The sequence below is a fragment of the Brevundimonas sp. genome (genome assembly GCF_016742135.1).
In the GTDB taxonomy this organism is placed as follows: Bacteria; Pseudomonadota; Alphaproteobacteria; order Caulobacterales; family Caulobacteraceae; genus Brevundimonas.
This window is the reverse complement of the sequence record NZ_JACVCG010000005.1, coordinates 1-54,319: the sequence shown is the minus strand read 5'-3', so window position 1 is coordinate 54,319 and position 54,319 is coordinate 1. Positions and strand designations below refer to the sequence as shown.

Genomic DNA, 54,319 nt, shown 5'->3' with positions numbered 1-54,319 from the left:
TCGGGCGCTACAACCAGTTCGTTGGTTCGCTGGAAAGCCAGGTCATGGTCTCGGCCCGGCGGTTCGAGGACCTGCACGTCGATCACGAAGGCAAGGAGCTGCCCGAGCTGGCTCCGGTCGAAGGGTCGCCCCGCACGCTCAGCCGTCCTGAACTACTGAAGGCGCCGGACTCCGGCGCTTCGAACGGTTAAGACAAGGCTTGCGGACTTTTTGACAAGGTTGCTTGACTTGTCTGATGCGCGATGTAAAACACCCTTGTCAAACAGACGAGGACAGTTGTCATGCCTTCGCCCAAGCCGTCCCGCATCGCGCGCTACCCCGCGCTCCGCTATGTCGGGGTCATGGTCGCCTGCATGCTGTTCGGCGGCATCGCCGGGGCTTTCGCGGCCATGGCCGGCTCGCTCGCGGGGCTCCCCGTGGCGGTCCTGGCCCTGATCGTGGCTCTCGGCATGGCCGGGGTCATCTGGATGTGCAGCTGGTGGTGGAGCGGCCTGGATGAAGCCGCCCGGGAAGCCCACAAATGGGCGTGGTGGTGGGGCAGCACCTTCGGCATTGCTGTTGGGGGCGTGATCCTGCTGACCGGCACGGTGGTCGTCGATCCGGCCCAGGCGCGCGCGGCGCTCGAGGCTTCGGACCCGGTTGACCTGGTCCAGGGTGGCGCGCTCTGCGTGCTGCTGCTGCAGACCGTCGGCTATGCCTGTGCCTGGGTCTTCTGGTGGGCGCGGCATCGGTGAGGGCCCGGACATGAACAATCGTCTCAAGGTGCTGCGCGCCGAGCGCAACTGGAGCCAGGCCGATCTGGCCGACCGCCTGGGCGTGTCGCGCCAGACCGTTAATGCGCTGGAGACCGGCCGCTACGACCCGTCGCTGCCGCTGGCCTTCCGGATCGCCCGCGTCTTTGAACAACCCATTGAATCCATCTTTCTGGAGGACTGAGCCATGACGTCCGAAGAGCGCAATCTCCACCCCGCCCTCAAGATTGGCGGACTGGTGCTGCTGGCCCTGATCGGGGCCGTGGTCGGCGCGGCGACCGCCCGCTTCGTCGACGCCTCGGCCCTGCCCGCCGACGATGCGCTGAACCTGTTCATCGGCGTGGTGCTGGTGGGCATGGGCGGGATCATGGCGGTGATGGCCGCGCTTCGCCCCTCCACTGTCCCGAAAGGCTGCGGCCTGCTGCAGACCGTCGTCATGGTGCTGGCCGGGATCATGCTGATCGTGCCCATCTATGGCCCGAACTGGGTCTCCGCCGAGGTGTCGCTGGCCATCGTTCTCGGCCTGCTGGTCGTCCAGACCGTGGCCAATGTGCTGCTGTGGCGGCGCGCCGACGAAATGCTGCGGCGGGTGATGGTCGAGACCGGCTCGCTGGCTTTCTGGACCCTGCAGCTGGCGCTGTTCGTCTATGCCGCCTCCGAACGGCTGGGCCTGGTCGAGGGCATCACCGCCTGGGGCATGATCGGCATCCTGCTGGCCGTCTACATGGTCGCTTCGGCCGTGGCCGGCGCCCGGCGCGGCCTGAAATAGCCCCACACCTCACACCCCTCTTCTTTCGACTTCCCCTCCCGATCATGAAAGGATCGATCCATGACCCCGTTTGACCAGCTGAAGACCTCAACCCTCGCCCTCGGCCGTCGCTTGATGGGCACGGCGACCGCCGCCGCGCTCGGCCTCGGCCTTGGCCTCGCCGTCATCGCCGGCGCGCCCGCGCCGGTCCTGGCCCAGGATGCCGGGGCCCAGACGGGTCAGCCCGCCCTGTGGGTGCTGCGCGACGCGGACTCGACCATCTATCTGTTCGGCACGGTGCACCTGCTGCGCCCCGAGACCGCCTGGCACTCGCCGGTGGTCGATCAGGCCTTCGACAGCGCCGACCAGATCTGGTTCGAGATCGAGAATCCGGACGACCAGGCCGCGGCCCAGCCGCTGGTGATGCGTTACGGCATCGATATGCAGACCCCGCTGTCCAGCCGACTGAATGCGGAGGAACAGGTGCAGCTGAACACGGCCGCCGAAGCCATGGGCCTGAACGGCCCGGCGTTCGAGCCCATGCGGCCCTGGCTGGCGGCCCTGACCCTTTCGGTCGCGCCGCTGACCAAGGCGGGCTACGATCCCCAGTCCGGGGTCGAACTGGTGCTGCGCGCCCGGGCCCTGGAAGCCGGCAAACCGATCGACGGCCTTGAGACCATCGAGGAGCAGCTGCAGATCCTGGCGGGCATGCCGGAAGAGGCCCAGATGGATTTCCTGCGCTCGGTGCTCAGCGACTATGAGAACGCCACGGTCGAGCTGGATCGTCTGGTCGAGGCCTGGGCCGCAGGCGATGTCGACACCCTCGAGGACATCGGCGTCACCCAGATGCGGGCCGAGGGCGAAGAGTTCTATCAGGCCCTGCTGGTCCGGCGGAACGCCAACTGGGCCGGCCAGATCGACACCATGATGCAAGGCGAGGGCGTGATCTTTATCGCCGTCGGGGCCGCCCACCTGGCGGGGGACGACAGCGTCCAGGCCCTGTTGGAGCAGCGCGGCTATACGGTCGAACGCATCCAGTAGTCTGACCGGTCTGGAACAAACGAACGCCCGATCCGGTTTTCCGGGTCGGGCGCATTCGTGTCAGGCACGGCGGACGAACAGGGCGCGGGTCAGGCAGGAAAAGACCAGCCGTCCCCCCTCGTCCAGCAGATCGTGCTGGGCGATGACGATGCCCTTGTCGTCGCCGACCGGGTCTTTGCCCATCACCGTCATCCGGCTGCGCAGCAGTTCGCCGGCCGGGGGGTCGCGCATATAGCGCAGGCCGTCGACGGCCAGCACCTTGGTCTGGGCCCAGTGGCTGGACTTTTCCGAGAACAGGCGCGTCCACAGGGCATAGACCATGGCCGGAGGCGCGCCCGCCTCGACCGGCCAGCGCGGGGCGAAGGTGGCGACGAATCCGGCCAGGGCCTCAGTGTCCACGGTACAGGCACCGAGCGGTATGACCTGACCGACCGACAGGTCCTCGAAACAGACCCGGAAGGGGTCGGAGGCTTCGGCTTCGCTCATCGGGACCCCGTGTCTGACACGCGTCAGGGCTCTTCGGAGACGCGCACCAGCAGTTTGCCGTCATGGTCGCCGGTGAACAAGCGGTTGAGCGACTGGACGGCGCCTTCCAGGCCGTGATCGACGTGGACCTTCCATTTGACCCGCCCGTCGGCCAGCCAGGGTCCGACCTCGGCCACCATCTCGCGCGCACGGGGGGCGTAGTCGAGCACCAGGAAGCCCCGCACCTCCAGCCGGTGGGTGATGATCCGCGCGAAGTTCGGCGAGGGCGGCATGCGGGTGGCGTTATAGGCCGAGATCAGGCCGCACACGGCCATGCGGGCATGGGTGTTCAGCCGGTTCCACACGGCGATCATGATGTCGCCGCCGACATTCTCGAAATTGAGGTCGATGCCGTCCGGCGCCAGCCGGTCCAGCGCCCCGCCGACATCCTCATTCTTGTAGTCGATGGCTGCGTCGAACCCGAGTTCCCCCGTCAGCCAGCGGCCCTTGTCCGCGCCGCCGGCGATGCCGATGACGCGGGCGCCCTTCTGTTTGGCGATCTGACCGGCGACCGAGCCCACGGCCCCGGCGGCGGCCGAGATCACCATGGTCTGGCCCGGCTCGGGCCGCAGGACGTCGGTCACGCCGGCCCAGGCGGTCAGGCCGGTCATGCCCAGCACCGACAGATTGGCCGTCAGCGGCAGGCCCGGAAAACGGTGCACCGGGCGCAGCTGGCTGTCGGGAACCACGGCATAGTCAGCCCAGCCGCCCGACATCGGCATGACCAGATCGCCTTCCCTGAAGCGGTCCGACCGGGTCGCCTCGACCACGCCCAGCGTCAGGCCGCGCATGACGTCGCCCAGACCCACGGGCGGCAGATAGCCCTCGGAATCGTTCATCCAGGTGCGGTTGGTCGGATCCAGCGACAGATAGATGGTGCGAACCAGAACCTCGCCGTCGCCGGGATCGGTGACCGGACTCTCCACCAGTTCCAGATCGCCGTCCTGGATCAGGCCCTGAGGGCGGCGGCGAAGCACCCACTGGCGATTGGTGCGGGTCATGGGGGACCTCCTGATGTCTGTGTCCGGGTTTTCTTTATGGACCGACATCATGGCGGCGGCGCGCCGCTTGTCGAGGGGCAGGGCACGCCAGGGCGCAAAAAATGAAGGCGGACCGCAAACGATCCGCCTTCGAGGGTATCATCGAGATGAGGCGCGGAGGCAGCTGACCGGAGTGAACCGGTCGTTGTCGGGGGGGCGTCGCTGCCTCCGCATATCCAGAATGCGGAGCGACGACCCGGGTTCCCGCGCAGGGTGAAAAAAAACGTCAGGCGATCTCGCGACGGCCCGGATGGAAGAACAGGGCCTGGCTGATGGCGGCCTTTACCGTCTCGGGCTGGAACGGCTTGGTGATCAGGAAGGTCGGTTCCGGACGCTCGCCCGTCAGCAGCCGCTCGGGGAAGGCGGTGATGAAGATCACCGGCACATCGATGGCCTTCAGGATGTCCTTGACCGCATCAATGCCGGACGATCCGTCTGCCAGCTGGATGTCGGCCAGCACCAGCCCCGGCTTGTGCCGCGCGACGGCGTCGACGGCCTCATCGTGGGTGGTGGCTGTGGCCGTGACGCGATGGCCCAGGTCCTTGACCAGGTTCTCGATGTCGGCCGAAATGATGGCCTCATCCTCGATGATCAGCACGTCGGTGGCCAGTTCGGCATCGATGTCAGCCTGGGCATCGCTGATCAGGGATTCGACCGAGGACACGTCCGACCCCAGGATCTGCGCGGTTTCGGAGGGGGTGAACCCCTCCAGCGCGGTCAGCAGGAAGGCCTGGCGCGAGCGCGGCGAGATCCGCATCAGCCGGCGCGACGCCTCATCGCCGCCCTCGGCCTCGGGGCGGCCTTCCAGCCGGGCGCCGGTCGAGGCCCAGATGGTGTGGAAGACGTGATAGAGCGCCACGCGGGGCGTCATGTCCTGCGACAGCTGCTGTTCGCCCGCCGCGAGCGCTTCCAGCGCCACCCGCACATAGTTGTCGCCGGTGGTCTGGTCCCCGGTCAGGGCGCGGGCATAACGACGGACATACGGAAGGTGAGGGGCCAATCTGGCGAGCAGACTCATGGAGATATCATTCCCGACTAATGATTTCCGCGGCCGAAACAAACCGGTCCGCAGGGTGGTGACAAGCAGGCAGAACGTCGCTTAACAGCCAAGGTTCCGTGCTTCGCCGCCCTCGACCGAGGAATTCTTGCGGCGAAAGGAACCCGCAGCGCAAGGTGACGTTAATGACGACCGGCATTCAAGGGGCAGACAGCCGTTCATGACTGAAAAATCCAAACCCGGCCAGCCGATCGAGGACCTCGGGTCCGAAGATCTGGAAGAGGCACGGCTTCGACAGCAGGCCATCGGGGTCAAGCTGCGGCACATTTTCGACGAGGTGGTCAATGAACCGGTCCCCGACGAATTCCTCGACATCCTGCGCCGCGCGGACAGCCGCGCGTCGGGCGAAGGTGGCGAATGAGCAGTGCCGCCCCCAAGCCCCCCTCCACGGATGACAAGGCGTTCAAGGCCGAACTGGTCGCGCTGATCCCGCATCTGCGCGCCTTCGCCCGGACCCTGACCGGCGACGCCACCGCGGCCGACGACCTGGCGCAGGATGCCATGGTCAAGGCGTGGGACGCGCGCGCCAGCTTCCAGATGGGCACCAATATGAAGGCCTGGACCTTCATGATCCTTCGCAACCAGTTCTATTCCGACAAGCGCCGCTCCTGGCGACAGTCGCAGCTGGATCAGGAGGCGGCGGAGCGGACCCTGGTGGCCGTCGACAACCCCGAGGCCCCGGTCGCCCTGGATGAGCTGCGACTTGCGCTTGCGGCCCTGCCCGAGGAGCAGCGTGAGGCCCTGATCCTGGTGGGGGCGGGCGGCTTTGCCTATGAGGAGGCGGCCGCCATCTGTGACTGTGCGGTCGGCACGGTCAAAAGCCGGGTCAGTCGCGCCCGCAAGGCCCTGCTCGCCGTGCTTGAAAGCGGAGGATACCACCGCGACGGTCAGGCGGCCGGCGAGGCCATGGCTTCGATCCTTGGGGCTGCGGACCGTCTGAGCGGCGGTTATTCGAACTAGGATGCGCCGGCTGGGTCGCGCCTTCGGTCGCCGTTTTGGCCGACCCTTCGGCAAGGGACTGTCGCGACAGAAGTTCAAGGGCATCCGGTTTCGCCTGGGCATGGCCATGGCGATCGCCCTGGCCCCGTTCCTGATCCTCAGCGCCTTCCAGGTCGATTCTGCCTTCCGGGATCAGGCCGAGGAACGCCGGATCGATCTGCACCTTGCCGCCGAACGCAGCGCCGTGGCCGCCCGCACCCGCCTTGAAGGCGCGTCGACCCTACTGCAGGCTTTGAGGTTCGAGGGCACTTCTCCCTTTTGCGAGGAGCGGCTGGGCGCGCTGCTGGAGCGGCTGGACGGCTATGCGACGCTGGTGCGTTATTCGGCCACCGGTCAGGTGATCTGCAGTGCCGGTGTGATGCAGGGCGTCGACGTCACCCAACGTGGCTGGTTCATCCGTTTGCGTGCCGGCAATGACTGGGTGGTGTCGCGGGCCCAGCGCGACTTTCCGGCCCTGGTCACCGGCCTCCGGATCGAGCGGCCCATGGGGCGCTTTGACGGAGCCATGGCCGCCGTCATCCCGCTGGAATCCCTTCAGCCCGACACGCGCGACCCCGCCCTTCCGCAGGGGTCAGAGGCGGCCCTTGTCGACAGCGAAGGCCAGGTTCTGGTGGCCACCGACCCGGCGGCGTTCGACATGGAGCCGGGTGGCCGGCTGGCCGAATGGTTCCAGGAGATGCGGGCCGGCGACGACCGTGTGCTCGAGGTGCGGGACAGCGGCGGAGAGCGACGCGCCTATGCGGGGTCGGCCATGTCCGGCCAGGACGTCTATGTGCTGCTGGCCGCGCCCTCGCCGGGCCTGCTGTCCTGGGCGCGGCTCAATCCGATCGGCTCGATCCTGCTGCCGCTGGCGGCCTGGGTGACGGCTTTTGTCGCGGTGATCCTGGTCGCCGAACGCGTCGTAGTCCGCTGGCTGGACTATCTGGAGCGCATCGCTGCCCTCTATGCGCGAGGGCGGTTCACCGTGCGCCCCGTCGCGGCGGTCAATGCGCCGACCGAGATCCGGGTCCTGGCCAATACCCTGGACGGGCTGGCCGAGGCCGTCTCCATCCGCGATCAGTCCCTGCTGGACAGTCTGGCGGAAAAAGACGTGCTGATGCGCGAGATCCACCACCGGGTGAAGAACAACCTCCAGATCATCTCCTCCCTGCTCAGCCTGCAGCAGCGGGCGCTGAGCGACGATGGGGCCAGGATGGCTCTCGGCGACACGCGCCAGCGGATTTCGGCGCTGGCCCTGATCTATCGCACCCTTTACCAGAGCGACGACATCCGTCACGCCGACGCGGCGGTCTTTCTGCACGATCTGGTCGGACAGCTGGTGGCCAGCGAGGCCGGGCGCGGGCCCGCGGTCAGCAGTCGGGTCGAGGCAGACAGCCTGGTCATGGATCCCGACAAGCTGGCGCCCATGGCCCTGTGGCTGGTCGAGGCAATCTCCAACGCGCTGAAGCACGCCCTGGCGGACAGGGGCGGCACACTGATTGTCCGCTTTACGGTGGACGGGGACAGCAGTGTGCTGGAGGTCGAGGACGACGGGCCCGGTCTGTCGGAAACCGATCCGGTCGGTGTGGGGCGCACCCTGATGACGGCCTTCGCCAAGCAACTGAGGGGCACGACGGAGGTGCTGCCGGCGTCCCCGCGTGGCACCCGGGTACGCATGACCTTCGTCACCCCCAGCGCGTAGCGCCGGGGCGGGAACCGGACCCCTCGTTCCGGGTTATTGAGGGCGTAACCGCCCGCGCCTCGCGGTGCCCCGATCCAAGGACCGATCTCATGCGCAAGATTTTCATTCTGGTCGCCGCCGCCGCCGCCCTGACCACCGCCGCCTGCAATACCATCGCCGGTGTCGGCCGCGACACCCAGGCTGCGGGCAGCGCCGTGGAAGAGGCCGCCCGGGACGCCTCCAACTAGAACGCGCCAGCCACAGAACAGCCACGTCGCCAGGGCCCTCGCGGCCTGACGTGAAGGTCGGACCCCACCGGTATCCCCCCACCGGTGGGGTCTGTCATGTCCGGCGATGGACGCCGGATGGCCGGGTGCTTGCGGATCGCATCAACCCCGGTAAGCATGGCCATAGAGGGAGGGCCTCGCCAGAAGGCCCGGCACATCAGGGGGAGGACGGCATGGGGGCCGACCAGACGACCGTGGAATCCGGGGCGGAGCAGGGCCCGGGTCTTCGAACCGTGGTAACCGCGTCGGCCGCGGGCACCGCGTTCGAATGGTACGACTTCTTCATCTTCGCCTCGCTGACGGCAGTCATCGCCAATAAATTCTACGCCAATGTGGGCGAGGCCACGGCCTATATCCTGACGCTGCTGCTGTTCGGGGTGGGATTTGTCGTCCGGCCGCTGGGCGCGCTGGTGTTCGGCTGGTTCGGTGACCGGACCGGGCGCAAGACCACCTTTCTCGTGACCATCACCCTGATGGGGGTGGCGACCGTCGCCATCGGCCTTCTGCCTACATACGACCAGATCGGCATCGCCGCGCCCCTGCTGCTGCTGGTCCTGCGGATCGCCCAGGGGTTTGCGCTGGGGGGCGAGTATGGCGGTGCCGCCATCTTCGTGGCTGAGCACGCCCCGAACGAGAAGCGCGGCTATCTGACTGGCTGGATCCAGACGACCGCGGCCTTTGGCCTGATCGGGGCGTTGGGTGTCATCATCCTGACCCGCATGATCGTGGGGGTTGAGGCGTTCAATGACTGGGGCTGGCGGATTCCCTTCCTGCTGTCCTTCTTCCTTCTGGTGATCTCGCTGTGGATCCGGCTGAAGCTGAACGAGAGTCCGGCGTTCAAGCGGATGGAGGCCGAGGGGGGTGAGCGGCGAGCGCCCTACCGCGAGGCCTTCGGCACCTGGAAGAACGGGAGGTTCGTGCTGCTGGCCCTGTTCGGCATCATGATCGCCCAGGGGGCGGTCTGGTACTGCGGCTATTTCTACAGCCGCTTCTTCATGGAGCGGGTGCTGAAGGTCGAGGTGGGCACGGTCGACCAGATCCTGCTGACCATCACCCTGGCCTCGGCGGTTCTCTATGTCTTCTTCGGCTGGCTCTCGGACCGGATCGGGAGAAAGCCCGTCATGCTGTTCGGCATGATCCTGGCGCTGGTCGCCTTCTTCCCCGGCTTCCATGCCCTGACGCGGGCCGCCAATCCGGCCCTGGCCGAGGCCCAGGCCACGGCCCCCGTGACCGTGATCGCCGATCCCGCCGACTGTGCCATCCAGTTCGACCCGGTCGGCAAGACGGCCTTTGCAAGCTCCTGCGATCTGGCCAAGTCGGTGCTGTCGAACGCGGGGGTCAGCTATGACAATCGGGCCGCCGCGGCGGGCACCCTGGCCCAGGTGCGGATCGGCGATGTCATCATTCCCTCGGTCGAGGGACGCGGTCTGGAGGGCGAGGCCCTGACGGCCGCCCGCGCCGATGTCGAGACGCGGGTGAAGGCGGCGCTTGTCGAGGCGGGTTATCCCGCCCGGGCCGATCCCGAGCGGATCAACATGCCCATGGTGATCGGCATCCTGATGATCTTCATCGTGGCGGCGACGGCCCTTTATGGCCCGCAGGCCGCGGCCCTGGTCGAGCTGTTCCCCACGCGGGTGCGCTATACGGCCATGAGCCTGCCTTATCACATCGGGACGGGGTGGATCGGGGGCCTGTTGCCGGCGGCCAGTTTCGCCCTGGTGGCCTGGTCGGGGAATATCTATTTCGGCCTGTGGTATTCGGTGGCCTTCACCCTGATCGCGGTGATCGTCAGCCTGATCTGGTTACCCGAGACGAAGGGCCGCGATCTGGATACCATCGGCGACTGAGGCGTTCTTCCGCGCGTCTCCCTCCCCCCGAGCGAAAGGTTTGACCATGTCCCATCCCGCCCGCGATGCCGGTCTGAAACTGCTCCACGAGCACGCCTTCATCGACGGCAAACCGGTCAAGGGAACGGGCGCGACCATCGACGTGGACGATCCGGCGACAGGGGACGTCATCGGCACCATCCCCGATCTGGGCGAGGCGGAGACCGAACAGGCTATCGCCGCCGCCGACCGCGCGTTTGCGGACTGGTCCGGCAAGCGCCCGGACGAGCGGGCGGCCTTTCTGCGCGAGTGGGCAAGGCTGATCGACGACAATGCCGAGGGCCTCGCCGGACTGATGGCGCTGGAGAACGGCAAGCCGCTGGAGGAGGCGAAGGGCGAGGTCGCCTATGCCAACGGCTTCCTCAAATGGTTCGCGGGCGAAGCCGAGCGCATGCTGGGCGAGACCCAGGACAGCCCGCTGGGCCATGTCATTCTGACCTTTCGCAAGGCGGTCGGCCCCTGCGCCCTCATCACACCGTGGAACTTCCCGGCGGCCATGCTGACGCGCAAGCTCGGCCCTGCCTTTGCCGCCGGCTGTACCGCCGTGGTCAAGCCGGCCAGCCAGACGCCGTTTACCGCCATTGCCCTCGTTGAACTGGCGCATCAGGCGGGGCTGCCCGATGGCGTGCTCAATCTGGTGACGGGGGATGCCGCCACCATCGGCGGGGTGCTGACCGCCTCGCCGGTGATCCGCAAGCTCAGCTTCACTGGTTCCACGCCCGTGGGCCGCAAGCTGGCCGAACAGTGCGCCCCGACCCTGAAACGCGTGTCGATGGAGCTGGGCGGTGCCGCGCCGCTGATCGTGTTCGCCGACGCCGATCTGGATCAGGCCGTGGCCGAGACCATCAAGGGCAAATTCAGAAACTCCGGCCAGACCTGTGTCTGCCCGAACCGCATCTATGTAGAGCGATCCGTGGCCCGGGACTATGCCGAGCGGCTGGCCGCCGAGGTGTCAAAGCTCAAGGTCGGCAACGCCTTTGACGAGGGGGTCAAGGTCGGCCCCCTGATCGAGGACAAGGGTGTCGACAAGGTCGAGGAGCATGTCCGCAAGGTGAAGGCGGCAGGCGGAGAGGTGCTGACCGGCGGCGCGCGCCAGGATCTGGGCGGGCGGTTCTTCACGCCGACCGTGACCTTCGGCGGCGACGACACCCTGTTCCGCGAGGAGGAGACCTTTGGCCCGCTGGTGCCGGTGTTCGCCTTCGACAGCGAGGAAGAGGTGGTCGGCAAGGCCAATGACAGCGACCTGGGGCTGGCCTCCTATCTGTTCACGCGCGACCTCGACCGGGCCATCCGCATCGGCCGGCGGATCGAGGCGGGCATGTGCGGCATCAACACCGGCCTCATGTCGACCCCGGTCGCCCCGTTCGGCGGCGTCAAACAGTCCGGTTATGGCCGCGAGGGCTCGACCCACGGCATCGACGACTATCTGGACATCAAGACCCTGACGCTGAAGTTGGGCTAGGTCTCGAGCTCCGTCTTCACCTCGGCCAGAAAGCCCACGGCCCGGCGGGCATAGTCGCCGATCCAGCGGTCGTGGACGGCCTTGATCGGCAGGGGGTTGAGGTGGTTCCAGCGCTCGCGCCCGCGACGTTCCACCATCACCAGATCGGCGGCCTCCAGCACCTTGAGATGCTGCATGACCGTGCAGCGGTCCAGCGGGGCCAGCGCCTCGCACAGCGCCCCGGTGGTCAGCGGCGCATCCTTCAGCCGGTCGAGCAGCTGACGCCGCGTGTCCGACGCCAGGGCGCGAAACACCCGGTCCTGATTCGCCTCGCTTGACATGTTATAAGATTATAACATTAATGAGCCCAGACAAGGCGCGGGAGGATGTCATGGAGCTGAAGTTCAAGGTGTCGGCACGCATCGCGCGCCCGGTCGAAGAGGTGTTCGAGGCGGTGGCCGATCCGGCGCGGCTGTCGAAATATTTCACCACCGGCGGAGCCGTCGGGCGGCTGGAGACCGGCAAGACGGTGCAGTGGGATTTCGCCGACTTCCCGGGCGCCTTCCCGGTCGAGGTCGTCGAAGTGGAGTCCAATCGTCGGATCGTCATTCGCTGGGAGGCCAACGATGGGCCACCCGAGGATGGCAGCACCTCTGCGGGTCAGGCCTATATGACGACTGTGGTCTTCACCTTCGAACCCCTTGAGGACGGGCGCACCCTGGTCAGTATCGAGGAAAGCGGCTGGCGTGAGACCCCGACGGGGCTGAAGGCGGCCTTCGGCAATTGTCAGGGCTGGAGCCAGATGCTGGCCGCGCTCAAGGCCTGGGTCGAGCACGGTATCAATCTGCGCGAAGGCATGTACGTCTGACCGGTCAGACCGGCAGCGCGCCCCGCTTGACCACGGTGCGCATGGCGACACTGGACGAGACGCGGGTGACGCCCGGGATGCGGGTCAGCTCGTGCGAGTGGATTCGCTCAAGGTCATCGACGTCGCGCACCACCAGCCGGAGCAGATAGTCCGAGACCCCGGTCATCAGATAGCATTCGACCACCTCGGGCACAGTGGCGACCGCCGTCTCGAAGGCGGTAAGGGCGCTTTCGGCCTGGGACGACAGGGTGACCGTGACGAACACACTGATCGGCAGGCCTACGGCGCGCTCGTTGATGATGGCGGCATAGCGACTGATGACGCCCTCGGTCTCGAGCGCCCGCAGCCGCCTGAGGCAGGCGCTCTCGGACAGGTTCACCGTGCGGGCCAGATCGGCGTTTGAGATCCGCCCGTTCTCCTGAAGGGCGCGCAGCATCCTGCGATCGATAGCGTCGAGAGTGACGGCAGAAACAGTCTTCAACGGATGGCTCCTCGCAAGATTCTGTGACTTTACGCCGTTCACACAGCAAAATGAACAGGAACCTGCGCCGCCGTGCCCGCTAGATTGCGCGCCGAACCGGGCCGGAACGGCCCACCTGCCATCCAGAGGAAACGGTCATGCGCGTCGGTGTCCCCCAGGAAATCAAGAAGAACGAACACCGCATCGGCCTCACGCCGACGGCGGTGCGCGAATATGTGGCCCATGGCCATACGGTGCTGGTCCAGACCGGAGCGGGAGAAGGCGCGGGCTTTACCGATGCCGAATACAAGCTGGCGGGCGCGAAGATCGCCCCGGACGCCAAAACCGTCTTTGCCGACAGCGACATGATCGTGAAGGTCAAGGAGCCGCAGAAGGTCGAGTGGGAAATGCTCCGCGAGGACCAGATCCTCTACACCTATCTGCACCTGGCGCCCGATCCCGAACAGACCAAGGGGCTGCTGGCCTCGAAATGCGCGGCCATCGCCTATGAGACGGTGACGGACCGCAATGGCGGGCTGCCACTGCTGGCGCCGATGTCGGAAGTGGCCGGCCGGATCGCCGTCTTCTCGGCGGCCGAGACCCTGCTGAAGCACAACGGCGGCATGGGCCTGTTGTTCTGTGGCGTGCCCGGTGTGGCCCCGGCCCGCGTCGCGGTGCTGGGAGGCGGCGTGGTCGGCTTCAACGCGGCCCGCATGGCGCTGGGTCTGGGGGCCGAGGTCGTGGTGCTGGAGCGCTCCATCCCGCGCATGCGCGAGATTGACGAACTGACCGACGGCCGGGTCATCACCCGCTACTCCTCGATCAACGCCATCGAGGAGGAAATCATCAAGGCCGATGTGGTGATCGGCGCGGTGCTGGTGCACGGGGCGGCGGCGCCCAAACTGGTCAAGCGCGAACACCTGAAGCAGATGAAGAACGGCTCGGTGCTGGTGGATGTGGCCATCGACCAGGGCGGCTGTTTCGAGACATCGAAGCCGACCACCCACGAAGACCCGACCTATGAGATTGACGGCGTGGTTCACTATTGCGTCGCCAATATGCCGGGTGCCGCGCCGCGCACGTCCTCGGAAGCCCTGAACAACGCCACCCTGCCGTTCGGCCTGGCGCTGGCTGACCACGGTCTGGATGCTCTCAAGAAGGACCCGCACCTGGCCCGTGGTCTGAATGTGCTGGGCGGCCAGATCACCTATCCCGCCGTGGCCGAGGCCATGGGCATGGAATGGTCCGACCCCTACGGCGTGTGGGAGAAGTAGGCGCCTAGACGCGCTTCAGGGACCTGGCGAAGTTGGCGACGTCGGCGATCGCCAGGCCCTCACCCTCGAACCAGAAGGTGGTCAGGGCCTCGTGGTTCAGAGCCACCCATTCGATAGCCTTGGGCGCAATGCGGTTCAGGTCGCGCTCGTCCAGACTACTGGCCAGTATGCGCGGGTTGGGGCCGATAGAGATCGAGGCGCTGGGCTGGCCGCGCCCGGTCTTGATGTAGACCTTCACGCGGGGGCCGTGCTGGCCCATGGCGGTCGATATGAACAGGGTCGCGAGAACGCCGGTCCAGTCCGGCGGCAGATTGGCCATCTCGGGGGCATCCTCGTCGCTGAGCGCCCGCAGTTCCTCGTCGAGCGTGGGCTCGCGATCCGACCAGACGGCCAATGTTTCGTGCAGACCCATGGTCAATATGATCCGGGGCCGGGTCAGTCTTGTCAAACCCGCCTGTAAATCTGCTCGCAGGTGCGGCATAAGCCCGTCATGAAGTTCCTCGATCAGGCCAAGATCTATATTCGCTCGGGCAACGGCGGGGCGGGCTCCGTCTCGTTCCGGCGCGAGAAATTCATCCCCAACGGGGGCCCTGACGGCGGCGACGGCGGGCGCGGTGGCGACGTCTGGATCGAGGCGGTCGAGGGGCTGAACACCCTGATCGACTATCGCTACCAGCAGCATTTCAAGGCCCAGACCGGTCACCACGGTCAGGGCCGCCAAATGCACGGCGGCAAGGGCGAGGATGTGGTGCTCAAGGTCCCCGTCGGCACCCAGGTGCTGGACGAGGACAAGGAGACGGTCCTTCTCGATCTGGACCGGGTAGGCATGCGCGAAAGGCTGCTGCGCGGCGGCAACGGCGGCTGGGGCAATGTGCGCTTCAAGGGTCCGGTCAATCAGGCCCCGCGCCACGCCAATCCGGGTCAGGAGGGTGGTGAACGCTGGATCTGGCTGCGGCTGAAGCTGATCGCCGATATCGGTCTGGCGGGCCTGCCCAATGCCGGCAAGTCGACCTTCCTCGCCGCCGCCTCGGCCGCCCGGCCCAAGATCGCCGACTATCCGTTCACGACCCTGACCCCCAATCTGGGGGTGGTCGACCTCAGCCCCAGCGAGCGGTTCGTGATTGCCGACATCCCGGGCCTGATCGAGGGCGCCAGCGAGGGGGCAGGTCTGGGTACACGGTTTCTCGGCCACGTCGAGCGGTCCGCCAGCCTGATCCACCTGATCGACGGCACCCAGGACGATGTGGCGGGCGCATACCGCACCATCCGCGCCGAGCTGGAGGCCTATGGCGAGGGTCTGGCGGACAAGACCGAACTGGTGGCCCTGAACAAGATCGACGCTCTGTCGCCCGAGCTGCGCGCCGAGAAATCGGCTGAACTCGCGGCCGTTCTCGGCAGGCCCCCGTTCCTTGTGTCGGGCGTGTCGGGTGAAGGCGTTCCTGAACTGCTGCGCGCGGCCTGGGCCGAGGTCCGCCGGACGCGCGGCGAGATCGAGGACGAAGACGCCCTGTCGGACGACGCGGCGCCGCCCACGACGGAGGAATGGACGCCTTGACCCGCAAACGGCCCCTCCAGGCCGCCAGGACGATTGCCGCCGCCAACCGTATTGTCCTGAAGATCGGCTCTGCCCTGCTGGTCGACCGCAAGACCAATACCGTCGACATGGTCCGCCTGAAGGGCATTGCCGGCGACATCGCCGACTGGCGCGAACAAGGCAAGCAGGTGCTGGTGGTGTCATCGGGGGCAGTGGCACTGGGGCGTCGTCGACTGGGCTCGCGGGCGCGGGGCGGTGGGCTGGAAAAGAAGCAGGCCTCGGCTGCGGCCGGGCAATCCATGCTGATGTACGCTTGGGAGTCGGTGTTCGATCCCTATGACATCGTCACCGCCCAGATCCTGCTGACGCGCGATGACACCGAGGTTCGGCGTCGCTGGCTCAATGCCCGGGCGACGGTGAGCGCCCTGCTGGACATGGGCGCGGTACCGATCGTCAACGAGAACGACACCATCGTCACCGACCAGATCCGCTATGGCGACAACGACCGACTGGCGGCCCGCGTGGCCCAGTTGATCAGTGCCGATCTGCTGATCCTGCTGTCCGACGTGGACGGGGTCTATACCGCCGATCCGCGCCAGAATCCGGACGCACGGCACATCCCCTATATCGAGACCCTGACCCCCGAGATCGAGGCCATGGCGACCGGAGCCAATGCGGCGGCCGGCGTCGGGACCGGTGGCATGGCGACCAAGCTGATGGCGGCCCGTATCGCGGGCGAGGCGGGTTGCGCCACCCTGATCGCCGCCGGCCGCTCGAAGAAGCGCGGGGCCCAGCATATCGAGGAAGGCCGCCGATGCACCCTGATCGCGCCCTCCACCACCGTTCGCGCGGCCTACAAGCAGTGGATCGGGGGGTCGCTGGCCACGCGCGGCCAGATCGTCATCGATGCCGGCTGCCGGAAGGCTCTCAGACGGGGCAAATCCCTGCTGGCCGCCGGGGTCGTGACCGCCAACGGCAGCTTCGGGAAGGGCGATCCGGTCGAGGTGCTGGACGAGGCGGGGGCCGAGGTCGCCCGCGGGCTGGTCCGCTATGACGCGGCCGACGTCACGGCTATCGCCGGCCTGCGCTCCCCCGAGATCAAGGCGGCGCTCGGCTATGCCGGTGGCCCGGTGGTGATCCACGCCGACGACCTGGCCTTGCGCTGACGCTGGCCGAACCACCCCTCGGGGGTTGAAACTGACGGACACGGCCCGACCTTAAGGGAATGACCATGACCCCGACTGCGGAGATCGCACCCGACACATCCCCCGAATACACCCTCGAGGCCGAGATGCTGACCCTGGGCCGAAAGGCCCGCGCCGCTGCCCGCGAGCTGGGCCTCGCCTCGCCCGAGATACGCACCCGCGCCATCGACGGCATGGCCAAGGCGCTCAAGGCCCGCTCGGCCGGGGTGCTGGCCGCCAATGCCGCCGACCTCGAGGCGGCCAAGGCCAAGGGTATGGCCTCGGCCATGATGGATCGACTGGCGCTCGACGAAAGGCGGCTGGACGGCGTCATCGCTGCGCTCGAAAAGATTGCCGCCATTCCCGACCCGGTCGGCGTGGAAACCGCCCGCTGGACGCCGGACAACGGGCTGGACATCGCCCGGGTGCGGACGCCCATCGGGGTGCTGGCCATCATCTATGAGAGCCGCCCCAATGTGACCGCTGACGCGGCGGCCCTGGCCCTGCGGGCCGGCAATGCCGTGATCCTGCGCGGCGGCTCGGAGTGTCTGCGCTCGAATCTGGCCATTCACGGGGCGCTCGCCGAAGGTCTGGAACAGGCTGGCCTCAGCCCTGATTGCGTGCAGATCGTCACCACGCGGGACCGCGCGGCGGTCGGCCATATCCTGACAGGACTGGACGGATCCATCGACCTGCTGATCCCGCGTGGCGGCCGGTCGCTGGTCGAGCGCGTCCAGACCGAAGCGCGCGTTGCCGTGCTGGGCCATCTGGAGGGCGTCAATCACGTCTATGTCGACGCCAGCGCCGATCCGGACATGGCGCGTGAGGTCGTGCTGAACGCCAAGATGCGCCGCGTGTCGGTCTGCGGCGCGGCGGAAACCCTGCTGGTCGACAAGGCCGGGGCCGAACGACTGCTGCCTGGCATCGCCGAGGCCCTGAAGGCCTCCGGCTGCGAACTGCGTGCCGATCCGGAGGCGCGCAAGATCATCCCCGACGCGACCGAGGTCACCGAGGCCGACTGGCCGAAGGAGTATCTGGCCGCCATCCTCGCGGTGAAACTGGTCGACGGGGTGGGGGGAGCGCTGGAGCACATCGCGCGCTATGGTTCGGGCCATACCGAGGCGATCGTCGCGTCCGACGAGGCGGTGATAGAACGCTTCCTGTCCGAGGCTGACGCCGGCATCGTGCTGGCCAATGCCTCGACCCAATATGCCGACGGGGGCGAGTTCGGCTTCGGCGGCGAGATCGGTATCTCCACCGATCGTCTGCACGCCCGCGGCCCGGTCGGCGCCGAGCAGCTGACCAGCTTCAAATATGTCGTCCGCGGCAAGGGGCACGCGCGGCCGTGAGGTTGCGTCATTAAATCGAGACAAGCGGGGGCGGGGGTGTTAGGGCACGCGTGAGCATAAGCCCCGCCGAGACCTGTCCTTGCGCTTCTTTCATGCCGGTCCTGCCCCCCGGACCTCCGGGCCCCGCCCCGGCGGGCTGAACGACGGGCTGCTGCTGTATCCGGGCATGCGTGTCGGTCTGTTCGGCGGCTCCTTCAATCCGGCCCATGACGGCCATGCCCATGTGGCCGAGACGGCGCTGCGGCGGCTGGGTCTGGACCGGGTCATCTGGCTGGTGTCGCCCCAGAATCCGCTGAAGTCCGAGGCCGAGACCGCGCCGCTTGCCGAGCGCATGGCCTCGGCCCGGCAGTGGGCCGACCGGGCCGACGGCGCCCGGCACATGGTCATTTCCGATTTCGAGTCGCGGGTCGGCACGACCCGGACGATCGATACGCTGAGGGCCCTGACCGCCCGCTATCCGGGGGTGAAATTCGTCTGGTTGATGGGGTCGGACAATCTGGCCGGCTTCCATCGCTGGCGGGGCTGGACGGACCTGTTGTCGCTGATGCCCATGGCCGTGGTGGCCCGCCCGGGCAGTCTGCTGGAAAGCCGGTCGGCCCCGGCCGCCCTGCGGTATCGCCGATACCGTATCCAGGCGCATGAGGCCCTGACCCTGGCGGATCGACAGGCCCCGGCCTGGGTCTATCTGACGGCACCGCTCAACCGGGCGTCCTCGACGGCCCTGCGCGCCGAAGCCGCGTCCCGGCGACCGTGACCGCCCGGCGGGGATGTGCTAGGGTCGTGGCTGATCTGTCATCGACTGGAGTATTCCGCTGACCCCCTCGCCCGCGCACGATGCGCATGCTGACGACACCCCGCACGCCGATTCCGACGGCCCGGACAGTGCTGACGCCCGATCCGCCGAGCTTCCGACCGGAAGCACCCCGCTCGAAACCGCCCTGCTGGCCAAGCTGGACGAGGACAAGGCCCAGGACATCGTCCTGATCGACCTCAAGGGCAAAAGCCCGATGTCCGATACCATGATCGTGGCATCCGGCCGCTCGCACCGCCATGTCAGCGCGCTGGCCGATCACCTGCTGCGCACGCTCAAGGACCACGGCCTCGGCCGCGTCAAGGTCGAGGGTCTGCCCCACTGTGACTGGGTGCTGATCGACGCCGGGGACGTGATCGTTCACCTGTTCCGACCCGAAGTGCGGACCTTCTACAACATCGAGAAGATCTGGGCCGTGGACTCGGCCCACCGGACGGCCCGCAACTAGGCCTGTCTGACGGGGGACCCGCGTCGTGAAGCTGTCGATCGTTGCCATCGGTCGGGCGGGGCGGGGACCCGAAGCGGACCTCGCCAACGACTATGCCCTGCGCGCCGGTCGCACAGGACGCGGGATCGGTCTGGGCCCCTGTGAGCTGATTGATGTCGAGCCGAAAAAGACCGGTCCGGGCCCGGAAGGCGTCGCCCTGTTGGCCGCCACCACGGGCGCGCGTCTGATCGCCTGTGACGAGCGCGGCAAGACCTTTTCCTCGCGCGCTTTTGCCGACCTGATCCGCGACATCCGGGATGGCGGCGAGCGTCATCTGGCCTTTTTGATCGGCGGGGCGGACGGGCTGGACGAGATGGTCCGCGATGCGGCCTCGCTGACGCTTGCCTTTGGTCCCCAGACCTGGCCCCATGCCCTGGCGCGCGCCATGCTGGCCGAACAGATCTATCGCGCCACCACGCTTCTGGCGGGCACGCCCTATCACCGGGACTGAGGCGGATGCGGCGGGTCCTGCTCATGCTTGCCCTGATGTTCGGCATGGTCGGGCCGGTGTCGGGCCAGTCCGGGGCACGCCCCGATCCGGAGGCGGTCGCCGAGGTTCAGGCCCGCTATCGGGACGCCGTGATCCGGACCCGGCGGATCGAGGCGGATGTGGCAGCGCTGGATCGCCGGATCGCCGCCACCGAGGCCAGCCTGGAGCGTCAGCCCGCCGCCGGTGACGAAACCGTCCTGCTGCAGCGTCGTCAGCTGGATGCCGCCGGTCGCCAGGAAGCCCGCGCGCTCGAGGACCTGGCCCTGGCCAAGGGGCCGCTCACGCGGGTGCTGGGGGCGTTGCAGACCCTGACGCGGCATCCGCCGCCCCCGCTGGTCGTGCCGACGCGGGAGGCCGTCGATACGGTCCGCGCGGCGGTGCTGATGAAGGCGCTGGTCGTGCCCCTGACGGAGCGGGTCGAGCAGGCGGATCGCCGCCGCGCCGCCGTGGTTGCCGAGCGTCGCGCCATCGCCCTGCAAAGCGAACGGCTGTTCGTCAGCGAGAGCCAGACGGGGGATCGTCAGGCCACGCTGCAGTCACGGCTGGTCGCGGACCGCGCCCGGCGCGCCACCCTGCGGGCCGAGGCCCGGCGGGCCCGCCGCGAGGCCGAGGCGCTGGAAGCCCGTCTGCGCGCCTGGGCGGTCCCGGTGCCGGAGGTCCCCGTCAGCGAGACGCCCGCCCTCAGACTGCCCAATGGGCGCGACACCCTGCTGGCGCCGGTCGAGGGCCCCCCTACGGCGCGGTTCGGCAAGGGCTCGTCCGGCTGGCAATGGCGGGCGGGGGGCCAGGCCGTGCTCGCGCCCTTGGAAGCCGAGGTCATCCACGCCGGACCGCTGGACGGCTGGGGCCAGGTGGTCATCCTGGATGCCGGACCGGGCTGGCGGGTCGTTCTGTCGGGGCTGGGCACGCTCGACATCGGCACCGGGGACCGGGTCAGGGCTGGCCAGAGACTGGGGCAGGGAGGAGACACCCTGCCCGTCCTTCTGGAGCTTCGCCGCGAGGAGGTGGCCGTCGATCCCTCGCCCTGGCTGGACTGAGGATCGCGGGTCACGAGGCGCTGACACAGAATTTATACCGTGGCTGGGGTTTCGCCTCGATTTGGTCCCGGGTTCCACTATTTGATAAGGCCATCGATGGATCTGTGGGGGCGACTCCACGCCCGGGCCGGGGTTCGGCCACAAGGAATGACACCGTATGCGTAGACTGTTGCTTGTCGGATGTGCGGCCCTGGCGCTCGGAGCGGGGGCCGCAGCCATGGCCCAGCAGAGCGTCCGCAACAATGAGACCTTCCGCATGCTGGAGCTGTTCGGCGATGTGCTCGCCGTGGTGAAGCAGGCCTATGTGGTGCCGGTCGATGACCGCAAGCTGATCGAGGCGTCGCTCAGCGGCATGATGACCGCGCTCGACCCGCACTCCAGCTATCTGGCGCCTGCCGGCTTCGGCGAACTGCGCGAGCGGACCGAGGGGCAGTATTCCGGCGTCGGCCTGACCATCTCGGCCGAGGGCGGATTTGTGAAGGTCATCTCTCCGATGGACGGCGGTCCCGCGGACCGCGCCGGGGTCCAGGCCGGCGACGTCATCTCGGTCATTGACGGGTCGACGGCGGCGGGCCTGTCAGTCTCGCAGGTCTCGGAAAAGCTGCGGGGCGCGGCGGGTACCGAGGTGCGGGTGACCTTCCTGCGGGATGGGGCGGACGCTCTGGAAGTCACCCTGACGCGCGAGATCATCAAGATCGAGTCGGTCACCGGCCGGGTCGAGGGCGAGTTCGGCTATGTCCGCATCTCGACCTTCAATGAGAACACGGGCCGCGAACTGAACGAGGTCATGGCCCGGCTGCAGTCCGAGAACCCGGGCATCAAGGGCTATGTGGTCGACCTGCGCAACAATGGCGGCGGTCTGCTGTCGGCGGCGATCGCCGTCTCGGACGCTTTCCTCGAACGTGGCGAAATCGTCAGCCAGCGCGGTCGCAAGCCCGATCAGATCGAACGCTATTCGGCCCGCCCGGGCGACCTGGCCAGGGGCCTGCCCATCGTCGTGCTGGTCAACTACGGCTCGGCCTCGGCCTCGGAAATCGTGGCCGGCGCCCTTCAGGATCACCAACGCGCCACCGTCGTTGGCCTGACCAGCTTCGGCAAGGGGTCGGTGCAGACCGTCATCCCGCTGCGCGGGGGCGAGGACGGGGCCCTGTCGATCACCACGGCGCGCTATTACACACCCTCCGGTTCCTCGATCCAGAAGATCGGCATCGAGCCGGACCTGGAGGTCTCGCGGTCGTTCGCCGAGGCCGGCATCGTGGCGCGGTCGAACTTCATCTATTCCGAAGCCGCCTATGCCACGGCGCTGGACGCCTCGATCGGGGCCGAACGCAAGGGCCCCCACGTGCCGTTCGAGGCGCCGGGCGAAGACTATCCTGCGGACAAGGACTATCAGCTGGAACGGGCCTTTGACGTGCTGCGCGCGGGCGGTCGTCTCGACCAGCTGGCCGCCGCGCCCGAGGGGATTGTTGTCACGCCGCCGGGCACGCAGCCGACCCAGCTGGCAAGCCGTCGCGATCCGGAGTAGGGGCGGGCATGCCTCGGGATCATGGTGAATCCGGCGTTAGGGTTTCTTAACCGGCACCGGGCATTCTGCGGCCAAATGGCCTGAACCGCATGGGCGGCCGGGCCGTGATGTCGTCCGGGTCCGCATGTCCGAGTCCAGTTTCGCCAAACGCCAGTCGCGTCTTGCCGCCCGGGCCGGGTCTCCGCCGCCTCGCCTCGACCTGCGGGCCGTGCGCCAGCGGATCGTGGCCTTCTTCCGCAAGCCTCCGGTGGCCGTGGCCTCGGCCGGTCTGCTGGTGCTGCTCAGCGCCGGACTGTTCATTGCCGTACTGGGCGATCCGCGTGCAGGCCTGCCGTCGGCCCGGGTCGATCTGAAACGCGAGGCTGTGACCGAACGGGTTCCGACCGGTATGGAAGCCTTTTCCATGGGGGTCGAGGATGCTTGGCTGACCCTCGGCGCCGATCCGGAGGCCTTCGGGACCGAGGCGGTCATAACCCTGCCCGACGGAGCCAGTGTGTCAGGGTCGGGAGAGGGGATCACGGCACCGCGCATCGCCGCGACCAGCCCCCTGCCGCGCGCGCCGATCGAAGGGCTGAGCCGCCCGGGTCCCGCCGGTCCCTTGCCGATCATCGCCACCGACGGCCGTACCCCGGCTGAGGCCTATGCCCGTCCGTTCCGCCCGAACGGCAAGCCGCGCGTGGCCCTGATCGTCGGCGGTCTGGGACTGAATGCCACAACGACGCGTGCCGCCATCGAACGCCTGCCGCCGGAGATCACCCTCAGCTTCGTCCCCTATGCCGACGACCTGCAGGCCTGGATTGATCTGGCCCGCGCGCACGGCCATGAGGTGATGATCGAGATCCCGATGGAGCCGACCGGCTATCCCGACAATGACCCCGGCCCCTACACCCTTCTGGCGGACGGAGGGGCCGAGGACGTCGGCAGCAAACTGCCCTGGCTGCTGGGCCGTGCGACGGGCTATTTCGGGGTGACCAACTATCTGGGCGACCGCTTCATGACCTCGGATGCGGCCTTCGGGGCCATGCTGGGCACGCTGCGCACCCACGGTCTGGCCTTCATCGACGATGGGCAGGCCCGCCGCCGCCCCGGTGCCTGGTCGCGCGCAACGGCCGACCGCGTGATCGACGAGACCCAGACCCCGGTCGCCATCATGGGCCAGTTGAATGCGATCGAGGCCATGGCCAAACAGCGCGGCGACGCGCTCGGCACCGGCTTCAGCTATCCGGTGACGGTCGAGGCCGTGGCCCGCTGGGCCGCCGGACTGGACGCCCGCGGCCTGCAACTGGCCCCCGCCAGCGCCATGACCCGCCGCCCGGGGCGCTAGGCCCTGTGCGTGACCGCGACCTGTCCCTCTATCGTCCCAATGTCGGCGTCGTCGTCTTCAATGCCGACGGCCGCGTCTGGCTGGGCCGCCGGATCGGCACGCCAGACCCCTGGAACTGGCAGTTCCCGCAAGGGGGCGTCGATGCGGGCGAGGATCTGGAGGCCGCCGCCCGGCGTGAACTGTTCGAGGAAACCGGTATCCGTTCAGTCGAGCTTCTGGGACAGACTCCCGACTGGCTGACCTATGACTTCCCGCCCGATATCCTGAATGGCCCGCTCAAGCGACGCGGCAACCTCGGCCAGAAGCAGATGTGGTTCGCTTGGCGGTTCACGGGGCAGGACGAAGAGGTCGACCTCATGGCCCATGGCGAACAGGAGTTCGACGCCTGGCGCTGGGCCGACCTGGCCGAAGCCCCCGCTCTGATCGTGCCGTTCAAGCGCGGCGTCTATGATCAGGTTTGCGCAGAGTTCGCGCGATTCGTCGACGTCTGACCCAAAAACGGCGGCTCCCGAGGAAGCCGCCGCCTGGCAATCACAATGTCCGGGCGATCAGACCGCGGCCACTTCCGTGGCGCGTTCGGCCAGAATGGTCAGGCCGGCGGGGGTGACATCGGCGAACCCCCCCTCGACCAGGAATTGCCGCCGGCTGCTGCCGTCCATCACGGTGACCACGCCTTCGCGCAGGGCCGTCATGAAAGGCGCGTGATCGGCCAGCACGCCGAAGTCACCCTCGACACCGGGCGCATCCACCTGATCCACCAGGCCCGAAAAGACCTCGCGTTCCGGGGATACGAGAGAGAAGGAGAGTTTGGAGGCCATTTGTCAGTCTCTGCTGTCATCGAGCGTGGCCTGAACCGCCGCCCGTGTCTGTTCATCACATTCGCCGTTGGCCCGGAAGGCGTCGAGTGCCTCGGCTTGGACGAATCCATGGACCCCGCCGATCAGGGCATACTTCCGGTTTGAGCCGCCGGGCTGCATCCGCCATTCACGCATCATCGGCATGAAGCTTTGGCCGCTCCAGTCCAGTCCGCAATGTTCAGCCAGGGCGCTCATCAGGGCTATGCCTGCAACCCGACCCGCCTCATCGTCGCTGAGAGGCGGAGAGGCCATCTCTTCGGCTGTTGCCGCTGCGCAGGGTTCACCTCCGCACTGGAACAGCGTCATGTTGGCCAGCACCTGATCCCGCGCATCAACACCGGCCTGGCGCAGCAGATCCGGGTCCTGCGCCGCGACGGGTGCGGCGCAGGTCAGGACGAGCGCTGCAATGACGCTCGCCCCGATACGCATCACGCCGCTTCCGCGGCCAGCTTCTGGGCCTTCTCGACGGCTTCCTCGATGGTGCCGACCATGTAGAAGGCGGCTTCGGGCAGGTGGTCGTATTCACCGGCGACGATGCCCTTGAAGCTGCGGATGGTGTCTTCCAGCGCCACGAACTTGCCGGGCGAGCCGGTGAACTGTTCGGCCACGAAGAAGGGCTGCGACAGGAAGCGCTGGATCTTGCGGGCGCGCGACACGATCAGCTTGTCCTCTTCCGACAGCTCGTCCATGCCCAGGATGGCGATGATGTCCTTCAGGGCCTTGTACTGCTGCAGGACTTCCTGAACAGACCGGGCGACCTGATAGTGCTCCTCGCCGATCACCAGCGGGTCCATGATCCGGCTGGTCGAATCCAGCGGGTCCACGGCCGGGAAGATGGCCTGGGCGGCGATGTCGCGCGACAGCACGGTGGTGGCGTCCAGGTGGGCGAAGGAGGTGGCGGGGGCCGGGTCGGTCAGGTCGTCGGCGGGCACATAGATGGCCTGCACCGAGGTGATCGAGCCCTTCTTGGTCGAGGTGATGCGCTCCTGCAGATTGCCCATCTCGGTGGCCAGCGTCGGCTGATAGCCCACGGCCGACGGGATACGGCCCAGCAGGGCGGACACTTCCGAACCGGCCTGGGTGAAGCGGAAGATGTTATCGACGAACAGCAGCACGTCCTTGCCTTCCTCGTCGCGGAAGTACTCGGCCTGCGCCAGACCGGTCAGGGCGACGCGGGCACGGGCGCCGGGGGGCTCGTTCATCTGGCCATAGACGAGGGCGCATTTGGAGCCTTCGGTCGAGCCGCCGTTCTTGGTCGGGTCGACGTTCACGTTCGACTCGATCATCTCGTGGTACAGGTCGTTGCCTTCGCGGGTGCGCTCACCCACGCCGGCCAGAACCGAATAACCGCCGTACGCCTTGGCGATGTTGTTGATCAGCTCCTGCATGGTCACGGTCTTGCCGACGCCGGCGCCGCCGAACAGGCCGATCTTTCCGCCCTTGGTGTAGGGGCACATCAGGTCGATGACCTTGATGCCCGTGACCAGGATTTCCGAGCTGGTCGACTGATCCTCGAAGCTGGGGGCCTCGCGGTGGATCGGGCGATACATGGTGGTCTGGATCGGGCCCTGTTCGTCGATCGGCGCGCCGACCACGTTCATGATGCGGCCGAGCGTGCCCGGACCGACCGGCGCCAGGATGGACTGGCCGGTGTCGGTGACCGGCTGACCGCGGGTCAGACCCTCGGTGGTGTCCATGGCGATGGTGCGGACCATGTTCTCACCCAGGTGCTGGGCGACTTCCAGGACGAGGGTGAAGGGCTCGCCCGTCTTCTGGTCAACGTTTCCGGTTTCCAGCGCGTTCAGAATGGCCGGCAGGGGGCCGTCGAACTCCACGTCGACGACGGCGCCGATGACCTGGGCGATCTTGCCCGAGGCGGTGGCGACGGTGGTCTTCGGAGCGGCCGCTGCGGCAGCGGCGCGCGGGGCGGCCGGCTTCTTCGCAGCAGGGGCCTTCTTGGCGGCGGGCTTCTTGGGGGCGGTGGTGTCGGTCATGGGTCGGTCCGTGTCGGAAGGGGCGTTCAGGGGCGGATCAGAGGGCTTCCGCGCCCGCGATGATCTCGATCAGTTCGGTGGTGATCTGGGCCTGGCGCTTGCGGTTGTACTGCAGGGTCAGGCTGTTGATCAGGTCGCCGGCGTTGCGGGTGGCGTTGTCCATGGCGCCCATCTGGGCCCCGAAGAAGCTGGCCTGGTTTTCGTAGAGCGCGGCCAGGATCTGGGTGGTGATGTTGCGCGGCAGAAGCGTCTCGAGGATTTCCTCCTCGGACGGCTCATACTCATAGACGGCACCGTTCAGATTGACCGGCGGCGCATCCCCGGCAACCTCGGCCGGGATCAGCTTCTTCGGCGTCGGCACCTGGCTGATGACCGACTGGAAGCGGCTGTAGAACAGGGTCACCACGTCGGCGCGTCCGGCCTCGAACTCTTCGGCGATCAGTTCGGCGATGGGCTCGGCGGCGGGCAGGCCGATGGTCTTGTGCTCGCTCATCTCGAAGGTGCGGACCAGCCGGTCACCGTACAGACGGGCCAGACCGTCCCGCGACTTCTTGCCAACGGCGATGATGCGCACATCCTTGCCGCCCTTGATCAGGGTGTTGATGCGCTCGCGCGCGGCCCGGATGACGTTCGAGTTGAACCCGCCGGCCAGACCCTTGTCACCGGTGGCGACGACGATCAGGTGCTTCTGCTCGGCGCCAGTGCCGGCCAGCAGCCTGGGCGCGTCGTCACCCGACACGCCGGCCGCCAGATTGGCGATCACCGAGGCCATCTTCTGCGCATAGGGACGGGCGCTCTCGGCCTGGTCCTGGGCACGCTTCAGCTTGGCCGCCGCGACCATGTTCAGGGCTTTCGTGATCTTCTGCGTGGACTTCACGCTTCCGATCCGATTGCGCATTTCCTTGAGGCTGGCCATTCGGCGTTCCTCTAGCTCCTAACTGGTGTGGCGGCGATCAGGCGAAGGTCTTGGCGAAGGCTTCGATGGCGTCCTTCAGTTCGGCTTCCAGTTCCGGCGACAGGGCCTTCTTGGTGCGGATGCCGTCCAGGATACCGGCATGCTTGGAGTGCATGCGCGCCAGCAGCTCGCGCTCGAAACGACCGACGTCCGACACGGCGATGCCGTCCAAGTAGCCGCGCGTCCCGGCGTAGATGGAGACCACCTGCTCCTCGACCGCCAGCGGCGAGTATTGCGGCTGCTTCAGCAGCTCGGTCAGGCGCGCACCGCGGGCCAGCAGCTTCTGGGTCGAGGCGTCGAGGTCCGAACCGAACTTGGCGAAGGCGGCCATTTCCCGGTACTGGGCCAGCTCGCCCTTGATGGATCCGGCCACCTGTTTCATCGCCTTGATCTGGGCCGAGGAGCCCACGCGCGACACCGAGATGCCGACGTTCACGGCCGGGCGGATGCCCTGATAGAACAGGTCCGATTCCAGGAAGATCTGGCCGTCGGTGATCGAGATGACGTTGGTCGGGATGTAGGCCGACACGTCGTTCGCCTGGGTTTCGATGATCGGCAGGGCGGTCATCGAGCCCGAGCCGTAGTCGGCGTTCAGCTTGGCCGAACGCTCCAGCAGGCGGCTGTGCAGGTAGAAGACGTCGCCCGGATAGGCTTCGCGGCCCGGCGGACGGCGCAGCAGCAGTGACATCTGGCGATAGGCGACGGCTTGTTTGGACAGGTCGTCGTACACGATCAGGGCGTGCATGCCGTTGTCGCGGAAATACTCGCCCATTGCGGTGCCGGCGAACGGTGCCAGGAACTGCAGCGGGGCGGGCTCAGACGCCGTGGCGGCCACGACGATGGTGTAGTCCAGAGCGCCGCGCTCCTCGAGCGTCTTGACGATCTGGGCGACGGTCGAGCGCTTCTGGCCGATGGCGACGTAGATGCAGTACAGCTTGGCCGATTCGTCGTCGGTGGCGTTGACCGACTTCTGGTTCAGGATGGTGTCGACGGCCACGGCGCTCTTGCCGACCTGACGGTCACCAATGATCAGCTCGCGCTGGCCACGGCCGACCGGGATCAGGGTGTCGATGGCCTTCAGGCCGGTCTGCATCGGCTCGTGCACCGACTTGCGGGGGATGATGCCCGGCGCCTTCACGTCGACGCGGCGACGCTCGGTGAACTGGATCGGGCCCTTGCCGTCGATCGGCTCGCCCAGCGGATTGACGACGCGGCCCAGCAGGCCCTTGCCGACCGGCACGTCCACGATCTCGCCCAGACGGCGGACCTCGTCCCCCTCGGCGATCTCATTGTCCTGGCCGAAGATCACGGCGCCGACGTTGTCGACTTCCAGGTTCAGGGCCATGCCCTTCACGCCGGCCTTGGGGAATTCGATCATCTCGCCGGCCTGGACGTTGTCCAGACCGTGGATGCGGGCGATGCCGTCACCGACCGACAGCACCTGGCCGACGTCCGAGACATCGGCTTCCACGCCGAAAGCGGCGATCTGCGACTTGAGGATGGCCGAAATCTCGGCGGCGCGGATGTCCATGTGGGGCTCTTCTTGGCTTAGCGTTCAGTCTGTGGGGCGGAGCGGAAACGGCTTGTCAGCCTATCCGGCCCGCTTGAGGGCGAATTTCATCTGGTCCAGCTTGGTCTTCAGCGAGGCGTCATACAGGCGCGAGCCCACCTTGACCTTCAGGCCACCCAGCAGGGACGGGTCGACGCGGGCTTCCAGCTCCGGATCCTTGCCCAGCGCCTTGCGCAGCGACGCCTTGATGGCGGTCATCTGGGCGGCGGCCAGCGGGGCGGCTGAAACCACCTCGGCCGAGACCAGTCCGGTGCGGATGGCATAAAGCCGGTCAAAGCCGGCGATCACGGCGGTCAGGTCGGCTGACCGACCGTTCTGGGCCAACAGGCCCAGGAATTTGCGGGTCAGGCTGTTGAAGCCCGCCTTGTCGGCGATGGCGGTCAGGCCCTTCGCCTGATCCTCGTTGCTGATGACCGGCGAGGTGGACAGGCGGCGCAGGTCGTCGCTTTCGGCCCAGGCCTTGCGCAGCGACTTCAGATCGGCGCGCACGCCCTCCACCGCCTGACCTTCGTCAGCGAGGTCAAAAAGGGCCTGCGCGTAGCGTGCGCCGACAGTCGTAGTCCTGAAATCGTCAGCCACTCGTCAAGGTCCGCGATCAATAAAGCGTTTGGGTCACAACCGGCGGTGACGGATCACCCCGATCAAAGGCTTGAAATGCTTGAAGAAAGCACAACGAGCCTCCGTTTTTCAACAGAGGTCCCGGTTCAGCCGGGCGCCTGATAGCACGGGCCTTTCCCCCCCGCAACCGAGGCGGTGCGCCACACCCTGACGCTTGTCGCGGGCAGGGCGCCCCTGTAGACCGGCGGCCTTCTCAAACGGATACGGCTCCATGCTCGACAGCATCATTCCCCTTCTGTCCGACCCCGCAGCCTGGGCGGCCCTGGTCACCCTGGTCGTGATGGAGGTTGTGCTCGGGATCGACAATCTGATCTTCATCTCGATCCTGTCGAACAAGCTGCCGGAAGAGCATCGCTCCCGCGTGCGCCGCATTGGTATTTCGCTGGCGCTGATCATGCGTCTGGCCCTACTGTCGATGATCGCGTGGATCGTCGGCCTCACTGCGCCGGTGTTCGCGCTGATGGGCAATGAGTTTTCCTGGAAGGACATCATCCTGATCCTCGGCGGCCTGTTCCTCGTGTGGAAGGCGACCAAGGAAATCCACCACACCGTCGACCCGTCGCCGAGCCACGATCTGCTGGAAAAGGACAAGGGCGACGTCATCATCTCGAACGCCGGATCGGCCATCTTCCAGATCATCCTGCTGGACCTGGTCTTCTCGGTCGATTCGATCCTGACGGCGGTCGGCATGACCGAGCACCTGCCGATCATGGTCGTGGCCGTTCTGGTCGCCATCACCGTCATGCTGCTGGCCGCCGATCCGCTTGCCAACTTCATCAACAAGAACCCGACCGTGGTCATGCTGGCCCTCGGCTTCCTGCTGATGATCGGCATGGTGCTGATCGCCGAGGGCTTCGGCGCCCATGTGCCCAAGGGCTATATCTACGCCGCCATGGCCTTCTCGGCCGGGGTCGAGGCCCTGAACATGTGGAGCCGCAGGGCCAGCAGCAAACGCGAGCAGGCCCTTCAACTGCGGGCCCAGGCCGATCAGGCCGAGGCCCGGGCGCGCGCCGCCGAAGCCGAGGCCAACGCGGCCGAGGGCCGGGGCTGAGCCGTCGGGGACCTCTACAGAAAGCTGTAGGGGTCCACGTCGACCGCAAGCCTCACGGAGGACGGCAGCTTCACGCGTGACAACCAGGCCCTGAGGAAGGCCTGGATGTCCACGTCCCGGTCGGCGCGGACCAGCAGACGCTTGCGACGGCGCCCCCGCACCAGCGCCAGCGGCGCATCGGCCGGGCCATAGACCTCCAGCCGCTCCGCATTGGGAATGGCCCCGGACAGCAGCTGTGCGGCCTTTTCGACGGCATCCGCCTTGTCCCCCGACAGGATCAACGCCGCCAGACGGCCGAACGGGGGCAGGGCCGCCAGCCGCCGTTCCTCTGATTCGGTGGCCAGGAAGCTGTCACGGTCGCCCGCCGCCAGCGCCTGCAGGACGGGGTGCTCGGGTGTCCATGTCTGCAGCAGGGCCCGCCCCGAGCGTTCGGCCCGCCCGGCCCGGCCCGTCGCCTGCATCAGCAGCTGAAAGGTCCGCTCGGCCGCGCGTAGGTCACCGCCCCTCAGCCCCAGATCGGCATCGACGACCCCCACCAGTGTGAGGTTGGGGAAGTTGTGTCCCTTGGCCGCCGCCTGGGTCGCCACCAGAATGTCGATCTCGCCGCGTTCCATGGCCTCGACCAGATCGCGGGCCGACCGGCCGTCCGGTGTGGTGTCCGAGGAAAAGATGGCCGTTCGCGCATCCGGGAAGAGGCTGCGGACCTCCTCCTCGACCCGCTCCACCCCCGGACCGACCGGCACCAGACTGTCCTTGGCCCCGCATGAGGGGCAGGTGTCGGGCCGGGCCATGGAAAAGCCGGTCAGATGACAGACCAGCCGCCCGGTATAGCGGTGCTCGACCAGCCACGAGTCCGTATCCGGCGCCGTCATCCGGTGACCACAGGCCCGGCACAGCACCACGGGCGCATAGCCGCGCCGGTTCAGGAACAGCAGGGTCTGCTCGCCGCGCGCCAGCGTCTCGGCCATGGCGGCACGCAGCGGCGGGCTCAGCCAGGTCTGCGGCTCGGGGGGATTGGCGCGCAGGTCCAGCAATGTGATGTCGGGCAGCACCGCGGTGCCGTGCCGCGCGGTCAGCCTCAGCTCGCGGTACCGCCCCTGCCGCGCATTGCCCAGCGTCTCCAGCGACGGCGTGGCCGAGGCCAGCACCACTGCGGCGTTTTCGAACCGCGCCCGCGCCACGGCCAGGTCCCGCCCTTGATAGATCAGGCCGTCTTCCTGCTTGTAGGAAGCGTCGTGCTCTTCATCGACGACGATCAGCCGCAGGTGCGGGAAGGGCAGGAACAGGGCCGAGCGCGCGCCCACCACGATGCGACAGTCGCCCGAGACCACGGCATCCCACACCTGCCGCCGGCGCGGTCCGGTCAGACCGGAGTGCCATTCCGCCGGCGTTGCGCCGAACCGGGCGGCGATGCGCGAAATCACCGCCTGGGTCAGGGCGATCTCGGGCAGCAGGATCAGCGCCTGCGCCCGCGGGTCCGCCTCCAGCAGCCGGGCCACGGCCTCCAGATAGGCTTCGGTCTTGCCCGAGCCGGTGACCCCATCCAGCAGGAAGGCGGCGAATTGGCCGGCGACCGCTGCCTCGCCGATCTGGCGCGCGGCCTCGGCCTGATCCGGGCTCAGCACGACCGGCGCGTGCCGGGGGTCCGGCATCGCAAAGGGGGTGGCCCGCTCCGCCGGACGCGCCGTGATCACCCCCTCGTCCACCAGTCCCTTGACCACGCCGGTCGAGACACCTGCCGCGCGGCCCAGTTCCGCCACACTGGAAGCCGGGGCGCCTTGGTCCAGGGCCTGCAGCACAGCCGCGCGCGCAGGGGTCAGGCGCACAGGCGCCTTGCCCGCCACCCGGTGCAACTGCATCGGCGGTTTCGGCGGCGCATGGCGCAGGGCCTTTAGCGACAGTGCCGCCATCTCGCCGGGCGGCGACAGGGTCCAGCGGGCCGCCCATTCCAGAAAGTCCAGAGTGGCGGGGGGCAGGGGGGGCAGGTCCAGCCGGGCCCCAATGGCCTTCAGCCGCCGATTGGTCGCGGGGATTTCGCGTACGTCACCCACCACGCCCGTTATCTGCCGGGGCCCCAGCGGCACGGTCACCAGATCGCCGCGCGCCACCGCCATGTCCCCGGGCACGACATAGTCAAAGGCCTCGTCGACCGGCAGGGGAATCAGGACGGCGGCGACTTTCACCCTGGGGCCCCGTGGTCTAGAACCCTCATCATGAAACTGTTTCTCGATACCGCCGACGTCGCCGTCATCAAGGACATGGTCCCCACGGGCATGGTCGATGGCGTCACCACCAATCCGTCCCTGATCGCAAAGTCGGGTCGCAACATCGCTGAGGTCATCGCCGAGATTTGCGCCCTCGTCGAGGGGCCCATTTCCGCCGAGGCTGTCGCCACCGACTATGAGACCATGGTCCGGGAGGGCGAAAAGCTGGCCGGGATCGCCCCCAATGTGGTGGTCAAGCTGCCGCTGACCTGGGATGGGCTGCGCGCCACGCGGACCTTTTCGGACAAGGGCATCCGTACCAATGTGACACTCTGCTTCTCGGCGGCCCAGGCCCTGCTGGCGGCCAAGGCCGGCGCCAGCTTCATCTCGCCCTTCGTGGGTCGTCTCGAGGACCACGGCGCCGACGGCATCGGCCTTCTGGAAGAGATCCGCACCCTCTACGACATCCATGGCTTCGAGACCGAGGTGCTGGCCGCCTCGCTGCGCAATCCCGGGCACGTCTCGGCCGCGGCCCTTGCGGGGGCCGACGCCGCGACCCTGCCGGCCGACACCTTCAAGGCGCTGGTCAAGCACCCGTTAACCGACAAGGGGCTTGATGCCTTCCTGGCCGACTGGGGCAAGACCGGCCAGAGCATTCTGTAAGAGGGCCACCGCCTTGCCCGGGCGGCGTGCCAACCGGGGCCGACCGTGACCGAGACCGCCGACCTGTTCGACGATGAGACTGATCAGGAGGGCCTGCGCTGGCCCGAGGTCCGCGCCTGGTTGCAGGAGCACGCCGAAACCGTGGCCGGGGATCGCGCCCTGTTGCAGGAGCTGGGTCTGCGCCCGCATGGCCCCAATGTCGTGGATTTCGGGGCGGCCGCCCTGTCGCGGGTCGAGGCCGTCGCCGCGCGAGAGGCCGGGGCCCGCAAGGCCATTGAGGCTGTCGCCCGCGCCAATTTCGCCGCCCAGGCCCAGACCCATGTCGCCGTCCTCGACCTGATGGAGGCGAAGAACCCTTCCGACCTCGCCCGGCGTCTGGATGCTGCCGCCCAGGCCCGCTTTGGTCTGGCCGGGGCGTCGATCGTTCTGGAAAAGCCCGGTGGCATTCCCTTCGGCTGGCGCGCGCTGGAGCCCGGCGGCGTCGACGGCTTGCTGGGCCGGAACGGCCTGCATCGTCTGGGCACAGGCGGCCAGGGGCTGGGTCTTTTCGGCGCGGCCGAGGATGAGGTCCGCTCGATCGCCCTGGTCCGCATGGCCCCGCACGTTGGCCCCAACGGCACCACCCGCCCCGGCCTGTGCGCCTTCGGCTCGCCCGATCCCGAGGGGTTCACGCCGGAAATGGGCTGCGAACTGGCGGCCTTCCTCACCCGGGTGATCGAACGCATGGCCGAGCGATGGCCGATCCTCAACTGACCGCGCCCTCAGGGGCGGCCCTCGACGCCTGGCTGCACCATCTGGCGCATGAGCGCCGTCTGTCGCCCCGTACGCTCGAGGCCTATGGCCATGCGGGGCGGCGGTATCTGGCCTTCCTGTCCGGGCATTTCGGCGGCGAGGTTTCCACCGGGGACCTCGGACAGGTCCGTGCCTCGGATCTGCGCGCCCACCTGGCCGAGCGCCGCTCGGGCCCCCAGCCCCTCTCGGCCCGCTCGCTCAGTCAGGCCCTGTCGGCCATCAGGGCTTTCCACCGCTTTCTCGAGCGTCGGCTGGGCATCGAGGCACCCGAGCTGGCGCTGGTGCGGGGGCCCCGCATCAAGCCCTCCCTGCCGCGCGCCCTCAAGGTCGATCAGGCGCTGGAACTGATGGAGGCCACCGGCGACGAGGCCGAAACCCCGCCGTGGGAAGCCGCCCGCGACCGGGCCGTGCTGATGCTGTTGTACGGCTGTGGTCTGCGCATTTCCGAGGCGCTCAGCCTGACCGATGCCGATGTCCCGCTGGGCGAGACCCTGCGCATCACCGGCAAGGGCTCCAAGACCCGCATCGTCCCGGTCCTGCCGCAGGTGGCCGAGGCCGTGGCCGCCTATCGCGACCTCCGCCCGTGGGTCGAGGGGCCGGACCGCGCCCTGTTCCTCGCCAGACGCGGCGGCAGGCTCAGCCCCCGTCAGGTCCAGGCCGCCGTCCAGGCCCTGCGCCGCCGCCTCGGACTGCCCGAGACGACCACGCCGCACGCCCTGCGCCACAGCTTCGCCACCCATCTGCTGGGCGCCGGGGCGGACCTGCGCAGCCTGCAGGACCTGCTGGGCCACGCCAGCCTGTCGACCACCCAGAAGTATACGGCCGTCGATGTCGCACGCCTGATCGGCGTCTATTCATCGGCCCATCCGAGGCGTTAGGATCGGGCAGCCCGGCGTCAGACCGGGAGCGGGACGGGGAGGCATGGGTGACCGGTCTGGATCGGCGGACCCTCATTCTGTCGGCGGCGGGGCTGGCCGTGGCCGGTCCTGTGCACGCGGTTCAGGAACCCGAGCCCCGCCTGCTGACCAATATTCTGACGCGGGTGGCGGCCGAGGTCGAGTTGAACGGCCGCAAACGGTATGCGCTGGTCCTCGATACCGGTGCCGGACGCACAGTGCTGGCGGATACGGTGGCGCGGGAGCTGAACCTGCCTGAGGGACCGCCGGTTCTGGTCCATGCCATCACCTCGGCCGAGGTGCTCCCGACCGTGCGACTGGCCCGTCTGGATTTTGCCGGGCGCAGGATCACGGATTTGATCTGTCCGGTGGTCAGCCGGGATCTGCTGGCGGCCGATGGCCTTCTGGGGCTGGATGTGCTGTCGCGCTATCGGCTCAGCATTGATCTGGCCCGGCGGCGGGTGTCGATGCGGCCCTCGGGCAGTGACGTGTTCGACAACAGTCCTGCCTTCGCCTCGCCCTCACGGCTTACGCGCGAAGGTGTCCGGGCCGAGATCGGCCGCTTCGGCCAGTTGATCCTGCCGACCGCCCGGGTCGGCGGTGTGACCCTGTCGGCCTTCATCGATACGGGGGCCCAATATTCCATCGGCAACCTCGCCCTTCTGGACGCCCTCGGCGCCGGTCGCGCAGACCCGTCGGGACAGGACATCGAGGTCTATGGCGTCACCGGCCAGGTTTTGATGGCGCGGGAGCGTGAGGTGCGCGGCCTGGAGATCGCCAGCCGCGACCTCGGCCCCACGACGCTGCTGTTCGCCGACCTGCATGCTTTTGAGGCGCTGGACCTGATCGCCGCTCCGGCCCTGCTGATCGGAGCCGACATCCTGTACCGCTTCCGCCGGGTCGAACTGGACTATGGCCGTCGCCGCATGGCCCTCAGCGGCCTCAGGCCCCCACTGTCGGCGCGTTAGGCCTGCATGGTCCAGCCCTCGACACCCATGGCCGCCTGACGCACGGCCTCCGAGCGGGTCGGGTGGGCGTGGCAGGTGCGGGCGATGTCCTCGGACGAGCCGCCGAAGGCCATGCACATGGCCGCCTCATGGATCATCTCGCCGGCCTGCGGACCCAGGATGTGGACACCCAGCACCTTGTCGGTTTCGGCATCGGCCAGCACCTTGGCATAGCCGTCGGTCTCGTGATTGATCTTGGCGCGGCTGTTGGCGGTGAAGGGGAATTTCCCGACCTTGTAGGCGACGCCCGCCGCCTTCAGCTGGTCCTCGGTCTGACCGACCCAGGCCACCTCGGGGCTCGTATAGACCACGCCCGGCACCAGATTGTAGTCGACGTGCCCCGCCTTGCCGGCGATGGTCTCGATGGCCGCGACCGCGTCTTCCTCGGCCTTGTGGGCCAGCATCGGGCCGTGGGTCACGTCGCCGATCACCCAGATGCCGTCCGTCCCGGTCCGGAAGTGGTCATTGTCGAGGAAGCCGCGCTTGTCGGTCGACAGGCCGACCGTCTCCAGCCCCAGTCCTTCGGTGTAGGGGCGGCGACCGATGGCGACCAGCACCACATCGCCCTTCAGGGTCTCGGCCTCGCCGCCCTTGGCCGGCTCGACGGTCAGTTCGACGCCCGACTTCGAGGTCTTGGCGCCCGTCACCTTGGCGCCCAGCCTGAACTTCATGCCCTGTTTGGTCAGCACCCGCTGAAAGGCGGTGGCCACATCGCTGTCCACGCCCGGCGTGATGCGGTCCAGATATTCGACCACGGTCACCTCGGCACCCAGACGCCGCCAGACCGAGCCCAGCTCCAGCCCGATGATGCCGGCGCCGACCACGATCATCTTCCCGGGCACCGTGTCGAGCGCCAGCGCCCCGGTGGAATCGATCACCTTGCCGGCCTCAAAGGCCACGCCGGGCAGGGGGGTGGGCTCCGAGCCGGTGGCGATGACGACATGGGCCGTCTTCAGCGTGGTGGTCGTGCCGTCGGCGGCCTCGACCTCGACCACGCCCTTTCCGTTCAGCCGGCCCCGGCCCTTGATCCAGTCGACCTTGTTCTTCTTGAACAGGAATTCGATGCCCTTGGTCAGGGCGGTAACGCTTTCCTGCTTCTGCTTCATCATCTGGCCGAGGTTCAGCGTCGGCGAGACCTCAATGCCCAGACCGGCGAACTCGCGTCCGGCGGCCTCATACATCTCCGAGGCATGCAGCAGGGCCTTGGAGGGCATGCAGCCCACGTTCAGGCAGGTTCCCCCCAGCGTCTCGCGCATCTCGACGCAGGCCACCTTCAGCCCCAGCTGGCCGGCGCGGATGGCGGCATTATACCCTCCCGGACCTCCGCCGATTATGACCACGTCATAGGGGGTGTCGGATGCGGAAGCCTGGGCCATGGGTGTCCTCGGTCGGGTCGGAAACGCGGCAGACGGCCGGGGAGGGCCGCGCCGGATCGGTCGATGGCCGGTCTAGCGCCCCTGACGCGGGAATCAACCGTCAAGAGCCTGATCGGTTGAGGTGGAATCGCTTCGCGATTCGGCCGATGCCGTGAATCAGGCTCTCGAATAACACTGGACCGAAATCTGAGCCCAGTCGGACAGGCGTCCGACTGAACCGATTTCGGTCTATACCGATGTGGGGTCGGTCGCCTCAGATCGAAAGCTGGCCAGGGATCCTTTTGCGGCGACGCGCCCGCGTGACCATCACGATCAGCAGACCGATCACGATCAGGGCCCCCAGCACCAGCCAGGTGGGATCGATGCCAAGCTCGGCCCCCAACCCGCCCGGCGCGGCAGCCGGGCCGCCCTCGGTGATGGTCGATTGCATGGAAGGCGCATTCGGATCGAACTTGCCACCGGCATCACTGCCGCCGCCGAAACCGCCCCGGTCGATCGCGAGGCGCAGAACGGCATCGGCCATGAACCCGAGGAAATAGGCGACGGCCGCCCGCGAATTGCCTGATCCCAATAGGAAGGCCGCGACCAGATAAAGCACCACCGCACCGATCCACAGGGCGATGATCGGCAGGTCCAGTCCGACCTGGGCCTCGGCCCCGGCCCGGGTTGCGGCAGCGTCCATACCCGCGCCCTCGAGGAAGGGGGACAGGAAGGGCCAGGCCAGCCATCCGGCATAGGCCAGTACCGCCAGAACGAGCACGATACGCAGGATCTTCATGGGACGTCCTTTCACATGACGGCGTTAACCCTACACCGGAACACGGCGCGCGCCGAGGGGGCGTCGACTTGACCCCGACGGCGGGATGGCGTTGGCATGAAGGGAACCTTCCGGGAGCCTGTTATGCGTCTGATCCTCTCCGCCATGGCCGTTGTGGCCCTCACAGCCTGTTCGCCCGAAGCCGAGGCCCCGCCGCCGGTCGAGCCTCCTGCACAAGCGCTGGAGCTGGGCGGGATCCCGCTGGATCAGCCGCTCCGCGCGCTCGGGACCGAACCCTTCTGGGGTGTGGACATCACGAGCGACGCCCTGGTCTATTCCGGCGTCGACCGTCCGGAACAGCGGGCCACGCATGACGGGGTCGAACTGATGGGCACGGTGGCCAGCTGGCGCGGCACCACGGCCGACGGCGCGCCCATCGACCTGATCCTGATGGCGACGGAATGTTCGGACGGCATGAGCGACCGCACCTATCCCCTGACGGCCCGCCTGGAGGTCGGCGGCGAGACCCTGAACGGCTGCGCGGCGACGGTCTCGGCCATCATGAGCGCCGGGGAATCCGGCCTGGTGGTCGACGCCCCGGTGGGCGCTACGACCGACGCGGCCTCTTAACGCTTCTCACATCGGCGGCATGGCAGGGTCTTGGCCATGACCGCGACACCGCCCGAGATCCATGGCCCCGCCGATCTGCGCCCGCTCACGGCGCTGCGCTTTCTGGCGGCGGCCTGGGTGGTGATCTATGCCTTCTGGCCTGACCTCGACGTCGGTGTCCTCCCCCATGCGGTGGCCAAGGGCTATCTGGGGGTCGAGGTCTTCTTCGTCCTGTCGGGCTTTATCCTGTGCCACGTCTACCTCGAGGCGTTCGGCACGAAACGCTCGGACTATGGGGGTTTCCTCTGGGCGCGGCTGGCCCGGGTCTATCCCCTGCACCTGTTCACCCTGTTCGGCGTGATCGCGCTGGGGCTGGCGGCCACGGTCGCCGGCATGTCGCTGAACGCCAGTGTGCTCGACTGGGCCTCCCTGCCCGCCAATCTGGCCATGGTCCATGCCTGGGGCCTGGCTCCGGAGGCCGCCTTCAACCACCCCTCCTGGTCGATCTCGGCGGAATGGTTCGCCTATCTGACCTTCCCCGTCTTCGCCGCCGTCGCCTGGCGCATGCGCAACCGGCCATGGATTGCCGTGGCTGCTACGGCCGCCTTTATTCCGGCGATTTATCTGGTGTTTCAGGTCCTGGCCGGCTTCCCCCTGACCCAGGCCACCATCCAGTGGGGCGCACTTCGGATCGTGCCGTGCTTCGCCTATGGCTGTGCCCTCTACCTGCTGTATCGCCGGGCACCTGTCGCCCGACCGGCGGCCCTCGCGACGATCTCGGTGCTGGGGCTGGCGGCCGCGGCGGCGCTCAACGCCCCGGATGCCCTGATCGTCGTCCTGGCGGGACTGATGATCCTGGGCCTCGCGGGCATCCCCAACGGAAGTGCGGGCGTCATGGCCTCGGCCCCGGCGGTGTATCTGGGGGAGATCAGCTACTCGGTCTATATGGTCTGCATTCCGGTCAAGCTGGTCGCGGTCAATGTCGCAGCCCGTCTGACCGGTGCGGGCGACGCTGGCCTCTGGTGGCCCGTCTGGCTGGCACTGGTGCTGATGGTGCCGGTGGTGGCGGCTGTCACCTACCATCTGGTGGAAAAGCCCGCTCGAGGCTGGCTCCGTGCGCGCCGTCCCGGGCGGCCTCGCATACTTCCGCCCACAGCAAATTCCCCTGTCGAGGGGTTTCAGGCGTCGAAAACTATCGTATAGGCCGAAGCAGTCTCAACAGCGCAGAGCAATCCGCATGCTGAAACGCGTCTCCGCCCTTTTGGTTGCCGCCACCCTTGGTCTCAGCCTGATCACCGTCACACCCGGACGGGCCCAGGACGTCTACTGGCAGTGCGTGACCTTTGCGCGGTTGGCGTCCGGCATCGAGATTTATGGCGACGCCTGGACCTGGTGGCGTCAGGGGACGGAGCGTTTCCGCACCGGCAATCAGCCCGAAACCGGTGCTGTTCTGGTGTTCCAGGCCCATGGACGAATGACGCGCGGCCATGTGGCCATGGTCTCCGAAGTGCTGACCGATCGCGTGATCCGCGTCACCCACGCCAACTGGGGCGGCAGCCGCGGCAAGATCGAGGAGAACGTCACCGTCGTCGACGTCTCTGACGCGGGGGACTGGAGCCGGGTCAAGGTCTGGTACGCCCCGATCAACGATCTCGGCTCCAGCGTCTATCCGATCTACGGCTTTGTGTACAAGGAACCGCTGGCCAGCTCTGTCCCCCTGCGTCAGGCCGCCTTGCCGGAGACTGCGGAGTTCGGCTTCGGCCAGCCGTGAGGCCGGCATGACCCGCCCCATCACCTACGCCGGCTATCTGGCGCTGGATGACCTTCTGGCCTGCCAGCATCCCCTGTCGGACCAGCATGACGAAATGCTGTTCGTCATCATCCACCAGACCAAGGAACTGTGGCTCAAGCAGATCCTGCACGAGCTGGTGCTGGCCCAGCGGCTGGTGCGTGCCGGCGATCTGGTCCCCGCTTACAAGAGCATGGCCCGCATCAGCCGTATCCAGGCGGTGATGACGCAGAGCTGGGATATCCTCGCGACCCTGACCCCGGCCGATTATCTGCGCTTCCGCGGCGTTCTGGGCACCAGTTCGGGCTTTCAGAGCGATCAGTTCCGCCGCGTCGAGGCGATGCTGGGCCTCAAGGACGCCCGCTTCCTCGCCCATCACGAGGATCGGCCCGAGGCCCACGCCGCCCTCAAGGCCGCCATCGAGGCCCCCAGTCTCTATGACGACGCCCTGCATCAGCTGGCCCGCGCCGGGCTGGACCTGCCGCCCGAGGTGCTGGAACGCGACATCAGCGCCCCCTACGTGCCCCACCCGGCGGTCGAGGCCGCCTGGCTAACCGTCTATCGTGAGCCCGAACGCTACTGGTCCCTCTATCAGCTGGCCGAGAAGCTGGTCGATCTGGATGATGCCCTCCTGACCTGGCGGCACAAGCATGTTGTGACCGTCGAGCGCATCATCGGCCGCAAGACCGGCACCGGCGGCACCGACGGGGTCGGCTATCTGACCGAGACGCTCAAGCGTCGCTGCTTCCCGGAGCTGTGGTCGCTGCGCACCCGTTTGTGATCGCGTTCCGGCAACCCCCCGGCCTTTCCATGCATTTTCTTCCCGGGGAGAGGTGCAGGAACAGGAGGTCATCATGGCCCGACTGGATATTGCCGAGGTCCACCCTCACGACCACGGGCATGACATCGATGTGCTCAACCGCCTGATCAAGGTTACCCTCGACAGCGCCGAGGGCTATCGCGAGGCCTCACGCGAGAGCGACGATCCCGGCCGCAAGCTGGCCTACGGCCGCCTGGCCGAGCAGCGCGACAGCCTGGTGGATATCCTGCAGCAGAGGGCCCGCGATCTCGGGGGCCTTCCTGCACAGGAGGGCTCGCTGCTGGCCAAGGCCCACCGTGCCTTCATGGACATCAAGCATGCGTTCCTGCGGGATGATGGTACCCTCGACGGATCGATCCGCGAGGGCGAGGCCTATCTAATCGACACCTGGGAGGTGGCGCTCAACGATCCGGATCTGGGAGAGGCCACCCGTGCCATCCTCCAGGACGCCTTCGACAGGATCGACCCTCATCCCGGCGATCGCGAACGCCATCTGCTGCCGCCCCACGACAGCTTCAGCCCGGGCCTGTAGGATAGAAAAAAGGGCTCCGGTGCGAACCGGAGCCCTCTGTGCGGGCGAAATCGGCGTTGGCCTATTCGACGACCCATTCCCGGTAGATGGCGAGGATGGTGGTCAGGTCCCCGTCCACTTCACTGTCCGCGGGAATGGTACCGTCACAGGCAATGCTCTTGAAGGTCCAGTTGTTGCTGTTGGGGGCCACTGCCTCCCACGGCGAGTCGTCGTCGATGGCCCCCATGAAGTCGCCGTCGACATCATAGGCGGCGGCAGCCGGCGTGCGGTAGGTCGAGTTCGAGCAGTTGAACTCATAGGCCATGTCCAGACGCGCGATGCCGCTCTGGGCAACCTGATCCGGGTGGGACCCCATGATCACGGTCATGCTGGCGATATTGCCCGACTTGCGGACCGAACCGCCCGAGGCGATGGCCAGGGCATTCTCGTCGGCGTCGACGATGTAATAGGGGGCCGAGAAACGGGGTGCCGACTGGGCTACGGCGGCGGAAATGCCGAAAGTCGTGGCCGCCAGGGTGCCGGCAGCAAGGGCGAGGGCGAGGCGCATGATGATCTCCTGAACAGCGTCCGGCCAATTCATAACCCAGCTTCTTAAAACGCGACAGGGGCCCCGTGCCTGATGTCAGGTTCGGTCATGCCGGGCGGACCGGGCAGGGCTGCCTATTGTTCGAGAATGAACGCCCGGTACTCGGTGACGATCATCTGGACATCGCCCTCCAGCACCATGTCGGCGGGCATGTTGCCGTTGCAGGCCAGGTCCATAACGAGGGCGGACGGTGCCTCCGGATTGACCGCCTCCCAGTCCGAGTCATCCGTGAGGGCGCCCATCAATTCGCCGTCTCCGCCATATCCGGCAAAGCTGGGGGTCTTGTAGGTCGAGTTCCGGCAATTGAACTGATAGCGCATGTCCAGACGCCCGAACCCGGTCTCGGCCAGGGCATCCGGCGACGATCCGATGATGACGGTGACATGGGCGATATCGCCGGATTTCTGCACCGTTCCCCCTGCGGCAAAGATGAGCGCTTCCCGCGTGATATCGATCAGATAATAGGGCCCCGTGACCGCCGGAGCTTCCTGGGCCCGGGCGGCGGCCGCGCCGAGGGTCGTGGTGGCGGCGACGGCGGCGGCGAGGGTGACGGCGAGACGCATGGCGGGCTCCGGGATTGCGATCCGCCCACGATACCCGCGTCCACCGGTTCGGCAAGCGCCGATCCCTGACGGGCGGCAGCAGGGCGCAGCAAAAAGGCCCCGGATCGCTCCGGGGCCTTTCGCATTCTCGCCGACCTGCGTCTCACGCTTCGGTGTCAGGAGCCTCGGCCTTGCCGGTTTCCGGCACGGAGACGCCCTTGGTCGGACGGACCGTCTGGCGTTCGGCGATCCGGGCCGACTTGCCGCGACGATCGCGCAGATAATAGAGCTTGGCGCGCCGCACGACGCCGCGACGCTTGACCTCGATGGATTCGATGTTCGGCGACAGGATCGGGAATTTCCGCTCCACGCCCTCGCCAAAGCTGATCTTGCGGACGGTGAAGGTCTCGTTCACGCCGCCGCCGGCGCGGGCGATGCAGACGCCTTCAAAGGCCTGGACGCGCTCGCGCTCGCCTTCCTTGATCTTGACCATGACGCGCAGGGTGTCGCCGGGCTGGAAGTCGGGGATTTCGCGCGCTTCGAGCAGGCGGGCTTTTTCTTCGGCAGCAAGCTGCTGGACGATGTTCATGTCACTCTCCGTCGGGCTTTTGCGCCCTTTAGCTGTCAGTTGGCGAGGCGATCAGCCTCGCGGGGTGGTCTTGTCCGCAAAGGCGGCCCACAGGTCTGGCCGTCGCTCACGGGTCGTCTGCTCCCTTTGCTCCTGGCGCCATCGTGCGACCTTTTGATGGTCACCCGACAGCAGGACCTCGGGAATGTCGTGCCCCTCGAACGTCCGCGGTCGCGTGTACTGCGGATGCTCCAGAAGCCCGTCCTCGAAACTCTCACTCTCCAGACTGGCCGCCTGGCCGAGGACGCCGGGCAACAGTCTTACGCACGCCTCGATCGCCACCATCGCCGCCGCCTCGCCACCGGCAAGGACCGCGTCGCCGACCGCGACCTCCTCAAACCCGCGCGCGTCAAGCACCCGCTGGTCCACCCCCTCGAACCGGCCGCACAGCACGACGAGACCGTCGGCCGTGGCCCAGTCCTTCACCCGCGCCTGGGTCAGGGGCCGGCCCCGGGCGCTCATGTACAGAAGGGGTCGTTTCGGGCCATCCAGACTGTCAAGAGCCCGGGCGACCACATCGGCCTTCAGCACAGCTCCGGGCCCGCCACCCGCAGGGGTGTCGTCCAGGAAGCCGCGCCTATCGTCGCTAAAGGCCCGGATGTCAACCGTATCCAGGCTCCACAGCCCGCGCTCACGCCACGCCGTCCCGATCAGCGACACGCCGAGCGGCCCCGGAAAAGCCTCCGGAAACATGGTCAGAACAGTGACGGGGTAGGGCATGGGGTCGGCCTCATACAGCAAACAGGTCAAGGCGGCGAGCTAAGCATCCGTCTTCCCGGCGAAGGCCGGGATCCAGATCCCCGCAGTGAGGTTGCTAATTTTGGAGCGAGTTTCAGGTCCTTGGGCTGGTGCCTGACATCTGGACCCCGGCCTTCGCCGGGGAAGCGGAGTAAGCTTTCACGCCTACACTGACAGGCAATACAGCCCTGAAAATGCAACGGCGGACCTTGGGCCCGCCGCGCGTCCGACCGCCGAAGCTATCGGAGGGGCGCTAGGCGCCATAAGTGCGCCTGAACCATGTTGCGTCAAGTGTCTGGATCGGATCAGTGCCGATAGTCCGTAATCGGGCACTCACTGACGAGGCGCCACCCGTCTCCATCACGGCGCAATCTACAGGTCCGAACAATGAAATTGTGCCCACTTTGGATCGCCTTGACGGTCATCACCCCGCCCCGCTGTCGCGGTTGTTCGAATTGGTACTGACTGCCGAGGATGTCGAAATGTTCCCAACGGACAATTGCCATTGGCACGCCATTGGCTGTCCAATCGCAGTCGGTTCCCCAGCTGTCTTCCAAGAGAGGCAAACCGAACTCCGGGCCAAAGCCATACTGACTTCTGGCGACCTCTGCGATCACACTGCAGCGTTCTGCCTTCGAGGCGGGCGAACCGGCAGTGGTCGCGCATCCGCTCAAGAGGAGGATCAGGCAGGCGTATGCTGTGAGCGCCCTCACGTCAGCCCCCCCGCATACCGCTGATGGTGCGGTTGGGGGCGATGTCCTCGGCTGAGGTGATCAGGTGGATCAGGGCGGGCAGGCCTTGCTCGCGGGCCTCCCTCCGCGCGGTTTCCAGCGCGCCAGCAAAATCCCCGGTCGTCTCGCAACGCACGCCGAACGCGCCGAAGGCCTCGGCCCATTTGACGAAATCGGGGTTCTTCAGGTCGGTGGCGATCACCCGTTCCGCGCCGGGGTAATGTCCCTCCTGGTGCATGCGGATGGTGCCATAGGTCGAATTGTCGACCACGATCACCACGGGGTTCAGCCCGTGCTGGACGGCGGTGGCCATTTCCTGACCGGTCATCATGAAGTCGCCGTCGCCAGCCACACAGATCACCTCGCGGTCGGGGTGCACGGCCTTGGCGGCCAGCGCCGCCGGCCAGCCATAGCCCATGGCCCCCGACGTCGGAGCCAGCTGGGTGCGGCACGCCCGGTGGCGGTAAAAGCGGTGCAGCCAGGCGGCAAAGTTTCCGGCGCCGTTGGTGACGATGGCATCGGCGGGCATGACCTCGCCCAGATGCTTCATGCACAGGCTCATATTGACCGCACCGGTCACCTCGACCGGGGTCGAAAAGGCCTCGAAGTCGGCGTGGGCGGCCTCTCCCAGATCGTGCCAGGTGCGGCCCGGCTCCAGCTGCGACAGGGCCAGCGCCGCCAGACTGTTGTCGGCCACGGCCGATGTCAGCGTCGGCCACACCCGGCCCAGTTCCTCGGGCCCCGGGTGGATGTGCACCAGCACCCGGGCGGTATGGTCGCGGTCGAACAGGGTGTAGCCCTGGGTCGGGTTCTCGCCCAGCCGCGCCCCGATGGCGATGATCAGGTCGGCGTTCCTCGCCCGCGCCATCAGCTTCGGATTGCAGCCCAGCCCCAGATCGCCCGCATAGTTGGGCCGGTCATTAGCGATGATGTCCTTCCTGCGGAACGAGCCCGAGATCGGCAGGCCCAGCGCCTCGGACCAGGCCGCCAGCGCATGGGCCGCCTCATCGGTCCAGCCCGAGCCCCCGACGATCAGCAGCGGCCGTTCCGCCTTGGCCAGTCGCGCCTCGATCTCGCGCGTGATCGCGGGATCCAGCGCCGCGCGTGCCGGGGTCACGGGCCGCACCGGGGCCGGGCCGCCGTCATCGTGCAGAATGTCCTCGGGCAGGGCGATGACTACGGGCCCCATCCGCCCCTGCAGCGCCGTGGCGATCCCGCGCTCGACGATTTCGACCGTGCGCTCCGGGCTCTCGATCTCGGTCGCCCATTTGGCCAGCCCGCCGAACACCTCGCGATAGTCGACCTCCTGAAAGGCCCCGCGCCCCCGGTCGGTCAGGGCGATCTGGCCGACGAACAGGATCATCGGCGTGGAATCCTGATGCGCCGTATGCACGCCGATCGAGGCGTGGGTCGCGCCCGGCCCGCGCGTGACCATGCAGACGCCGGGCTTGCCGGTCAGCTTGCCATAGGCTTCGGCCATATTGGCGGCGCCCGCCTCGTGCCGGCAGGTGATCACGCGGATCTGGTCGCGCACATCGGCCAGGGCATCCAGTACCGCCAGATAGCTCTCCCCCGGCACGCAGAAAACGGTGTCGATGCCATTGACGACCAGGGCCTGGACCAGCCGATGGGCGGCGCTTGTGCGGGCGGTGTGTGCGGTTTGGCTCATACCTCTGCTGCTAGCAGATCAGAGCCCGTCTTGACCATTCGTCGGCCGTGCAACCCGTCGGGAGCATCGGCGTTTCAGCTTGACCATAACGGAGCTTGACCATGCGCAAGATCATCACCCTCGCCCTCATCGCCTCGGCGCTCGCCGTTTCGGCCTGCAACACCATCTCCGGCATCGGTCGCGACGTCCAGGCCGTGGGCAGCGCCGTCAGCAGCGGCGCGGAAGACGCGAAAAACTAGGCTTCGGTCTCATAGTTGACCCGGTCGAGGTAGAGCCCCTCGGCCGGGGCCACGGGGCCACAGGCGGCCCGGTCGCGCGCCGCCAGCACCCGCGCCACGTCCTCGACCGCCCAGCGTCCCAGCCCGACCTGCACCAGCGTCCCGGTCATAGAGCGCACCTGCCGATGCAGGAAGCTGCGTGCCGCAAAAACCAGCTGCACCTCCTCGCCGACCCGCACGACGCTTGCTTGGTCCAGCGTCTTTTCCGGTGAGGCCGACTGGCAGTTCACATCCCGAAAGGTCGTAAAGTCGTGCAGGCCGACCAGCGCCTGTGCCGCCCGGTCCATGGCCTCGGCATCCAGCGGCTGTTTCACATGCCAGACCCGCTTGCGGTCCAGCGCCGGCGGGGCCGGGCGGTTCAGGATCCGGTACAGATAGCCCCGGCCCGTCGCCGAGAACCGCGCGTGCCAGTCATCCGACACCTTGCGACAGTCCAGCACCGCGACCGGCTCCTCCATCATATGGGCGTTCACGGCATTCATGACCGTCCGCTCGGGCCAGTCGCGCGCGAGGTCCACATGCACCGTCTGCGCCGTGGCGTGGACGCCCGTGTCGGTCCGCCCTGCCGCCGCGATCCGCACCGCCTCGCCGCTGAAGGCCAGAATGGCGCGCTCCAGCGTACCCTGCACCGTCGGCAGGCTGGCCTGGGCCTGAAAGCCGCAATAGCCCGACCCGTCATATTCCACCGTCAGCCGGTAGCGGGGCATGGTGTCTCCCCCCTACCGCTCGCCGCGCGGCGGCTCGCTACTTGAGGGGAGGACTGTTCCTGCCGGAATGGCAAAGCCGCGCAGCAACTCGTCGGCGCTCTGGGCCGCCTTGCCCGGGCGCTGCACCCGCTCCAGCCGCACCGCGCCGTCCCCGCAGGCGATGGTCAGGCCGTCATCCAGCACCGTGCCCGCCGGTCCCGAGCCTTCGGCCAGCCCGGACATCAGCGCCTTGATTCGCACGGGTCCTTCAGGGCCTTCAACCTCGAACCAGGCCCCGGGAAAGGGCGACAGGCCCCGGATATGGGCATCCACTTCGCGGGCCCGCCGGGTCCAGTCGATGCGCGCCTCGGCGGGGCTGATCTTCTTCGCATAGGTGGGTTCACCGACCTGCGCGACCGGCTGGCCACCGCCGCGCTCCAGCGCCGCCAGCGCCCGCGGCCAGAGGCCTGCGCCGATGTGGGCCATCCGCTCCGAAAGGCTGGCCGCCGTGTCGCGCGGGCTGATGCCCAGCCGTTCCGACAGCAGCACCGGCCCCTCATCCAGCCCCTCGGACATCTGCATGATCTGGACGCCGGTCTCGGCATCGCCGGCCATGATCGCCCGCTGGATCGGCGCCGCGCCGCGCCAGCGCGGCAACAGCGACCCGTGCAGGTTCAGGCACCCCAGCCGCGGCGCCTCCAGCACTTCACGCTTCAGGATCTGGCCATAGGCGACCACGCAGGCGGCATCCAGATCCAGCGCGCGGAAGGCCTCAATGGTCTCGGGGGCCTTCATCGAGGTCGGCGTGAACACCGGCAGGCCCAGGGTCTCGGCGAATTCCTGAACGGGGGAGGGGGTCAGCTTCATGCCCCGCCCTCGCGGCCTCGGCGGCTGCGAATAAACCGCCACCACCTCATGCCCCGACGCCACCAGCTCGGCCAGCGAGGGCACCGCGAACGCGGGCGTTCCCATAAAGGCCAGACGCATGGCCTTCTAGTCCCAGCGCGTAAAGACGCCGCCGCCCTCGTCCCATTCGCCGCCGGTGTCCAGCGAGTCAAAGTCCAGCAGCCGGTCGATGATCACGCCCGCGATCACGCCGAGAGCCCCCACGGCCAGCAGGGTCGCGACACTGCCGATGCCGATCTTCTCGGACCGGGTCAGGCGACGCCGCCCGCTGGGATCGACGATCCGGTCGCGCGAACGCTTCAGGGGGGTACGGGCGCGTCGGGTCATCAGGCGGCCATCCTCGCAACCTTCTTGACCTTGGCCACGGCCCGCTCGCGCTTGAGCCGCGACAGATGGTCGATGAACAGCACGCCGTTCAGGTGGTCCATCTCGTGCTGGATGCAGACGGCATAGAGGCCATCGACCTCTTCCTCGACGCTCTGGCCGTTATAGTCGAGATACCGGATCCGCGCCCGCGCCGGACGCTGGACCTCGTCGAAATACTCCGGGATCGACAGGCAGCCCTCTTCGTAGGGCGCCGTTTCCTCGGAGGTCCAGAGGATCTCGGGATTGACGAAACAGCGCGGATTCCTGCGGTCCGCGTCCTCGGCGTCCTCGGCCACATCCGGCTTGTCGGCCAGGTCCATGACGATCACCCGGCGCAGGTCACCGATCTGCACGGCGGCCAGCCCGATGCCCGGCGCGGCGTACATGGTCTCCAGCATGTCATCCATCAGGCTGCGCAGCTCATCCGTCACCGGTCCCTCGACGGGCTCGGACACGCGCTTCAGAACCGCCAGATCAGCGGCATTGTCGATGGTCAGGATGCGTCGGATGGCCATGGGGTCGAGGTAGGCGCGATACCCCGAAAGGTCAAGATTTCCGAGGGTCGCACCCCTCAGGCCTGCACCTCCGGCAGCGGCCGCGGCCGCAGGTCATCGCCGATCGCCACATAGGTGAAGATGCCCTCGGTCACGCGTTCCGACCGCGCATGGGCCTGGTTGCGGGGTCGCTTCCACGCCTCGACCTTGACCCGGATCGAGCTTCGGCCGGTCGAGACGATCTCGGCATAGATCGACACCTCATCGCCCACCGACACGGGCTTGTGAAACACCATGGCGTCCAGGGCGATGGTCACGCAGCGCCCCTGCGCCCGCTCGAACGCCGGCGTCGCCCCCGACAGGTCCATGTGCGCCAGCAACCAGCCGCCAAAGATGTCCCCCTCGGGGTTGGTATCCGCCGGCATGGCAATCACCCGCCCGACAGGCCGGCCGGTGGGAAGCTCGGGAAGTTGGGCAAGGGAGTCCGTCATGGCCGTGTCAGTACAGAAACCCGGCGCGAAGCAAAACGGGCAAGTGAGGCCACACCCTCACCCGCTTGCCACCGCCGCGCGAACCGGGCGACAAGGGCGGGGGGAGGGCACCGCCTTTGCGTCTCAGCTGGAATGAAATCAGGGCCCGCGCCGCCGCCTTCGCGCGCGACTGGTCCGACGCCCATTACGAAAAGGGTGAGACCCAGAGCTTCTACAACGACTTCTTCGAGGTCTTCGGGGTTCGCCGCCGCAAGGTGGCGACCTTCGAGGAACCCGTGCGTCTGCTGGGCGACAAACGCGGCTTCATCGACCTGTTCTGGAAAGGCGTCCTGCTGGTCGAACAGAAGAGCGCGGGCCGCGACCTGGTCCGCGCCCGTCAGCAGGCCCACAACTATTTCCCGGGCCTGAAAGACCACGAGCTTCCCCGCTACATCCTGCTCTGCGACTTTCAGAGCTTCGAACTGATCGACCTCGAAACGGGCGACGAGACCCGCTTCGCCCTCGCGGACCTGCCCGCCCATATCGAGGCCTTCGGCTTCGTCGTCGGGGTCGAAAAGCGGGTCTTCCAGGATCAGGACCCGGTCAACATCATCGCCGCCGAGCTGATGGGCAAGCTGCATGACGCGCTGAAACCCACCTATGACGGCGCGCCGCTGGAACGGTTGCTGGTGCGGCTGTTGTTCTGCCTGTTCGCCGACGACACCGGCATCTTCCCCGAACGGGGCATGCTGGAAACCTATCTGCGTGACCGCACCGCCCCCGACGGCCACGACCTCGGGGCCAAGCTGAACCTGATCTTCCAGACCCTGAACACGCCCGAGGACGCCGCCTGGCGCAACGGTCTGGACGAGGACCTGAACCGCTTCCCTTACATCAACGGCGACCTGTTCGCCGAAACCCTGCCCATCGCCAACTTCAACACCGCCATGCGCGACCGGCTGCTGGAGGCGTGCGGCTTCTTCTGGGAAAAGATCAGCCCCGCCATCTTCGGCGCCCTGTTCCAGTCGGTGATGAACGCAAAGGAACGCCGCGCCAAGGGCGCCCACTACACCACCGAAAAGAACATCCTGAAGGTCATCGAGCCCCTGTTCCTCGACGATCTGCGCGCCGAGCTGTCGCGCATCAAGGGCCTTCGGCGGGGAAGCGAAGCGGCCCTGCGCGCCTTTCAGGATCGCCTCGCCGCCCTCAACCTGTTCGACCCGGCCTGCGGCTGCGGCAACTTCCTGATCATCGCCTATCGCGAGCTTCGCCTGCTCGAAATCGAGGTCCTGAAAGCCCTCTACCCGACCGGCCAGCTGGACCTCGAGGCCGCCGCCCTGTCCAAGGTCGACGTCGACCAGTTCTACGGCATCGAAATCGATGAATTCCCCGCCCGCATCGCCGAAACGGCCATGTGGATGATGGACCACATCATGAACAACCGGCTCAGCCTCGAGTTCGGCAAGGTCTTCGCGCGTATTCCGCTGAAAGCCGCCCCGCATATCGTTCATGGCGACGCGTTGGAGGTTGACTGGGCCGAGGTGCTGGCCCCAGAGGAATGCAGCTACATTCTGGGAAATCCGCCGTTCCTTGGTGCGAAGGTACAGAGCGATGTTCAGAGGACGCAGGTCCGGCGCATCGCCAATCTCGGCAAGTCAGGCGGCACTCTGGATTTTGTGGCAGCGTGGTTCATCAAGGCGGGTGAGTACGTTCAGAAATCGACCGCCCGCATCGGCTTCGTCTCCACCAACTCCATCACCCAAGGCGAACAGGTGGCCCAACTCTGGCCCCTGTTGTTCAATCGCTATGGCTTGGAAATTGCCTTCGCTCACCGGACTTTCGCTTGGGGCTCGGACGCGCGCGGCAAAGCGCACGTCCATGTGGTCGTTGTCGGCTTGACCCGGCGCGAGGACGAGCCGCCTGAAAAGCGCCTTTTCAGCTACCCCGACATCAACGGTGATCCCGACGAGACGCGGCACACGGCCCTATCCGCCTATCTGTTCGACGCTTCCAAGCTCGTGGACCGGCACTTGGTGGTTCGGGAGACTAGTAAGCCTATAGGCGGAGGGAATGTCCCCGCTACTCGTCTTGGCTCCCAGCCTATTGATGGTGGAAACCTCATTCTTGATGCCGACGAGCGCATCGCCATCCTCGCGCAAGTCCCTGACCTTGAGCCGTTCGTCCGACCTTTCATTGGGTCTTGGGAATTCCTCAATGGGGGAGAGCGGTGGATTCTCGCGCTGCAGAAAGCACCGCTAAATATCGTGCGTCATCCGGTAGTTGTGGCCCGACTCAAAGCTGTCCGTGAATTTCGTGCCTCCAGCAATCGACCCGTGACGCGCTTGCTCGCAAACACGCCCGCAGAGTTCGCCTTCACAACGATTCCGGAATCAAAATTCCTTATCCTTCCTGAGGTCAGTTCCGAACGACGTTCTTATGCACCTTTCGGGTATTGTTCGCCGCCGACAATCCCCAGCAACCTGGTAAAAGTCGCCGCACCAGTAGACCTCTGGCAGTTTGCTATCCTGACTAGTCGAGCTCACATGGACTGGCTACGCCACATTGGCGGTCGCCTCAAAAGCGATTACCGATACTCAACAGGCGTAGTTTACAATACATTCCCTTGGCCTAAAGTGACTGAGGCCGATGAGACCCGGCTCAACGGCCTCGCCCAAGCGGTCCTCGACGCCCGCGCCGCGCATCCAGACGCCACCTTGGCCGACCTCTACGATCCCGACGTCATGCCCGCTGACTTGCGCAAGGCGCACCGCGCGCTCGACCTCGCGGTCGACCGCCTCTACCGCAAGGCCCCGTTCGAGAGCGACCGCGAGCGCGTCGAACACCTGTTCACCCTCTACGAACAGATGACCGCCGGCCTGCTGGCCGCGCCCAAAAAGTCGCGCCGTCGCAAGAAGACTGACGCCTGACGGCCGAGGCGGTTAAGGACGCCGCTACTCGACCTCCTGACCCTCACCCCTCCTCGCCCTCTCCCCCCTCCGGCCTGACCCAGTCCTTGCGATAGGGCAGGCCCTTCTGGCCGCGCGCCATGTGGCGTACGGTCACCCACCAGCCGTCGAAAATCTCGTCCAGCGTCTTCAGACTGCCGTCCGCATTCCAGTAGCGGCCCGGGCGGCCATCGTCTCTACGGTGGCGCACGAAATCCAGCGCCGCGCATTCGGGCCCCAGGTTCTCGGCGCGCCAGTGCAGGGCCAGCGCCCCCAGCAGGTCCGGCGTGGTGTCGAGGTCCGACAGCATGCGCCGCGCCGTTTCATCGGCCCGGATCAGGATGTGGTTCTCCAGTTCGGCGCGCAGGCGGTACAGCTCTTCCTCGGCGGCGATGTCGTCTACCGGTTCCTCCGGCGGCGCGGCGGTGGCGTGCCCCTCCCGGCCCCCTCCCTCCGGGTGTGGGCTGCCGATGCGGCGGTCCAGCGCCTCGGCGGCCTTGAGCAGGGCGCTGGCCTCGGCGGCCCGTCCCCGCGCCAGCAGGGAGGCCGCCCGCCGGGTTGCCGCCTCCAGCGCCTCGTGCAGGTCTTCGGGCGGGATGGGGGCCTCGGGGGGCAGGGGTAGTGGCTGGGGCAGGGGCGCCTCGACATCGGCCTCGCCGGCCAGACGCCGGTCCTCGGCCTCCGCCTCCTGCGCCTCGGCGGCCATCGCCGCCTTGCGGGTCCAGCCCTCGGCATTGGCCCTGAACCGCAGATTGCCATAGCCCACGTCGAACCGCCGCGCGACCGAGGCCGCCGGCTCCCCGGCCAGATAGGCCTCCTTCACCCGCGCCCAGACGGCGGGAGATCGCTGCTTGATGATGCGTCGCTCGGTCATGGACGCAGCCTGCCACAGCCCTGCGTCAAATCCGGACGCAGGCCTGGCGGGGTTGGTCAGTCTGGCAGTCGGGCTTGGTCGGTTTGGTCAGGGTTCCTCCCCCGTTCACGGGGGAGGGGGACCGCGTAGCGGTGGAG

At 67.4% G+C, this 54,319-nt stretch carries 61 protein-coding genes (1 of these 61 cut by a window edge); 35 read left to right on the top strand and 26 right to left on the bottom strand.

Annotation, left to right across the window (positions count from 1 at the left end):
• From IBJ06_RS11205 to IBJ06_RS11185, 5 genes are all read left to right on the top strand, one after another.
• Positions 1-191 carry the 3' end of a DNA recombination protein RmuC gene (locus IBJ06_RS11205; protein WP_292160321.1) on the top strand. The gene continues 1,072 nt to the left of window position 1, outside the view, so 191 of the gene's 1,263 nt are visible here — the last part of the coding sequence; the start codon falls outside the window, past its left edge; it ends in the stop codon at positions 189-191.
• Positions 192-281: 90 nt separating this feature from the next.
• Positions 282-734, top strand: coding sequence for a hypothetical protein (locus IBJ06_RS11200; RefSeq protein WP_292160319.1), 453 nt, complete (start codon positions 282-284; stop codon positions 732-734).
• A 10-nt stretch (positions 735-744) separates the two neighbouring features.
• A complete protein-coding gene (locus IBJ06_RS11195) occupies positions 745-936 on the top strand; it encodes a helix-turn-helix transcriptional regulator (protein WP_292160317.1) in 192 nt (63 codons plus the stop codon).
• Between the two features lie 3 nt (positions 937-939).
• Positions 940-1,521 carry a hypothetical protein gene (locus IBJ06_RS11190; RefSeq protein WP_292160315.1) on the top strand — a complete coding sequence of 194 codons (582 nt, stop codon included), beginning with the start codon at positions 940-942 and terminating at the stop codon, positions 1,519-1,521.
• 60 nt (positions 1,522-1,581) lie between these two features.
• Positions 1,582-2,541: a TraB/GumN family protein gene (locus IBJ06_RS11185; RefSeq protein ID WP_292160313.1), complete on the top strand. Its 960-nt coding sequence runs from the start codon at positions 1,582-1,584 to the stop codon at positions 2,539-2,541.
• A 60-nt stretch (positions 2,542-2,601) separates the two neighbouring features.
• Here the strand turns inward: IBJ06_RS11185 and IBJ06_RS11180 are convergent, their stop codons facing one another.
• The 3 genes from IBJ06_RS11180 to IBJ06_RS11170 all read right to left on the bottom strand — a co-directional run bounded on the left by IBJ06_RS11180 (position 2,602) and on the right by IBJ06_RS11170 (position 5,124).
• Complete coding sequence (locus IBJ06_RS11180) at positions 2,602-3,027, bottom strand: acyl dehydratase (protein WP_292160311.1); 426 nt, start codon at positions 3,025-3,027, stop codon at positions 2,602-2,604.
• Between the two features lie 23 nt (positions 3,028-3,050).
• On the bottom strand, positions 3,051-4,067 hold the full coding sequence (locus IBJ06_RS11175) for an NADP-dependent oxidoreductase (RefSeq protein WP_292160309.1): 1,017 nt from the start codon (positions 4,065-4,067) through the stop codon (positions 3,051-3,053).
• A 265-nt stretch (positions 4,068-4,332) separates the two neighbouring features.
• Positions 4,333-5,124, bottom strand: a complete 792-nt coding sequence (locus IBJ06_RS11170) for a response regulator (RefSeq protein ID WP_292160307.1) — start codon at positions 5,122-5,124, stop codon at positions 4,333-4,335.
• 199 nt (positions 5,125-5,323) lie between these two features.
• On the opposite strand from IBJ06_RS11170, the gene IBJ06_RS11165 reads away from it, so the two are divergent.
• The 6 genes from IBJ06_RS11165 to IBJ06_RS11140 all read left to right on the top strand — a co-directional run bounded on the left by IBJ06_RS11165 (position 5,324) and on the right by IBJ06_RS11140 (position 11,457).
• On the top strand, positions 5,324-5,524 hold the full coding sequence (locus IBJ06_RS11165) for a NepR family anti-sigma factor (RefSeq protein WP_123288503.1): 201 nt from the start codon (positions 5,324-5,326) through the stop codon (positions 5,522-5,524).
• On the top strand, positions 5,521-6,123 hold the full coding sequence (locus tag IBJ06_RS11160) for a sigma-70 family RNA polymerase sigma factor (RefSeq protein ID WP_292160303.1): 603 nt from the start codon (positions 5,521-5,523) through the stop codon (positions 6,121-6,123). The genes IBJ06_RS11165 and IBJ06_RS11160 overlap by 4 nt, the downstream gene beginning before the upstream one ends.
• Before the next feature lies 1 nt (position 6,124).
• The gene (locus IBJ06_RS11155; RefSeq protein WP_292160301.1) at positions 6,125-7,843 is read left to right on the top strand and encodes a sensor histidine kinase; all 1,719 of its coding nucleotides are present in this window, start codon (positions 6,125-6,127) and stop codon (positions 7,841-7,843) included.
• A gap of 89 nt (positions 7,844-7,932) precedes the next feature.
• Positions 7,933-8,070 carry an entericidin A/B family lipoprotein gene (locus tag IBJ06_RS11150; RefSeq protein ID WP_292160300.1) on the top strand — a complete coding sequence of 46 codons (138 nt, stop codon included), beginning with the start codon at positions 7,933-7,935 and terminating at the stop codon, positions 8,068-8,070.
• 212 nt (positions 8,071-8,282) lie between these two features.
• Positions 8,283-9,956, top strand: coding sequence for an MFS transporter (locus IBJ06_RS11145; protein ID WP_292160299.1), 1,674 nt, complete (start codon positions 8,283-8,285; stop codon positions 9,954-9,956).
• A 46-nt stretch (positions 9,957-10,002) separates the two neighbouring features.
• On the top strand, positions 10,003-11,457 hold the full coding sequence (locus IBJ06_RS11140; RefSeq protein WP_292160298.1) for an NAD-dependent succinate-semialdehyde dehydrogenase: 1,455 nt from the start codon (positions 10,003-10,005) through the stop codon (positions 11,455-11,457).
• On the opposite strand, the gene IBJ06_RS11135 is transcribed toward IBJ06_RS11140, so the two are convergent.
• On the bottom strand, positions 11,454-11,777 hold the full coding sequence (locus tag IBJ06_RS11135; protein ID WP_292160296.1) for a metalloregulator ArsR/SmtB family transcription factor: 324 nt from the start codon (positions 11,775-11,777) through the stop codon (positions 11,454-11,456). The genes IBJ06_RS11140 and IBJ06_RS11135 overlap by 4 nt on opposite strands.
• A 20-nt stretch (positions 11,778-11,797) precedes the next feature.
• On the opposite strand from IBJ06_RS11135, the gene IBJ06_RS11130 reads away from it, so the two are divergent.
• On the top strand, positions 11,798-12,304 hold the full coding sequence (locus IBJ06_RS11130) for an SRPBCC family protein (RefSeq protein WP_292160294.1): 507 nt from the start codon (positions 11,798-11,800) through the stop codon (positions 12,302-12,304).
• Positions 12,305-12,308: 4 nt separating this feature from the next.
• Here IBJ06_RS11130 and IBJ06_RS11125 read toward each other — a convergent pair whose 3' ends face one another.
• On the bottom strand, positions 12,309-12,785 hold the full coding sequence (locus tag IBJ06_RS11125; RefSeq protein WP_292160292.1) for an Lrp/AsnC family transcriptional regulator: 477 nt from the start codon (positions 12,783-12,785) through the stop codon (positions 12,309-12,311).
• A 137-nt stretch (positions 12,786-12,922) separates the two neighbouring features.
• Between IBJ06_RS11125 and ald the strand changes: the two genes are divergently transcribed.
• Positions 12,923-14,038: an alanine dehydrogenase gene (ald, locus tag IBJ06_RS11120; protein WP_292160290.1), complete on the top strand. Its 1,116-nt coding sequence runs from the start codon at positions 12,923-12,925 to the stop codon at positions 14,036-14,038.
• Positions 14,039-14,042: 4 nt separating this feature from the next.
• Here ald and IBJ06_RS11115 read toward each other — a convergent pair whose 3' ends face one another.
• Positions 14,043-14,450: a hypothetical protein gene (locus IBJ06_RS11115; protein WP_292160288.1), complete on the bottom strand. Its 408-nt coding sequence runs from the start codon at positions 14,448-14,450 to the stop codon at positions 14,043-14,045.
• Positions 14,451-14,528: 78 nt separating this feature from the next.
• Here IBJ06_RS11115 and obgE point away from each other — a divergent pair, with 78 nt between their 5' ends.
• The 10 genes from obgE (at position 14,529) to IBJ06_RS11065 (ending at position 24,270) form a co-directional block, all read left to right on the top strand.
• Positions 14,529-15,593: a GTPase ObgE gene (gene obgE / locus IBJ06_RS11110; RefSeq protein ID WP_292160285.1), complete on the top strand. Its 1,065-nt coding sequence runs from the start codon at positions 14,529-14,531 to the stop codon at positions 15,591-15,593.
• Positions 15,590-16,738 (top strand): glutamate 5-kinase, encoded by a 1,149-nt coding sequence (gene proB, locus IBJ06_RS11105; RefSeq protein WP_292160283.1) that lies wholly within the window; start codon positions 15,590-15,592, stop codon positions 16,736-16,738. The genes obgE and proB overlap by 4 nt, the downstream gene beginning before the upstream one ends.
• 65 nt (positions 16,739-16,803) lie before the next feature.
• Positions 16,804-18,105, top strand: a complete 1,302-nt coding sequence (locus IBJ06_RS11100) for a glutamate-5-semialdehyde dehydrogenase (protein WP_292160280.1) — start codon at positions 16,804-16,806, stop codon at positions 18,103-18,105.
• Positions 18,106-18,184: 79 nt separating this feature from the next.
• On the top strand, positions 18,185-18,859 hold the full coding sequence (locus tag IBJ06_RS11095; RefSeq protein ID WP_292160277.1) for a nicotinate-nucleotide adenylyltransferase: 675 nt from the start codon (positions 18,185-18,187) through the stop codon (positions 18,857-18,859).
• A 58-nt stretch (positions 18,860-18,917) separates the two neighbouring features.
• Positions 18,918-19,364 carry a ribosome silencing factor gene (gene rsfS, locus IBJ06_RS11090; protein WP_292160762.1) on the top strand — a complete coding sequence of 149 codons (447 nt, stop codon included), beginning with the start codon at positions 18,918-18,920 and terminating at the stop codon, positions 19,362-19,364.
• Positions 19,365-19,389: 25 nt separating this feature from the next.
• Entirely contained in the window at positions 19,390-19,854 is a 465-nt protein-coding gene (gene rlmH, locus IBJ06_RS11085; RefSeq protein ID WP_292160276.1) for a 23S rRNA (pseudouridine(1915)-N(3))-methyltransferase RlmH, read from the top strand.
• 5 nt (positions 19,855-19,859) lie between these two features.
• On the top strand, positions 19,860-20,930 hold the full coding sequence (locus IBJ06_RS11080) for a peptidoglycan DD-metalloendopeptidase family protein (RefSeq protein ID WP_292160275.1): 1,071 nt from the start codon (positions 19,860-19,862) through the stop codon (positions 20,928-20,930).
• 157 nt (positions 20,931-21,087) lie between these two features.
• Entirely contained in the window at positions 21,088-22,455 is a 1,368-nt protein-coding gene (locus IBJ06_RS11075) for a S41 family peptidase (protein WP_292160274.1), read from the top strand.
• 124 nt (positions 22,456-22,579) lie between these two features.
• Positions 22,580-23,779 carry a divergent polysaccharide deacetylase family protein gene (locus tag IBJ06_RS11070; protein ID WP_292160273.1) on the top strand — a complete coding sequence of 400 codons (1,200 nt, stop codon included), beginning with the start codon at positions 22,580-22,582 and terminating at the stop codon, positions 23,777-23,779.
• A 5-nt stretch (positions 23,780-23,784) separates the two neighbouring features.
• Positions 23,785-24,270, top strand: a complete 486-nt coding sequence (locus tag IBJ06_RS11065) for an RNA pyrophosphohydrolase (RefSeq protein ID WP_292160272.1) — start codon at positions 23,785-23,787, stop codon at positions 24,268-24,270.
• 57 nt (positions 24,271-24,327) lie between these two features.
• Here IBJ06_RS11065 and IBJ06_RS11060 read toward each other — a convergent pair whose 3' ends face one another.
• The 6 genes from IBJ06_RS11060 to IBJ06_RS11035 are packed head-to-tail and all read right to left on the bottom strand — an operon-like array spanning position 24,328 to position 29,734.
• A complete protein-coding gene (locus IBJ06_RS11060) occupies positions 24,328-24,597 on the bottom strand; it encodes an ATP synthase F1 subunit epsilon (protein WP_292160269.1) in 270 nt (89 codons plus the stop codon).
• A gap of 3 nt (positions 24,598-24,600) precedes the next feature.
• Positions 24,601-25,065, bottom strand: coding sequence for a hypothetical protein (locus IBJ06_RS11055; protein WP_292160267.1), 465 nt, complete (start codon positions 25,063-25,065; stop codon positions 24,601-24,603).
• Positions 25,065-26,630 carry a F0F1 ATP synthase subunit beta gene (gene atpD / locus IBJ06_RS11050; RefSeq protein WP_292160265.1) on the bottom strand — a complete coding sequence of 522 codons (1,566 nt, stop codon included), beginning with the start codon at positions 26,628-26,630 and terminating at the stop codon, positions 25,065-25,067. Before atpD ends, IBJ06_RS11055 begins: the two co-directional genes overlap by 1 nt.
• A 37-nt stretch (positions 26,631-26,667) precedes the next feature.
• Complete coding sequence (locus tag IBJ06_RS11045; RefSeq protein WP_292160263.1) at positions 26,668-27,546, bottom strand: F0F1 ATP synthase subunit gamma; 879 nt, start codon at positions 27,544-27,546, stop codon at positions 26,668-26,670.
• Positions 27,547-27,583: 37 nt separating this feature from the next.
• Positions 27,584-29,116 (bottom strand): F0F1 ATP synthase subunit alpha, encoded by a 1,533-nt coding sequence (gene atpA, locus IBJ06_RS11040; protein ID WP_292160261.1) that lies wholly within the window; start codon positions 29,114-29,116, stop codon positions 27,584-27,586.
• Between the two features lie 60 nt (positions 29,117-29,176).
• The gene (locus IBJ06_RS11035) at positions 29,177-29,734 is read right to left on the bottom strand and encodes a F0F1 ATP synthase subunit delta (protein WP_292160259.1); all 558 of its coding nucleotides are present in this window, start codon (positions 29,732-29,734) and stop codon (positions 29,177-29,179) included.
• A 250-nt stretch (positions 29,735-29,984) separates the two neighbouring features.
• On the opposite strand from IBJ06_RS11035, the gene IBJ06_RS11030 reads away from it, so the two are divergent.
• Positions 29,985-30,824, top strand: coding sequence for a TerC family protein (locus IBJ06_RS11030; RefSeq protein ID WP_292160257.1), 840 nt, complete (start codon positions 29,985-29,987; stop codon positions 30,822-30,824).
• 14 nt (positions 30,825-30,838) lie between these two features.
• Here IBJ06_RS11030 and IBJ06_RS11025 read toward each other — a convergent pair whose 3' ends face one another.
• Positions 30,839-33,007, bottom strand: coding sequence for a primosomal protein N' (locus IBJ06_RS11025; RefSeq protein WP_292160255.1), 2,169 nt, complete (start codon positions 33,005-33,007; stop codon positions 30,839-30,841).
• Between the two features lie 30 nt (positions 33,008-33,037).
• Here IBJ06_RS11025 and fsa point away from each other — a divergent pair, with 30 nt between their 5' ends.
• Genes fsa through IBJ06_RS11005 form a run of 4 tightly spaced genes read left to right on the top strand, consistent with a single transcriptional unit; the run spans position 33,038 to position 36,347 of the window.
• Positions 33,038-33,691, top strand: coding sequence for a fructose-6-phosphate aldolase (fsa, locus tag IBJ06_RS11020; protein WP_292160253.1), 654 nt, complete (start codon positions 33,038-33,040; stop codon positions 33,689-33,691).
• Between the two features lie 45 nt (positions 33,692-33,736).
• On the top strand, positions 33,737-34,444 hold the full coding sequence (locus IBJ06_RS11015; protein WP_292160249.1) for a DUF484 family protein: 708 nt from the start codon (positions 33,737-33,739) through the stop codon (positions 34,442-34,444).
• Positions 34,426-35,361 carry a tyrosine recombinase XerC gene (locus IBJ06_RS11010; protein WP_292160247.1) on the top strand — a complete coding sequence of 312 codons (936 nt, stop codon included), beginning with the start codon at positions 34,426-34,428 and terminating at the stop codon, positions 35,359-35,361. Before IBJ06_RS11015 ends, IBJ06_RS11010 begins: the two co-directional genes overlap by 19 nt.
• A gap of 47 nt (positions 35,362-35,408) precedes the next feature.
• Positions 35,409-36,347, top strand: a complete 939-nt coding sequence (locus IBJ06_RS11005) for a retroviral-like aspartic protease family protein (RefSeq protein ID WP_292160245.1) — start codon at positions 35,409-35,411, stop codon at positions 36,345-36,347.
• Here the strand turns inward: IBJ06_RS11005 and lpdA are convergent.
• Positions 36,344-37,762 carry a dihydrolipoyl dehydrogenase gene (lpdA, locus tag IBJ06_RS11000; RefSeq protein ID WP_292160243.1) on the bottom strand — a complete coding sequence of 473 codons (1,419 nt, stop codon included), beginning with the start codon at positions 37,760-37,762 and terminating at the stop codon, positions 36,344-36,346. The two genes, IBJ06_RS11005 and lpdA, sit on opposite strands and share 4 nt — an antisense overlap.
• Before the next feature lie 253 nt (positions 37,763-38,015).
• Positions 38,016-38,540: a hypothetical protein gene (locus IBJ06_RS10995; protein WP_292160240.1), complete on the bottom strand. Its 525-nt coding sequence runs from the start codon at positions 38,538-38,540 to the stop codon at positions 38,016-38,018.
• A 123-nt stretch (positions 38,541-38,663) separates the two neighbouring features.
• Between IBJ06_RS10995 and IBJ06_RS10990 the strand changes: the two genes are divergently transcribed.
• From IBJ06_RS10990 to IBJ06_RS10970, 5 genes are all read left to right on the top strand, one after another.
• Positions 38,664-39,149: a hypothetical protein gene (locus IBJ06_RS10990; RefSeq protein ID WP_292160238.1), complete on the top strand. Its 486-nt coding sequence runs from the start codon at positions 38,664-38,666 to the stop codon at positions 39,147-39,149.
• Positions 39,150-39,185: 36 nt separating this feature from the next.
• A complete protein-coding gene (locus tag IBJ06_RS10985; protein WP_292160236.1) occupies positions 39,186-40,331 on the top strand; it encodes an acyltransferase in 1,146 nt (381 codons plus the stop codon).
• Between the two features lie 34 nt (positions 40,332-40,365).
• A complete protein-coding gene (locus IBJ06_RS10980; RefSeq protein ID WP_292160234.1) occupies positions 40,366-40,899 on the top strand; it encodes a CHAP domain-containing protein in 534 nt (177 codons plus the stop codon).
• A 7-nt stretch (positions 40,900-40,906) separates the two neighbouring features.
• Positions 40,907-41,698, top strand: coding sequence for a tryptophan 2,3-dioxygenase (locus IBJ06_RS10975; RefSeq protein ID WP_292160231.1), 792 nt, complete (start codon positions 40,907-40,909; stop codon positions 41,696-41,698).
• A 73-nt stretch (positions 41,699-41,771) separates the two neighbouring features.
• Positions 41,772-42,269, top strand: coding sequence for a PA2169 family four-helix-bundle protein (locus IBJ06_RS10970; RefSeq protein ID WP_292160229.1), 498 nt, complete (start codon positions 41,772-41,774; stop codon positions 42,267-42,269).
• Between the two features lie 61 nt (positions 42,270-42,330).
• On the opposite strand, the gene IBJ06_RS10965 is transcribed toward IBJ06_RS10970, so the two are convergent.
• The 5 genes from IBJ06_RS10965 to IBJ06_RS10945 form a co-directional block, all read right to left on the bottom strand.
• Positions 42,331-42,816: a surface-adhesin E family protein gene (locus IBJ06_RS10965; protein WP_292160227.1), complete on the bottom strand. Its 486-nt coding sequence runs from the start codon at positions 42,814-42,816 to the stop codon at positions 42,331-42,333.
• A gap of 113 nt (positions 42,817-42,929) precedes the next feature.
• Positions 42,930-43,418 carry a surface-adhesin E family protein gene (locus IBJ06_RS10960; RefSeq protein ID WP_292160225.1) on the bottom strand — a complete coding sequence of 163 codons (489 nt, stop codon included), beginning with the start codon at positions 43,416-43,418 and terminating at the stop codon, positions 42,930-42,932.
• A gap of 142 nt (positions 43,419-43,560) precedes the next feature.
• Positions 43,561-43,986: a 50S ribosomal protein L19 gene (gene rplS / locus IBJ06_RS10955; protein WP_292160223.1), complete on the bottom strand. Its 426-nt coding sequence runs from the start codon at positions 43,984-43,986 to the stop codon at positions 43,561-43,563.
• A 51-nt stretch (positions 43,987-44,037) separates the two neighbouring features.
• Complete coding sequence (gene trmD, locus IBJ06_RS10950; protein WP_292160221.1) at positions 44,038-44,745, bottom strand: tRNA (guanosine(37)-N1)-methyltransferase TrmD; 708 nt, start codon at positions 44,743-44,745, stop codon at positions 44,038-44,040.
• 732 nt (positions 44,746-45,477) lie between these two features.
• Entirely contained in the window at positions 45,478-47,163 is a 1,686-nt protein-coding gene (locus IBJ06_RS10945) for a thiamine pyrophosphate-binding protein (RefSeq protein WP_292160219.1), read from the bottom strand.
• A 101-nt stretch (positions 47,164-47,264) separates the two neighbouring features.
• On the opposite strand from IBJ06_RS10945, the gene IBJ06_RS10940 reads away from it, so the two are divergent.
• On the top strand, positions 47,265-47,402 hold the full coding sequence (locus IBJ06_RS10940; protein ID WP_292160217.1) for an entericidin A/B family lipoprotein: 138 nt from the start codon (positions 47,265-47,267) through the stop codon (positions 47,400-47,402).
• Here the strand turns inward: IBJ06_RS10940 and truA are convergent.
• From truA to IBJ06_RS10915, 5 genes are read right to left on the bottom strand one after another with little or no spacing between them, the layout of a single operon-like run.
• The gene (gene truA / locus IBJ06_RS10935) at positions 47,399-48,148 is read right to left on the bottom strand and encodes a tRNA pseudouridine(38-40) synthase TruA (RefSeq protein WP_292160214.1); all 750 of its coding nucleotides are present in this window, start codon (positions 48,146-48,148) and stop codon (positions 47,399-47,401) included. The genes IBJ06_RS10940 and truA overlap by 4 nt on opposite strands.
• A gap of 12 nt (positions 48,149-48,160) precedes the next feature.
• Complete coding sequence (fmt, locus tag IBJ06_RS10930; RefSeq protein ID WP_292160212.1) at positions 48,161-49,114, bottom strand: methionyl-tRNA formyltransferase; 954 nt, start codon at positions 49,112-49,114, stop codon at positions 48,161-48,163.
• A gap of 6 nt (positions 49,115-49,120) precedes the next feature.
• On the bottom strand, positions 49,121-49,360 hold the full coding sequence (locus tag IBJ06_RS10925; RefSeq protein ID WP_292160210.1) for a hypothetical protein: 240 nt from the start codon (positions 49,358-49,360) through the stop codon (positions 49,121-49,123).
• Complete coding sequence (gene def, locus IBJ06_RS10920; protein WP_292160208.1) at positions 49,360-49,914, bottom strand: peptide deformylase; 555 nt, start codon at positions 49,912-49,914, stop codon at positions 49,360-49,362. Before def ends, IBJ06_RS10925 begins: the two co-directional genes overlap by 1 nt.
• Positions 49,915-49,970: 56 nt before the next feature.
• Entirely contained in the window at positions 49,971-50,384 is a 414-nt protein-coding gene (locus IBJ06_RS10915; RefSeq protein WP_292160206.1) for an acyl-CoA thioesterase, read from the bottom strand.
• Between the two features lie 65 nt (positions 50,385-50,449).
• Here IBJ06_RS10915 and IBJ06_RS10910 point away from each other — a divergent pair, with 65 nt between their 5' ends.
• Entirely contained in the window at positions 50,450-53,290 is a 2,841-nt protein-coding gene (locus tag IBJ06_RS10910) for a DNA methyltransferase (protein ID WP_365812574.1), read from the top strand.
• A 43-nt stretch (positions 53,291-53,333) separates the two neighbouring features.
• Here IBJ06_RS10910 and IBJ06_RS10905 read toward each other — a convergent pair whose 3' ends face one another.
• Entirely contained in the window at positions 53,334-54,182 is an 849-nt protein-coding gene (locus tag IBJ06_RS10905; RefSeq protein ID WP_292160202.1) for a hypothetical protein, read from the bottom strand.
• Positions 54,183-54,319: the final 137 nt, after the last annotated feature.

Bases quoted from the DNA above. Each gene is read 5' to 3' on its own strand.
- IBJ06_RS11075 (WP_292160274.1), top strand. From the start codon at position 21,088: ATGCGTAGACTGTTGCTTGTCGGATGTGCGGCCCTGGCGCTCGGAGCG.
- IBJ06_RS10985 (WP_292160236.1), top strand. From the start codon at position 39,186: ATGACCGCGACACCGCCCGAGATCCATGGCCCCGCCGATCTGCGCCCG.
- IBJ06_RS10915 (WP_292160206.1), bottom strand. From the start codon at position 50,384: ATGACGGACTCCCTTGCCCAACTTCCCGAGCTTCCCACCGGCCGGCCT.
- IBJ06_RS11080 (WP_292160275.1), top strand. From the start codon at position 19,860: ATGCGGCGGGTCCTGCTCATGCTTGCCCTGATGTTCGGCATGGTCGGG.
- IBJ06_RS11055 (WP_292160267.1), bottom strand. From the start codon at position 25,065: ATGCGTATCGGGGCGAGCGTCATTGCAGCGCTCGTCCTGACCTGCGCC.
- IBJ06_RS11135 (WP_292160296.1), bottom strand. From the start codon at position 11,777: ATGTCAAGCGAGGCGAATCAGGACCGGGTGTTTCGCGCCCTGGCGTCG.
- IBJ06_RS11010 (WP_292160247.1), top strand. From the start codon at position 34,426: ATGGCCGATCCTCAACTGACCGCGCCCTCAGGGGCGGCCCTCGACGCC.
- IBJ06_RS10990 (WP_292160238.1), top strand. From the start codon at position 38,664: ATGCGTCTGATCCTCTCCGCCATGGCCGTTGTGGCCCTCACAGCCTGT.
- IBJ06_RS11175 (WP_292160309.1), bottom strand. From the start codon at position 4,067: ATGACCCGCACCAATCGCCAGTGGGTGCTTCGCCGCCGCCCTCAGGGC.
- IBJ06_RS10945 (WP_292160219.1), bottom strand. From the start codon at position 47,163: ATGAGCCAAACCGCACACACCGCCCGCACAAGCGCCGCCCATCGGCTG.
- IBJ06_RS10980 (WP_292160234.1), top strand. From the start codon at position 40,366: ATGCTGAAACGCGTCTCCGCCCTTTTGGTTGCCGCCACCCTTGGTCTC.
- IBJ06_RS11140 (WP_292160298.1), top strand. From the start codon at position 10,003: ATGTCCCATCCCGCCCGCGATGCCGGTCTGAAACTGCTCCACGAGCAC.
- IBJ06_RS11145 (WP_292160299.1), top strand. From the start codon at position 8,283: ATGGGGGCCGACCAGACGACCGTGGAATCCGGGGCGGAGCAGGGCCCG.
- IBJ06_RS10965 (WP_292160227.1), bottom strand. From the start codon at position 42,816: ATGCGCCTCGCCCTCGCCCTTGCTGCCGGCACCCTGGCGGCCACGACT.
- IBJ06_RS10975 (WP_292160231.1), top strand. From the start codon at position 40,907: ATGACCCGCCCCATCACCTACGCCGGCTATCTGGCGCTGGATGACCTT.
- IBJ06_RS11195 (WP_292160317.1), top strand. From the start codon at position 745: ATGAACAATCGTCTCAAGGTGCTGCGCGCCGAGCGCAACTGGAGCCAG.
- lpdA (WP_292160243.1), bottom strand. From the start codon at position 37,762: ATGGCCCAGGCTTCCGCATCCGACACCCCCTATGACGTGGTCATAATC.
- IBJ06_RS11170 (WP_292160307.1), bottom strand. From the start codon at position 5,124: ATGAGTCTGCTCGCCAGATTGGCCCCTCACCTTCCGTATGTCCGTCGT.
- IBJ06_RS10925 (WP_292160210.1), bottom strand. From the start codon at position 49,360: ATGACCCGACGCGCCCGTACCCCCCTGAAGCGTTCGCGCGACCGGATC.
- IBJ06_RS11180 (WP_292160311.1), bottom strand. From the start codon at position 3,027: ATGAGCGAAGCCGAAGCCTCCGACCCCTTCCGGGTCTGTTTCGAGGAC.
- obgE (WP_292160285.1), top strand. From the start codon at position 14,529: ATGAAGTTCCTCGATCAGGCCAAGATCTATATTCGCTCGGGCAACGGC.
- IBJ06_RS10970 (WP_292160229.1), top strand. From the start codon at position 41,772: ATGGCCCGACTGGATATTGCCGAGGTCCACCCTCACGACCACGGGCAT.
- trmD (WP_292160221.1), bottom strand. From the start codon at position 44,745: ATGCCCTACCCCGTCACTGTTCTGACCATGTTTCCGGAGGCTTTTCCG.
- IBJ06_RS11150 (WP_292160300.1), top strand. From the start codon at position 7,933: ATGCGCAAGATTTTCATTCTGGTCGCCGCCGCCGCCGCCCTGACCACC.
- IBJ06_RS11185 (WP_292160313.1), top strand. From the start codon at position 1,582: ATGACCCCGTTTGACCAGCTGAAGACCTCAACCCTCGCCCTCGGCCGT.
- IBJ06_RS11070 (WP_292160273.1), top strand. From the start codon at position 22,580: ATGTCCGAGTCCAGTTTCGCCAAACGCCAGTCGCGTCTTGCCGCCCGG.
- IBJ06_RS11190 (WP_292160315.1), top strand. From the start codon at position 940: ATGACGTCCGAAGAGCGCAATCTCCACCCCGCCCTCAAGATTGGCGGA.
- IBJ06_RS11045 (WP_292160263.1), bottom strand. From the start codon at position 27,546: ATGGCCAGCCTCAAGGAAATGCGCAATCGGATCGGAAGCGTGAAGTCC.
- def (WP_292160208.1), bottom strand. From the start codon at position 49,914: ATGGCCATCCGACGCATCCTGACCATCGACAATGCCGCTGATCTGGCG.
- IBJ06_RS11115 (WP_292160288.1), bottom strand. From the start codon at position 14,450: ATGGGTCTGCACGAAACATTGGCCGTCTGGTCGGATCGCGAGCCCACG.
- IBJ06_RS11030 (WP_292160257.1), top strand. From the start codon at position 29,985: ATGCTCGACAGCATCATTCCCCTTCTGTCCGACCCCGCAGCCTGGGCG.
- IBJ06_RS10940 (WP_292160217.1), top strand. From the start codon at position 47,265: ATGCGCAAGATCATCACCCTCGCCCTCATCGCCTCGGCGCTCGCCGTT.
- IBJ06_RS11130 (WP_292160294.1), top strand. From the start codon at position 11,798: ATGAGCCCAGACAAGGCGCGGGAGGATGTCATGGAGCTGAAGTTCAAG.
- truA (WP_292160214.1), bottom strand. From the start codon at position 48,148: ATGCCCCGCTACCGGCTGACGGTGGAATATGACGGGTCGGGCTATTGC.
- IBJ06_RS10960 (WP_292160225.1), bottom strand. From the start codon at position 43,418: ATGCGTCTCGCCGTCACCCTCGCCGCCGCCGTCGCCGCCACCACGACC.
- IBJ06_RS10905 (WP_292160202.1), bottom strand. From the start codon at position 54,182: ATGACCGAGCGACGCATCATCAAGCAGCGATCTCCCGCCGTCTGGGCG.
- IBJ06_RS11165 (WP_123288503.1), top strand. From the start codon at position 5,324: ATGACTGAAAAATCCAAACCCGGCCAGCCGATCGAGGACCTCGGGTCC.
- fmt (WP_292160212.1), bottom strand. From the start codon at position 49,114: ATGCGTCTGGCCTTTATGGGAACGCCCGCGTTCGCGGTGCCCTCGCTG.
- IBJ06_RS11100 (WP_292160280.1), top strand. From the start codon at position 16,804: ATGACCCCGACTGCGGAGATCGCACCCGACACATCCCCCGAATACACC.
- fsa (WP_292160253.1), top strand. From the start codon at position 33,038: ATGAAACTGTTTCTCGATACCGCCGACGTCGCCGTCATCAAGGACATG.
- IBJ06_RS11155 (WP_292160301.1), top strand. From the start codon at position 6,125: ATGCGCCGGCTGGGTCGCGCCTTCGGTCGCCGTTTTGGCCGACCCTTC.
- IBJ06_RS11200 (WP_292160319.1), top strand. From the start codon at position 282: ATGCCTTCGCCCAAGCCGTCCCGCATCGCGCGCTACCCCGCGCTCCGC.
- rplS (WP_292160223.1), bottom strand. From the start codon at position 43,986: ATGAACATCGTCCAGCAGCTTGCTGCCGAAGAAAAAGCCCGCCTGCTC.
- atpA (WP_292160261.1), bottom strand. From the start codon at position 29,116: ATGGACATCCGCGCCGCCGAGATTTCGGCCATCCTCAAGTCGCAGATC.
- atpD (WP_292160265.1), bottom strand. From the start codon at position 26,630: ATGACCGACACCACCGCCCCCAAGAAGCCCGCCGCCAAGAAGGCCCCT.
- ald (WP_292160290.1), top strand. From the start codon at position 12,923: ATGCGCGTCGGTGTCCCCCAGGAAATCAAGAAGAACGAACACCGCATC.
- IBJ06_RS11060 (WP_292160269.1), bottom strand. From the start codon at position 24,597: ATGGCCTCCAAACTCTCCTTCTCTCTCGTATCCCCGGAACGCGAGGTC.
- IBJ06_RS10995 (WP_292160240.1), bottom strand. From the start codon at position 38,540: ATGAAGATCCTGCGTATCGTGCTCGTTCTGGCGGTACTGGCCTATGCC.
- IBJ06_RS11160 (WP_292160303.1), top strand. From the start codon at position 5,521: ATGAGCAGTGCCGCCCCCAAGCCCCCCTCCACGGATGACAAGGCGTTC.